General features: G+C 67.8%; 51 protein-coding genes, 1 tRNA gene, 2 pseudogenes and 1 riboswitch (2 of these 55 only partly in view). Of the genes and pseudogenes, 29 read left to right on the top strand and 25 right to left on the bottom strand.

Annotated elements, in window-relative coordinates; genetic code table 11:
- Nucleotides 1-504 carry the 5' portion of an IMPACT family protein gene (locus tag AACH00_RS14120; RefSeq protein WP_341399802.1) on the bottom strand. Its footprint begins 87 nt before the window's first position, so only the first 504 of its 591 coding nucleotides appear in the window; the start codon lies at nt 502-504; its stop codon lies beyond the left edge, outside the window.
- 82 nt (nt 505-586) lie between these two features.
- Here AACH00_RS14120 and AACH00_RS14125 point away from each other — a divergent pair, with 82 nt between their 5' ends.
- Nucleotides 587-817: an oxidoreductase-like domain-containing protein gene (locus AACH00_RS14125; protein WP_341399803.1), complete on the top strand. Its 231-nt coding sequence runs from the start codon at nt 587-589 to the stop codon at nt 815-817.
- Here the strand turns inward: AACH00_RS14125 and AACH00_RS14130 are convergent.
- The 9 genes from AACH00_RS14130 to AACH00_RS14170 all read right to left on the bottom strand — a co-directional run bounded on the left by AACH00_RS14130 (nt 778) and on the right by AACH00_RS14170 (nt 9,926).
- Complete coding sequence (locus AACH00_RS14130) at nt 778-2,088, bottom strand: DUF2325 domain-containing protein (RefSeq protein WP_341399804.1); 1,311 nt, start codon at nt 2,086-2,088, stop codon at nt 778-780. The two genes, AACH00_RS14125 and AACH00_RS14130, sit on opposite strands and share 40 nt — an antisense overlap.
- 63 nt (nt 2,089-2,151) lie before the next feature.
- The gene (locus AACH00_RS14135) at nt 2,152-2,730 is read right to left on the bottom strand and encodes an amino acid synthesis family protein (RefSeq protein WP_341399805.1); all 579 of its coding nucleotides are present in this window, start codon (nt 2,728-2,730) and stop codon (nt 2,152-2,154) included.
- Between the two features lie 10 nt (nt 2,731-2,740).
- Nucleotides 2,741-4,480, bottom strand: a complete 1,740-nt coding sequence (locus tag AACH00_RS14140; RefSeq protein ID WP_341399806.1) for a tannase/feruloyl esterase family alpha/beta hydrolase — start codon at nt 4,478-4,480, stop codon at nt 2,741-2,743.
- A gap of 52 nt (nt 4,481-4,532) precedes the next feature.
- Nucleotides 4,533-4,739, bottom strand: a complete 207-nt coding sequence (locus tag AACH00_RS14145) for a tautomerase family protein (protein WP_341399807.1) — start codon at nt 4,737-4,739, stop codon at nt 4,533-4,535.
- Between the two features lie 49 nt (nt 4,740-4,788).
- Nucleotides 4,789-6,228: an aldehyde dehydrogenase family protein gene (locus AACH00_RS14150; RefSeq protein ID WP_341399808.1), complete on the bottom strand. Its 1,440-nt coding sequence runs from the start codon at nt 6,226-6,228 to the stop codon at nt 4,789-4,791.
- Nucleotides 6,228-6,776 carry a VOC family protein gene (locus AACH00_RS14155; protein WP_341399809.1) on the bottom strand — a complete coding sequence of 183 codons (549 nt, stop codon included), beginning with the start codon at nt 6,774-6,776 and terminating at the stop codon, nt 6,228-6,230. The genes AACH00_RS14150 and AACH00_RS14155 overlap by 1 nt, the downstream gene beginning before the upstream one ends.
- Nucleotides 6,777-6,778: 2 nt before the next feature.
- Nucleotides 6,779-7,786, bottom strand: coding sequence for a tripartite tricarboxylate transporter substrate binding protein (locus AACH00_RS14160; protein WP_341399810.1), 1,008 nt, complete (start codon nt 7,784-7,786; stop codon nt 6,779-6,781).
- A gap of 24 nt (nt 7,787-7,810) precedes the next feature.
- Entirely contained in the window at nt 7,811-8,677 is an 867-nt protein-coding gene (locus AACH00_RS14165; protein ID WP_341399811.1) for a fumarylacetoacetate hydrolase family protein, read from the bottom strand.
- 13 nt (nt 8,678-8,690) lie between these two features.
- Nucleotides 8,691-9,926 carry a CaiB/BaiF CoA transferase family protein gene (locus tag AACH00_RS14170; RefSeq protein ID WP_341399812.1) on the bottom strand — a complete coding sequence of 412 codons (1,236 nt, stop codon included), beginning with the start codon at nt 9,924-9,926 and terminating at the stop codon, nt 8,691-8,693.
- A 145-nt stretch (nt 9,927-10,071) separates the two neighbouring features.
- Between AACH00_RS14170 and AACH00_RS14175 the strand changes: the two genes are divergently transcribed.
- From AACH00_RS14175 to AACH00_RS14190, 4 genes are all read left to right on the top strand, one after another.
- Nucleotides 10,072-11,007: a LysR family transcriptional regulator gene (locus AACH00_RS14175; protein WP_341399813.1), complete on the top strand. Its 936-nt coding sequence runs from the start codon at nt 10,072-10,074 to the stop codon at nt 11,005-11,007.
- Between the two features lie 52 nt (nt 11,008-11,059).
- Nucleotides 11,060-11,515, top strand: coding sequence for a GNAT family N-acetyltransferase (locus AACH00_RS14180; RefSeq protein ID WP_341399814.1), 456 nt, complete (start codon nt 11,060-11,062; stop codon nt 11,513-11,515).
- 75 nt (nt 11,516-11,590) lie between these two features.
- Entirely contained in the window at nt 11,591-12,097 is a 507-nt protein-coding gene (locus tag AACH00_RS14185; protein ID WP_341399815.1) for a hypothetical protein, read from the top strand.
- Nucleotides 12,097-12,585, top strand: coding sequence for a GNAT family N-acetyltransferase (locus AACH00_RS14190; RefSeq protein WP_341399816.1), 489 nt, complete (start codon nt 12,097-12,099; stop codon nt 12,583-12,585). Before AACH00_RS14185 ends, AACH00_RS14190 begins: the two co-directional genes overlap by 1 nt.
- A gap of 27 nt (nt 12,586-12,612) precedes the next feature.
- On the opposite strand, the gene AACH00_RS14195 is transcribed toward AACH00_RS14190, so the two are convergent.
- On the bottom strand, nt 12,613-13,044 hold the full coding sequence (locus tag AACH00_RS14195) for an Lrp/AsnC family transcriptional regulator (protein ID WP_341399817.1): 432 nt from the start codon (nt 13,042-13,044) through the stop codon (nt 12,613-12,615).
- A 116-nt stretch (nt 13,045-13,160) separates the two neighbouring features.
- Between AACH00_RS14195 and ctlX the strand changes: the two genes are divergently transcribed.
- The 4 genes from ctlX (at nt 13,161) to AACH00_RS14215 (ending at nt 16,646) form a co-directional block, all read left to right on the top strand.
- The gene (gene ctlX / locus AACH00_RS14200) at nt 13,161-14,126 is read left to right on the top strand and encodes a citrulline utilization hydrolase CtlX (RefSeq protein WP_341399818.1); all 966 of its coding nucleotides are present in this window, start codon (nt 13,161-13,163) and stop codon (nt 14,124-14,126) included.
- A gap of 99 nt (nt 14,127-14,225) precedes the next feature.
- Complete coding sequence (locus AACH00_RS14205; RefSeq protein ID WP_341399819.1) at nt 14,226-15,041, top strand: DUF817 domain-containing protein; 816 nt, start codon at nt 14,226-14,228, stop codon at nt 15,039-15,041.
- Nucleotides 15,038-15,571, top strand: a complete 534-nt coding sequence (locus AACH00_RS14210; protein WP_341399820.1) for a hypothetical protein — start codon at nt 15,038-15,040, stop codon at nt 15,569-15,571. The genes AACH00_RS14205 and AACH00_RS14210 overlap by 4 nt, the downstream gene beginning before the upstream one ends.
- Complete coding sequence (locus tag AACH00_RS14215; RefSeq protein ID WP_341399821.1) at nt 15,546-16,646, top strand: DMT family transporter; 1,101 nt, start codon at nt 15,546-15,548, stop codon at nt 16,644-16,646. Before AACH00_RS14210 ends, AACH00_RS14215 begins: the two co-directional genes overlap by 26 nt.
- Before the next feature lie 33 nt (nt 16,647-16,679).
- Here the strand turns inward: AACH00_RS14215 and AACH00_RS14220 are convergent, their stop codons facing one another.
- From AACH00_RS14220 to AACH00_RS14240, 5 genes are all read right to left on the bottom strand, one after another.
- Nucleotides 16,680-17,072 carry a VOC family protein gene (locus AACH00_RS14220; protein ID WP_341399822.1) on the bottom strand — a complete coding sequence of 131 codons (393 nt, stop codon included), beginning with the start codon at nt 17,070-17,072 and terminating at the stop codon, nt 16,680-16,682.
- A gap of 79 nt (nt 17,073-17,151) precedes the next feature.
- Nucleotides 17,152-17,490: a nitrite reductase small subunit NirD gene (gene nirD, locus AACH00_RS14225; protein ID WP_341399823.1), complete on the bottom strand. Its 339-nt coding sequence runs from the start codon at nt 17,488-17,490 to the stop codon at nt 17,152-17,154.
- A gap of 21 nt (nt 17,491-17,511) precedes the next feature.
- Nucleotides 17,512-20,022: a nitrite reductase large subunit NirB gene (gene nirB / locus AACH00_RS14230; protein WP_341399824.1), complete on the bottom strand. Its 2,511-nt coding sequence runs from the start codon at nt 20,020-20,022 to the stop codon at nt 17,512-17,514.
- Between the two features lie 410 nt (nt 20,023-20,432).
- Complete coding sequence (locus AACH00_RS14235; RefSeq protein ID WP_341399825.1) at nt 20,433-21,731, bottom strand: type IV pili methyl-accepting chemotaxis transducer N-terminal domain-containing protein; 1,299 nt, start codon at nt 21,729-21,731, stop codon at nt 20,433-20,435.
- Nucleotides 21,732-21,778: 47 nt separating this feature from the next.
- Complete coding sequence (locus AACH00_RS14240; protein WP_341399826.1) at nt 21,779-23,065, bottom strand: type IV pili methyl-accepting chemotaxis transducer N-terminal domain-containing protein; 1,287 nt, start codon at nt 23,063-23,065, stop codon at nt 21,779-21,781.
- A gap of 401 nt (nt 23,066-23,466) precedes the next feature.
- Between AACH00_RS14240 and AACH00_RS14245 the strand changes: the two are divergent.
- Both AACH00_RS14245 and AACH00_RS14250 read left to right on the top strand, forming a co-directional pair.
- Nucleotides 23,467-24,723: pseudogene (locus AACH00_RS14245) on the top strand (NAD(P)/FAD-dependent oxidoreductase); the annotation flags it as partial.
- Between the two features lie 67 nt (nt 24,724-24,790).
- Nucleotides 24,791-27,643 carry a nitrate reductase gene (locus tag AACH00_RS14250; protein ID WP_341399827.1) on the top strand — a complete coding sequence of 951 codons (2,853 nt, stop codon included), beginning with the start codon at nt 24,791-24,793 and terminating at the stop codon, nt 27,641-27,643.
- Nucleotides 27,644-27,669: 26 nt separating this feature from the next.
- Here the strand turns inward: AACH00_RS14250 and AACH00_RS14255 are convergent, their stop codons facing one another.
- Entirely contained in the window at nt 27,670-28,305 is a 636-nt protein-coding gene (locus AACH00_RS14255) for a LysE family translocator (protein WP_341399828.1), read from the bottom strand.
- Between the two features lie 428 nt (nt 28,306-28,733).
- Nucleotides 28,734-28,865: pseudogene (locus AACH00_RS14260) on the bottom strand (transposase); the annotation flags it as partial.
- Between the two features lie 38 nt (nt 28,866-28,903).
- On the opposite strand from AACH00_RS14260, the gene AACH00_RS19885 reads away from it, so the two are divergent.
- Nucleotides 28,904-29,290 carry a group II intron maturase-specific domain-containing protein gene (locus AACH00_RS19885; RefSeq protein WP_423221939.1) on the top strand — a complete coding sequence of 129 codons (387 nt, stop codon included), beginning with the start codon at nt 28,904-28,906 and terminating at the stop codon, nt 29,288-29,290.
- Nucleotides 29,291-29,460: 170 nt separating this feature from the next.
- Here AACH00_RS19885 and AACH00_RS14265 read toward each other — a convergent pair whose 3' ends face one another.
- The 4 genes from AACH00_RS14265 to AACH00_RS14280 all read right to left on the bottom strand — a co-directional run bounded on the left by AACH00_RS14265 (nt 29,461) and on the right by AACH00_RS14280 (nt 33,931).
- Nucleotides 29,461-29,844, bottom strand: coding sequence for a 2OG-Fe(II) oxygenase (locus AACH00_RS14265; RefSeq protein WP_341399829.1), 384 nt, complete (start codon nt 29,842-29,844; stop codon nt 29,461-29,463).
- 186 nt (nt 29,845-30,030) lie between these two features.
- Nucleotides 30,031-31,563: an IS1182 family transposase gene (locus AACH00_RS14270; RefSeq protein WP_341399830.1), complete on the bottom strand. Its 1,533-nt coding sequence runs from the start codon at nt 31,561-31,563 to the stop codon at nt 30,031-30,033.
- A gap of 809 nt (nt 31,564-32,372) precedes the next feature.
- The gene (cho, locus tag AACH00_RS14275) at nt 32,373-33,230 is read right to left on the bottom strand and encodes an excinuclease Cho (RefSeq protein WP_341399831.1); all 858 of its coding nucleotides are present in this window, start codon (nt 33,228-33,230) and stop codon (nt 32,373-32,375) included.
- 20 nt (nt 33,231-33,250) lie between these two features.
- Nucleotides 33,251-33,931, bottom strand: a complete 681-nt coding sequence (locus AACH00_RS14280) for a glutathione S-transferase (RefSeq protein WP_341399873.1) — start codon at nt 33,929-33,931, stop codon at nt 33,251-33,253.
- Between the two features lie 132 nt (nt 33,932-34,063).
- Here AACH00_RS14280 and fabA point away from each other — a divergent pair, with 132 nt between their 5' ends.
- Both fabA and fabB read left to right on the top strand, forming a co-directional pair.
- Nucleotides 34,064-34,630 (top strand): 3-hydroxyacyl-[acyl-carrier-protein] dehydratase FabA, encoded by a 567-nt coding sequence (gene fabA, locus AACH00_RS14285; RefSeq protein ID WP_341399832.1) that lies wholly within the window; start codon nt 34,064-34,066, stop codon nt 34,628-34,630.
- Nucleotides 34,630-35,844, top strand: coding sequence for a beta-ketoacyl-ACP synthase I (fabB, locus tag AACH00_RS14290; protein WP_341399833.1), 1,215 nt, complete (start codon nt 34,630-34,632; stop codon nt 35,842-35,844). The genes fabA and fabB overlap by 1 nt, the downstream gene beginning before the upstream one ends.
- 91 nt (nt 35,845-35,935) lie before the next feature.
- Here fabB and AACH00_RS14295 read toward each other — a convergent pair whose 3' ends face one another.
- Both AACH00_RS14295 and mmuM read right to left on the bottom strand, forming a co-directional pair.
- Nucleotides 35,936-37,216, bottom strand: coding sequence for a DnaJ-like protein C-terminal domain-containing protein (locus AACH00_RS14295; protein WP_341399834.1), 1,281 nt, complete (start codon nt 37,214-37,216; stop codon nt 35,936-35,938).
- 60 nt (nt 37,217-37,276) lie between these two features.
- Nucleotides 37,277-38,233 carry a homocysteine S-methyltransferase gene (gene mmuM / locus AACH00_RS14300; RefSeq protein ID WP_341399835.1) on the bottom strand — a complete coding sequence of 319 codons (957 nt, stop codon included), beginning with the start codon at nt 38,231-38,233 and terminating at the stop codon, nt 37,277-37,279.
- 78 nt (nt 38,234-38,311) lie between these two features.
- Here mmuM and recC point away from each other — a divergent pair, with 78 nt between their 5' ends.
- The 13 genes from recC (at nt 38,312) to AACH00_RS14365 (ending at nt 54,018) form a co-directional block, all read left to right on the top strand.
- Nucleotides 38,312-41,929, top strand: coding sequence for an exodeoxyribonuclease V subunit gamma (gene recC, locus AACH00_RS14305; RefSeq protein WP_423221940.1), 3,618 nt, complete (start codon nt 38,312-38,314; stop codon nt 41,927-41,929).
- Nucleotides 41,926-45,645: an exodeoxyribonuclease V subunit beta gene (gene recB / locus AACH00_RS14310; RefSeq protein WP_341399837.1), complete on the top strand. Its 3,720-nt coding sequence runs from the start codon at nt 41,926-41,928 to the stop codon at nt 45,643-45,645. Before recC ends, recB begins: the two co-directional genes overlap by 4 nt.
- The gene (gene recD / locus AACH00_RS14315) at nt 45,642-47,873 is read left to right on the top strand and encodes an exodeoxyribonuclease V subunit alpha (protein ID WP_341399838.1); all 2,232 of its coding nucleotides are present in this window, start codon (nt 45,642-45,644) and stop codon (nt 47,871-47,873) included. Before recB ends, recD begins: the two co-directional genes overlap by 4 nt.
- 18 nt (nt 47,874-47,891) lie before the next feature.
- Entirely contained in the window at nt 47,892-48,275 is a 384-nt protein-coding gene (locus AACH00_RS14320; protein WP_341399839.1) for a hypothetical protein, read from the top strand.
- Nucleotides 48,276-48,312: 37 nt separating this feature from the next.
- Nucleotides 48,313-48,567, top strand: a complete 255-nt coding sequence (locus AACH00_RS14325) for a DUF1653 domain-containing protein (protein ID WP_341399840.1) — start codon at nt 48,313-48,315, stop codon at nt 48,565-48,567.
- Nucleotides 48,568-48,656: 89 nt separating this feature from the next.
- Nucleotides 48,657-48,741, top strand: a tRNA-Leu gene (locus tag AACH00_RS14330).
- Nucleotides 48,742-48,819: 78 nt separating this feature from the next.
- Nucleotides 48,820-49,010, top strand: a riboswitch (yybP-ykoY riboswitch).
- Between the two features lie 32 nt (nt 49,011-49,042).
- Nucleotides 49,043-49,615: a TMEM165/GDT1 family protein gene (locus tag AACH00_RS14335; RefSeq protein ID WP_341399841.1), complete on the top strand. Its 573-nt coding sequence runs from the start codon at nt 49,043-49,045 to the stop codon at nt 49,613-49,615.
- A 260-nt stretch (nt 49,616-49,875) separates the two neighbouring features.
- Entirely contained in the window at nt 49,876-50,382 is a 507-nt protein-coding gene (locus AACH00_RS14340; RefSeq protein WP_341399842.1) for a hypothetical protein, read from the top strand.
- A gap of 3 nt (nt 50,383-50,385) precedes the next feature.
- Entirely contained in the window at nt 50,386-50,748 is a 363-nt protein-coding gene (locus AACH00_RS14345; protein ID WP_341399843.1) for a hypothetical protein, read from the top strand.
- Between the two features lie 12 nt (nt 50,749-50,760).
- Nucleotides 50,761-51,363 (top strand): cell division protein FtsI, encoded by a 603-nt coding sequence (locus AACH00_RS14350; RefSeq protein ID WP_341399844.1) that lies wholly within the window; start codon nt 50,761-50,763, stop codon nt 51,361-51,363.
- Complete coding sequence (locus tag AACH00_RS14355; RefSeq protein WP_341399845.1) at nt 51,360-52,067, top strand: flagellar basal body L-ring protein FlgH; 708 nt, start codon at nt 51,360-51,362, stop codon at nt 52,065-52,067. Before AACH00_RS14350 ends, AACH00_RS14355 begins: the two co-directional genes overlap by 4 nt.
- Nucleotides 52,068-52,193: 126 nt before the next feature.
- Nucleotides 52,194-52,943 (top strand): response regulator, encoded by a 750-nt coding sequence (locus AACH00_RS14360; RefSeq protein ID WP_341399846.1) that lies wholly within the window; start codon nt 52,194-52,196, stop codon nt 52,941-52,943.
- Nucleotides 52,912-54,018, top strand: coding sequence for an ATP-binding protein (locus AACH00_RS14365; RefSeq protein WP_341399847.1), 1,107 nt, complete (start codon nt 52,912-52,914; stop codon nt 54,016-54,018). The genes AACH00_RS14360 and AACH00_RS14365 overlap by 32 nt, the downstream gene beginning before the upstream one ends.
- Before the next feature lie 4 nt (nt 54,019-54,022).
- Here AACH00_RS14365 and AACH00_RS14370 read toward each other — a convergent pair whose 3' ends face one another.
- Nucleotides 54,023-54,706, bottom strand: a complete 684-nt coding sequence (locus tag AACH00_RS14370; RefSeq protein WP_341399848.1) for a TetR/AcrR family transcriptional regulator — start codon at nt 54,704-54,706, stop codon at nt 54,023-54,025.
- Nucleotides 54,707-54,818: 112 nt separating this feature from the next.
- Here AACH00_RS14370 and AACH00_RS14375 point away from each other — a divergent pair, with 112 nt between their 5' ends.
- Together AACH00_RS14375 and AACH00_RS14380 are read left to right on the top strand one after the other, a co-directional pair.
- Nucleotides 54,819-55,691 carry an SDR family NAD(P)-dependent oxidoreductase gene (locus AACH00_RS14375; protein WP_341399849.1) on the top strand — a complete coding sequence of 291 codons (873 nt, stop codon included), beginning with the start codon at nt 54,819-54,821 and terminating at the stop codon, nt 55,689-55,691.
- Between the two features lie 47 nt (nt 55,692-55,738).
- Nucleotides 55,739-55,796: the 5' end (the start) of an alpha/beta hydrolase fold domain-containing protein gene (locus AACH00_RS14380; RefSeq protein WP_341399850.1), read on the top strand. 2,306 nt of this gene lie beyond the right edge of the window; 58 of the gene's 2,364 nt are visible here — the first part of the coding sequence; its start codon is at nt 55,739-55,741; its stop codon lies beyond the right edge, outside the window.

The following is a 55,796-nucleotide window of genomic DNA, read 5'->3' on the forward strand; positions in this document are numbered from 1 at the left end:
GAAACGCACCTCCACCAGCGAGCCGTGCGTCACCTCGCCCAGGCTGGCACCGGCGGTGTCCAGCTGGCGGCGCAGCCAGCCTTCCAGCGCATAGGGCACCTGGCAGTGCAGGTGGCGCAGGCGTTGCCGGGGCACCTTGGTGGCTTTCAGCAGGGCCTGGGCCACGCTGTCGGTGTAGGCGCGCACCAAGCCGCCAGCGCCCAGCTTCACGCCGCCCCAGTAGCGCACCACGGTGGCCAGCACGCCGTCCAGGTCCTGGTGGCGCAGCACGTCCAGCATGGGCCGGCCCGCGGTGCCCGAGGGCTCGCCGTCGTCGACCGCCGCGCTTTGCCCGCCCGCCATCAAGGCCCAGCACACATGCACGGCGCCGGGGTGCTGGGCACGCAGCTCTGCCACCACGGCCTGGGCGGCGGCACGGTCGGCCACCGGTTGCACGCAGGCGATGAAGCGGCTCTTCTTGATGATCAGCTCGGCATGCACCGGCTCGGACAGGGAAAACGGCATGGGGCGCCAAGGTTAATCGATGCCGAGGGGCGGGCATGGTAGAAACCGGGCCTGTTTTTGCAGCCGCTGCCCCCGAGACACGATGATCCCCGATGACGTTCTGATGCACTGGACACCCACCGAGCCCGCCGAGGCCCGCGCGCTGGTGCAGGCGGTGCTGGCCCGCGCCAAGGCGGCCGATGTGGCGCTGCCCGCTGCGCCCGCCGAGCCCACCAACTGCTGCGACAGCGGCTGCATCGGCTGCGTGTGGGAAGGCTTCTACAGCGAAGTGACCTACTGGCGCGACGAGGCGATGCTGCGCTGGGCCGATTGAGCCACTGGCGCTGAGGGCTCGAGCAGCACGCGCTTCAGGCGGCTGGCGCTGGGCTTGTCCACATACACGCAGGGCTTGCCCGTGCGTTTGCAATGGTCCTTCACCCGCCAGTAGGCGTTGTGGCTGATGCAGCCGGTCTGGCAGATCACCAGATCGGCCGCGGCCAGCGTGCTGTCGAGCTTGGCCAGCAACTCCTGCTCGCCACCGTCGTGGTGCAGGAAATGGCCGCCGGCCTGTTCCACCAGTTCCCGGTAGATCGGAATGGCGCCCGGGCGGCCGCCCACGCACAGCACGGCACGGTCTTGCCAGCGGGTGGGGGTGGGGGCGGCCACCGGCACGGGGGCGTCTTTTTGAACGGGTTGCTCAGCGCGTGGCTCAGCACGCGGAGGGTCGGTTTCGGCCACCAGGCGCTCATGCGCCATCCGCAGCTGCGAGAGGGTTTGCTGCAGCGCCTGGTTGCGTTCCTGCTGCATCGCCAGTTGCTGCTTCAGGGCAAGGCGGCTGTCCAGGTCGGGCAGAGTGGCCTTGAGCTGCGCATGGGCCTGCTGCAGCTGCGCCAGCTCTGACGTCCTGGCGATCAGTGCGCCGCGCAGCGTCACTTGCTCCGCCTGCAGCGCGGCCAGCGCCTGGGCATGCTGTTCGCTCAGGCGGGTGCAGCGTTGCTGGGCCGAAGCCAGTGCTCGGGCTACCACGGCGTTTTCATGCAGCAGGGCCCGGATGCGGGCGTGGTCGGCGCGGTCGGCGGCGCCGAGCTGGTGCTGCAGCATGTGGATGTCCTGCAGCACTTCGGTTTCCAGCACCGGGTCGCAGCGCGGGTGGGTCAGCACGGCCCACAGCGCGCCGGCCACCGCGCTGCCCTGGCCGCGCATCTGGCGCCAATGGGCGGTCAGGGTGTGCGTGCATTTCAGCGCCTTGGCTTGCTGCAGCGGCAAGGCGTAGCGGCGGTCCAGCTCCTTGTGCACGGCTTCAGACACCCGGCTGCGCTGCTTGCATTCGGCGTTCACGCCGCAGTGCAGGGCGTGGTCGCTGGCGTCGCCCACATCGCCCACCGTCTTGTTGACGAGTTGGCGCACCGCCTCCATCGGCAGGCACACGCCCACCACCGGGCAATGTGCATGCACGGGCAACTCCCAGAGCTTGCGGCGGCGAGAGCCGTGCACCTGGGTGCCCGGAACCGGGTTCGAACCGGTAGGGCAACAGGCCAGCCGCACGGCGCTGGCCAGGTAGGGGCCATCGGGCTCGGCGGAAGCGTGTGGTGATTGGGTGTGCATGCATCCATCTTATTGCGAACGATTCGCATTTGCAACAAGATGGATTTTGTCGACTTCTGGACGTCAACGCTGCCCGTCGTGCACCGCGATCTGGTCTGCGCGCAAGCCACCCAGCCGCGCGTGGATGCGCCCACCGTCCGCCATCACCAGGGCGAACAGGATCTCGTCGGGCCGCGGGCCGTCCTGCAGGCCCACCTCCATCGCGTTGAAATGGCTGCGCACATAGGCCGCGTTCACATGGTGCAGCGGCACCATCAGCCGATAACCGGCGCTGGCCACCGCCTTGCTGGCCGGCACGATGGCCTTGGGCTCACCCAGCACGCTGCGCATGGCCCAGCCACCTGCCTCGTGCCACACGGCGGCATGCTCAAGTTCACCGTTCACGCCGACGATGGCGCCCTTGCCGTAGGCCTCCACCCGCCCGGTGCCCAGCGCGCCGGCGGCTTCTTCCGCCAGCGCACGCCCGAGGGTGCGCAGCTCGGCCATGAAGGGCAGCAAGTCGGGCTCGTGGCGGCCTGCATAGGGGTTGCGAACTACCGCCAGCGCGGCGGCCATGCGCAGCGGCGTGGCGGGTGGCGGGCCACCTTCGTGGAACACGGTTTCCACCACCAGCTGGCGCTTGCGAACCTCGAGCAATGACATGGCGGGCCTTTCAGGGCAGGCAGGTGAAGCTGGCGGCTGATGCGGTGTCGCCACCGGTGTAGCGCGCCACGCTGGGGTAGGGGCACAGCGGGCGGCTGCGCTGGGGCTGCCACTGGGCCGGCACGTCCGGGTTGGCGCCGCCGGGGTTGCCGGCCTGGCGTGCGGTGGCCACGATGCGCTGCGGCGCCTGGCCCCCTTCCACCCAATCAATCAGCGCGGCCAGCCCGTCGTACTGGTCGGTCGCCGGCCCGCCGCGCGAGTGGCCCATGCCGGGCACCTGGAAGTAGCGCGCGAAGTTGCTGGTGGCGCTCTTGTGGTGCTGGCTCAGTCGCCGATACCAGGCGGCCGTGTCTTCCGATGAAAAGATCGGGTCTGCTACACCGTGCACCACCAGCAGCTTGCCGCCGTGCCGCATGAACGGCTCGAACAGCATGTCGCCCGGCGGGGTCATGAACGAGATGCCGCTCTCGGTGTAGGGGCCTTGCGTGGCGAACAACTTCGGGAATTCGCTGTCCAGATCAAAGCTGACCGCGAAGGCTGCCGAGCGTGACGCGTCTGTCGCCATCGACAGATCGCCAGAGGGCGGCGACGACATGATGAAGGCGATCGACACCGGGTTGCGCTGGCGGCCAAGGGCGCTCCGGAACTTCCATTCGGCCCAGCCGGGTTGCACCAGCCCGGGGTCGAAGGCGAAGCCGCTGTAGACAGGCGTGCCGTTGCTGGTGAAGGACGGCGCATGGGCGCGGGCCAGCGCCTGCTTCTGCTCGGCGCTCAGGCAGCTGCCATCACGCGCGCCGCTGCAAGTGGGCACATCGCGCTGCAGGTTGAACGCGGCATGGCAGGCCTCGGTGTCGTGCACCAGACCATCGGCCAGGCCGTCCAGCGCGTCGCAGCGCGCCAGGATGGCCCGTGCCACCAGGGCCCGGTCCGCCGTGGGCAGGGCCGATTCCACATCCGGCTGCCCGTTCACCACCTTGGTCGGGGCGATCCGCTCCCAGTGCTTCACCGTGGCCATGTTGGCGGCCGCGGCGCGCGGCAGGTTGAAGCCCGGGGCCTGGGCCAGCACGCCGTCGAACGCTTCTGGCAGGCGGGCTGCGGCCACCATGGCGTGTCGCCCGCCGTTCGAGGTGCCTGCGATGTACGAGCGATCAGCCGGCCGACCGTAGGCCGCCACGATCAAGGCCTTGGCCATCGGGGTGAGCTTGGCCACGGCCTGATAGCCGTAGTCGAGCCGGGCCTGGGGGTCGAGGCCGAACAGCGGGTTCTGCGCCGCGCTGTGACCGGCGTCCGAGCTGATCACGGCCACGCCGCGTTGCAGGGCGTTCGTCAGCACGCCGCCACTGCCCAATGCAGAGCCACCGTCGGCCGTGGCCACCATGCCGTCGGTGCCGCCATTGGCCTGGTAGAGGAAGCGGCCGCTCCAGTCGCGGGGCAGGCGCATCTCGAAGCCGATGGCGTAGGTCTGCCCGTCGACCGGGCTCACGCGCCGATGCATCTGCCCGGTGACCAGGCAGTGTTCGGCCACGGGCCGGCCGGCGTTGTTCAGCGTGCCGGCGGGCACCACCGTGGTTGCACGCAACTCGGTGGCCGGGTGCTGGAAGCTGCTGGTCAGCGCCTGGCATTGCTGCAGCAGGCCGGGCTGGGCAGGGCGTGGAGCTGACGCTGTTGAGGACTGAGTGGCGGACGGGCTTGCAGGCGCAAAGGCGCAGCCCCCCAGCAGCAATGCCGGCAGGCACGTGAGCAAGCGCATGAATTGAGCAGGGGCGTGCATGGGGTGGTGCGTCAGGCTATGGCGGCGGGGCTTATTTCGGCCGGGCGGCTTCGGTGGTCACGGGCTTGCCGCCCGCGCCCCACCAGCCGCTGCGGATCTCCTGGATCGCGCAGCGCGTCATGGGTCGCAGGCCTTCGCCGCCCACCTGCGCCACCGCTTCGGTGATGGCGGCGATCAGGTCGGCCTTCTTGTCGTCAGGCAGAACGCCTTCGATGATCTTGATGTCGATGAAAGGCATGGGGTGTGCTCGTTGAAGTTTCAGGGCAAGTACCGCAGTGAGGCCAGGCTCAGGCGGCGGTGTAGGCGGTCTTCACCGTCGTGTAGAACTCGCTGGCGTAGGTGCCTTGTTCGCGTGCGCCCATGCTGGAGCCCTTGCGGCCACCGAAGGGCACATGGAAGTCGGCGCCGGCGGTGGGGGCGTTGACCATCACCATGCCGGCCTGCGCCAGCCGCTTGAAGCGCGTGGCGTGCCGCAGGCTGGTGGTGCAGATGCCGCTCGACAAGCCGAACGGCGTGTCGTTGGCCACGGCGATGGCCTCGTCAAAGTCGCGCACCTTGATGACATTGGCCACCGGCCCGAACACCTCTTCGCGGCTGATCCGCATGCCGTTGTGGGTGTTGGTGAACAGGGCAGGCGTGAGGAAGAAGCCGGGCTGCCCTTGGGCGTCGGTGGCGTGGTGTTCACCGCCCTGGGCCAGCGTGGCGCCTTCGGCCTGGGCGCTCTGGATGTACTCGAGGTCGATCGCCAGCTGGCGGGCATCCACCACCGGGCCGATGTCGATGCCGGCCTGGCGCGCGTCGCCCACCTTCAAGCTCTTCATGCGCTGCACCAGGGCGCTCACGAACCGGTCGTGGATGCCGTCGGTCACGATGAAACGGCTGGACGCCGTGCAGCGCTGGCCGGTGGAGAAAAACGCGCCCTGCACGGCGCAGTTCACCGCCACGTCGAGGTCGGCGTCGTCGAGCACGATGAGCGGGTTCTTGCCGCCCATCTCGAGCTGGAATTTCGCGCCACGCGTCGCGCAGCTGGCCGCCAGGCGACGGCCCGTAGCCACCGAGCCGGTGAAGCTCAAGCCCGTCACCAGCGGATCATCGACCAGCGCCGGGCCGATCTCCGCGCCCGTGCCCATCACGAGGTTGAACACCCCGGGTGGCAGGCCGCTGCGCGACAGCACCTCGGCCAGTGCCCAGGCCGAGCCCGGCACCAGCTCAGCTGGCTTGAACACCACGCAGTTGCCGTAAGCCAGCGCCGGTGCAATCTTCCACGCCGGAATGGCGATCGGGAAGTTCCACGGCGTGATGATCGTGATCACGCCCAGTGGCTCGCGGGTGATTTCCACGCTGATGCCCGGGCGCACCGAGGCCAGCAAGTCGCCGCGCTGGCGCAAGGCCTCACCGGCAAAGAACTTGAAGATCTGCCCGGCCCGCGTGACCTCGCCAATCGCCTCTGGCAGCGTCTTGCCTTCTTCGCGGGCCAGCAGGTCGCCCAGCTCGGCCGCGCGGGCCAGCAGTTCGGTGCCGACCTTGTCGAGCACGTCGAAGCGCTGTTGCGGCCCGCTCATCGACCACGCCGGAAAGGCCTGTGCAGCGGCGGCCACGGCGGCACTGGCCGCAGCGGCATCCGCCTGGGCGTAGTCCCCGATCACGTCGCGCGTGTCTGACGGGTTGATGTTGGCCACCGCACGCGTGCCGGTGACCCACTCGCCGTGAATCAGGTTCGCCTTCATCACGCCCTCCCGGCGCCGCGCTCGCGGAACTTTGCCTGCCAATCGGCCAGCGGCATGTAGCTGGGGTCGTCGCGCACCATGGCGTGGGTCTGCGCCAGCAATTCGGTTTCGCTCAGCGACAGGTCCAGCGGCGTGCCGTAGGGCTGGTTCACGTAGTAGGGCGTGTCCATGTAGACCTCGACGCGGTTGCCCTCGGGGTCGAAGTAGTACACCGACCAGGCGTTGCCGTGGTTCATCGGCTGGATGGCGGTGGCGCCCAGCGCTTCGGCCTTCTCGCGGTTCAGGCGCAGCTCGGCCAGATCGGGCACCAGGAAGGAGGCCTGCATGATGGTGCTGACCTTGGCTTCGGGCGAGCGGCCGGCCGACAGCACGAACTGGTGATGCTGGTCGTCGGTGGCACTCATGAACACCAGCCGGTTGCCGAAGTTCTTGCCGATGCCTTCGTCGGTGATCGTCAGGCGGAAGACCTGGGTGTAGAAGTCGACCATGCGGTCGAGGTCATACGTGTAGATGCCGAAATGGGCAGGGGTGGGGCGCAGTACTTTCATGGTCAGTCCTTCTGGATCTTGGCTTCCTTGACCAGCTGCGACCAGCGCTTCAGGTCAGTCTCGATGAGGCGCTGGAACTCCTGCGGGCCGCCCGCCACCACGTCGCCACCTGTCACCTCCACCAGACGGGCCACCAGGGCCTCGTCCTTGAGGGCCTGCTGGATGGCGGCCTGCAGACGGTCGGTCACGGGCTTCGGTGTGCCGGCGGGTGCCAGCAGTCCGGTCCATGAGCGCACTTCAAAACCGGCCAGGCCTTGCTCGGCCACGGTCTTCACGTCGGGCAGGCCATTCCAGCGGCTGCCGCCGGAGGTGGCCAGTGCCCGCAGCTTGCCGGCCTTGATGTGGCTGATGGCGGCCGTCGGGGCCACGACGACGAAGTCCACCTCATTGCCCAGGATGGCGGTGATGGACGCGCTTTCGCCGCGGTAGGGCACGTGCATCATCGCGCCGCCCGAGCGCTGCGCCAGCAATTCGCCGGTGAGGTGCTGGCCGGTGCCAATGCCGGCGGTGCCGAAGTTCAGCTGCTTGTTGCGGGACTTGGCGCCTTGCAGCAGTTCGGGCAGCGTGGTGGCGGGGTTGCCCGCGTTCGTCACGACGAGGAAGGGGAACGAGGTGAGCGAGGCCAGCGGCTGGAACGAGCGCACCGTGTCGTAGGGCAGCTTGTCGTAGAGCGCACCGGCGATGGCGTGGCCGCCCGTGGCCAGCAGCAGCGTGTAGCCGTCCGGCTTGGCGCTGGCCACGCTGCCCGCCGCGATGGTGCCGCCCGCGCCCGGCTTGGGCTCCACCAGCACCTGCTGGCCGAGGATGCGGGCCAGGTCGGTGCCGAGGATGCGTGCCACCGCGTCGGCATTGCCGCCCGCGGCGAAGCCGTGAACGATGCGCACGGGCTTGTCAGGGTAGGTCTGGGCGTGCGCTGCACGCGGCAGCGCCAGGCTGAGTGCGCCGGCCAGCAGGGGTGCGGCCAGGGTGGCGCCCAATGCAGCGCGCCGGGTCAGGGTCTTCTTGTTCATGGTGTTGTCTCCTCAGGGGGGCACTCAGATCGGTGCTTGTTCGATCGGGTTGCGCAGCGTGCCGATGCCTTCGATCTCCACTTCGACAACATCGCCGGGCACCATGAAACGCGGTGGCTTCTTGCTCCAGCCCACGCCGCCGGGGGTGCCGGTCACCAGCACATCGCCGGCCACGAGCGTGAAGATGGTCGAGGCATACGCAATCTGCTGGGCCACCGAAAAGATCATGTCGGCGGTGGTGGTCGATTGCATCTGCACGCCGTTGAGGCGGGTGGTCAGCTTCAGGGGCTGCGTCGGCGCAATCTCGTCCGCCGTCATCATCCACGGGCCGAAGGCGCCGGTCGATTCGAAGTTCTTGCCCGCAGCGATGGACTTGGCATGGAACTGCCACTCGCGCACGCTGGCGTCGTTGTAGATCGAGTAGCCGGCCACATGCTCATGGGCCTTGTCTTCGGGGATGTTGCGGCCGGGCTTGCCGATGATCACAGCCAGCTCACCTTCCCAGTCGAGCGAGTCCGAGCAGTGCGGCCGCAGGATGGGCTGGCCATGCGCACACTGTGAGCGCCACACCCGCAGGAAGATCGGCGGGTAGGCCGAGAGCTCGCGGTCGAGGCCGGCGGCCACCACTTCGCGGTGGTGATCGTGGTAGTTGCGGATCGCGCAGACGATCTTTTCCGGGTGCGGAATGACCGGCAGGAAGGTGATGTCACTCAGCGCAATGCTCGCGGCCACGCCTTCGGCGTCTTGTGCGGCCAGCGCGCCGCGGCCGGCTTCGAGGTAGGCCTGCAGCGTGGGGTATTGCGGATGGGCGCGGCCCAGGTCGGCCACGTGGTCGCCGATCACGGCGCCCCAGGAGGCACGCCCCTGGTATTCGAAAGACAGCAGTTTCATGGTGAAGGGGCTTTCAGCAGGAAGTGGAAGGAAGGGCCTGGGCGGCGGGGGCGTGCAAGGTGCCCAGCACGGCCTCGGTGTGTTCACCGAGGGCCGGTGCTGCCCAGCGGTACTGGACCGGTGTTTTCGAGAAGCGCAAGGGGTTGGCCACGGCCGGCGCGGTGCCGGTGACCGGGTGGGGCAGGTCCACGCGCAGGCCGCGCGCCTGCACATGCGGGTCATCAAACACCCGCGCCAGCGTGTTGATCGGGCCGCATGGCACGTTGGCGGCTTCCAGCGTCGTGATCCACTGCGCGGTGGTCTGGTGCACGGTGGTCTGGCGCAGCAGCGGGATCAATTCAGCGCGGTGCTTCACCCGTGCCGCATTGGTGGCGAAGCGGGCGTCGGCTGCCCACTCGGCATGGCCGGCCGCGCGGCAGAAAGCGGCGAACTGGCTGTCGTTGCCCACCGCGAGAATCATCTCGCCGTCGGCCGTGGGGAAGGACTGGTAGGGCACGATGCTAGGGTGCGCGTTTCCGAGCCGGCCGGGTGATTGGCCACTGACCAGGTAGTTCAGCGCCTGGTTGGCCAGGCAGGCCACCTGCACGTCCAGCAGTGCCAGATCAATGTGCTGGCCTTCGCCCGAGCGTGAGCGCCAGGCCACCGCCGCCAGGATGCCGGCCACCGCATGCAGGCCGGTCATGATGTCGGTGAGCGCCACGCCCACCTTCACCGGGCCGCCGCCGGGTTCGCCGTCCGGCAGGCCGGTCAGGCTCATCAGGCCGCCCATGCCTTGCACCATGAAGTCGTAACCCGGGCGCTGGGCATAAGGACCGGTCTGGCCAAAGCCGGTGATCGAGCAATAGATCAGCCGCGGGTTCAGCGCGCGCAGGGTTTCGTGGTCGAGGCCGTACTTCTTCAGGCCGCCCACCTTGAAGTTCTCGATCAGCACATCAGACTGCGCGGCCAGCGCGCGAATCTGCTGCTGCCCTTCGGCGGTGGAGAGGTCGATCGCCACCGACTTCTTGTTCCGGTTGGCACACAGGAAGTAGGCCGACTCCACCTGCTCGCCCCGGGCATCGGCCAGGTAGGGCGGGCCCCACTGGCGGGTGTCGTCGCCCTGGCCGGGCTGCTCGATCTTCAGCACCTCGGCGCCCATGTCGGCCAGCATCTGGCTGGCCCAGGGGCCGGCGAGCACGCGGGAAAGATCGAGCACGCGCAGGTGCGACAACGCGCCTTCGCTGGGGCTCCGATCAGGCTGGTCAGGCATCCGGGTCTCCTTTGTGATGTGCATCCGTGGAAGATTGCACTGTGGTTTTGGGCGACTGTAGGTGAGGCTGCTGCAGTGAATCAAACGACTTGTTCTCACTGTGTCATGCAAAAATCGCACTCCGTAATCACTCGGAGCGCTGCTCATGCGACGCAAGATCCCCAGTTCGGCTGCGCTCAATGCCTTTGATGCGGCGGCGCGCCATTCCAGCTTCACCGAGGCCGCCAACGAGTTGTCGCTGACGCAGAGCGCCATTTGCCGGCAGATCGCCGGGCTGGAGACCCTGCTGGAGCTCAAGCTGTTCCGGCGCACCCGGCGCGGCGTGCTGCTGACCGAAGCGGGCGTGGCCTACCACCGCCAGGTGTCTGGCCACCTCGACCGCATCGAGCGTGACACGCTGAACCTGATGGCGCGCCGCGGCCGAGGCGCCTCGCTCGAGCTGGCCGTGGTGCCCACCTTCGGCACCCGGTGGCTGTTGCCCCGGCTGGCCGGCTTTGCGCAGCAACACCCGGACATCACCCTCAACCTGTCGAGCCGCACGCGGCCTTTCCTGTTCGAGGATTCCGAGGTGGATGCGGCCATTTACGCCGGCGATGGCAACTGGCCCGGCGCCGTGACGACCTTGCTGATGCGCGAGAACCTGGTGCCGGTGTGCAGCCCGGCCCTGATTGCGCCGCACCGCACACTCACACCAGAGCAGCTGGCCACCTTTCCGCTGCTGCAGCAAAGCACCCGCCCATATGCCTGGCGCCACTGGTTTGAATCGGTGGGCTATGCGCCGGGCAATGAGCTGGCCGGGCCGCGTTATGAGCTGTTCTTCATGTCGCTGCAGGCGGCCATCGTTGGCCTGGGCGTGGCGCTGGTGCCCGAGTACGACCTGGGCGATGACCTGGCCTCGGGCCGGCTTGTCATTCCGGTGCGCCAGCCTTGCCCGAGTGACCGCGCCTATTACCTCTCGACGCCGGAACGCAAGGCCAGCAACCCGTCGCTGGAAATCTTCCAGGCCTGGCTGCTGCACGAGGTGGCCGAGTACCAGGCCAACCGCCGTGACCCGATCACCGGTGAGCGCACGCCGACGTGAAGGCGCTGCTGCCGTTTTGGGTATCGTCGGGCCTGAGCCTTCCGGAGCCCGCATGCCCTTGATCATCCGCCCTGCCCAGCAGGCCGACCTGCCCGCCGTGGCAGCCTTGTTTGACCAGTACCGCCAGTTCTACGAGCAGCCCGCCGACGCGGCTGCGGCACTCGCCTTCATCACCCGGCGCTTCGAGCAGGGTGAGTCGGTGCTGCTGGTGGCCCAGGGCGACGGCGGTGGCGAGCTGCTGGGCTTCTGCCAGCTCTACCCCAGCTTCTGCTCGGTGGAAGCGGCGCCCATCTACACGCTGTACGACCTGTTCGTCTCGCCTGCCGCCCGGCAAGGCGGCGTGGGCCGCGCGCTGCTGCTGGCGGCAGAGCAACGCGCCCACGCCGACGGCATGGTGCGCATGGACCTGACCACCGCCCGCACGAACCAGCAGGCCCAGCGCCTGTATGAAGCGCTGGGCTGGGTGCGCGACGACGTTTTTCTGGCCTACAACCGGCGCGTGGCTTGACGCCTTGCTACAGCCGCCAACTACAGCCGCCCAACTACGGCCGCCCCACGACAATCACAACCCAGGAGGAAACCCGTGACCCAAGACAACAACCTGTATGCGCCACCCCGTTCGGAAGTGGCCGATGTGAGCCACTTGAGCACACCGCCGGGCACCGCGCCCAAGCTGTGGAACCCCAATGCCGCCGCCAGCTGGAGCCTGCTGTTCACGCCTGTCTTTGGCGCCTGGCTGCAGATGAGGAACTGGCAGGCGCTGGGTGAGCCTGAGAAGGCGGCCACGTCGAAGCGGTGGATGGTGGGCACAGCGGCGTTCCTGGCCCTGGCTGTGCTGCTGAGCGTGTTGGGTCGGAATGAACTTGTGGCTGATGTGCTGGGCCGCATCAGCGGCCTGGCCTTGTTGATCACCTGGTACTACGCCCACGGCAAATCGCAGAATGCCTACGTGGTGTCGCGCTTCGGCAAGACCTACCCGCGTCAGAAGTGGGGCCGACCGCTGCTGCTGGGACTGCTGGCCTATATGGGCTTCCTGGTGTTGTCGGCGGCCGTGGGCTTTGCTGCCGGCATGTTGTTCGGCGCAGCTTGATGAGGGTCGCGCTGGAGCCGGCCGATCAGCCGGGCGTGGTGGCGCTGATCGCCGCGCTGGACGCCTACCAGGACAGCCTGTATCCGCCGGAGGCGCGCTATGCGCTGGACCTGGGTGCGCTCACGCAGCCCAATGTGCTGTTTGCCGTGGCGCGTGATGCCCAGGGCGCGGCGGTGGGGTGCGGCGCCGTGGTGCTCGGCGGTTTGCCGGGCGCTGACGTGGGCGAGGTCAAGCGCATGTACGTGGCGCCGGCTGCACGTGGCCAAGGGGTGGCTCATCAACTGATGCAGCTGCTGGAAGCCGCCGCACAGGCACGTGGGTGCCGGACGTTGAAGCTGGAAACCGGGCCGTTGCAGCCCGAGGCGATTGCCTTCTACCGGGCCTGTGGGTTCAGCGTGTGCGGCGCCTTCGGCAGCTATGCCGAGCACCCGCTCAGCGTGTTCATGGGCAAGGCGCTGGCCCCAGGGTTGCTGCCCCCGAAAGCCTGAGGCTGCACCAGCCAGCCCGGCTTCAACTCACAGCTTGTGGGTGGACAGCAGGATGCTGGTTTCGGTGTTGGCAATGCCCTTGAACAGGCGGATGGCGCCGAGCACCCGGTCGAAGGCTTCGAGCGATTCGGCCTGCAGCTCGGCGACGATGTCCCAGCGGCCGTTGGTGGTGTAGATCGCCGAGACATTCGGGTGGCCGCGCAGCGACTTGATCACGCCTTCGCTGCTGTTGCCCTCCACCGCGATGCTCATCAGCGCGCGGATGCGGTGGGCCTCCACCTGCGGCTTCAGGCGCACGGTGTAGCCCACGATGATGCCGTCGCGCTGCAGGCGGGCCATGCGATTCTGCACCGTGCCGCGCGCCACCTTCAGCTTGGCGGCCAGGGCCGCCACCGTGGCTCGGCCGTCGGCCCGCAGCAGGGCAATCAGTTCGCGGTCGGTGTCGTCAATTGAGCTCATTTTGATCAACCGTGTTGGCGATGTGTTCAGTGTAGCCAGAGTTTTGATCGGCACTCTGGCTTCAAACTGGCGCCGGGGCTGCAGACACTGAGGGCGTTCCAAGCCTGCCTCCCGCCATGATCAACGCCCCGCAGTTCACCAGCCTCCCGTCCATCCAGGCCCCGTCGGCCGTGGTGATGGTGCGCCCGCACCACTTCCATCCCAACCCGCAAACCGCTGCTGACAACGCCTTCCAGCGCAGCGCAGCCGGCTTGCCCGCAGCGCCCTTGGCCGCAGCCGCCCATGCCGAGGCCACCGAGGCCGCGCACACCCTGCGCGAGCACGGCGTGCGCGTGCACCAGTTCGACGATGACGGCGCGGCAGACACGCCGGATTCTGTGTTCCCGAACAACTGGTTTTCAACGCACCCGGGCGGGCATGTGGCGCTATACCCGATGCACTCCCCCAACCGCCGCCGCGAACGGCGCACCGACATCATCGAGATGCTCAAGCGCGAGTACCGGGTGCAGGACGTGATCGACTACTCCGGCCTGGAGGCTGATGGCCTGTTCCTGGAAGGCACCGGCGCGATGGTGCTCGACCATGTGATGCGCGTGGCCTACACCGCCCGCTCCAACCGGGCCGACGCCGTGGCGCTGGAGCGCTTCTGCACCCACTTCAACTATGAGCCGATGGTGTTCGACACGGCGGACGCCACTGGCCAGCCGATTTATCACACCAATGTGCTGATGTGCGTGGCCACCGAGTTCGCGCTGGTGGGGCTGGATTTGATCCGTGAGCCGGCCCGGCGTGCCGAGGTGCGCGCGCGGCTGGAAGAGTCAGGCCGCGAGGTCATCGCCCTGAGCAGGCACCAGATCGCGGAGTTCGCCGGCAATGCGCTGGAGTTGACGGGCCGTGGCGGGCGCCTGCTGGCGCTGTCGGCCCGCGCGGCGGCCAGCCTGGATGCGGCGCAGCAGCGCGCCATCGTCCGCACCGCCACGCTGGTGCCGCTGGCGGTGCCCACCATCGAGATGGCCGGCGGTTCGGTGCGCTGCATGCTGGCGGGGGTGCACCTGGCGCGGCGGCCTTCAGCTGGGGGCTGAGGGCGCTGCTGCGCCTGTTGCAGGTATCGTCCGGCACATCTGTTGTTTCCAGCGTGGCACATCCGGCTTGCCGGGCAGGGTGCCACCGTTGCCTTTTTCATGCGCATCGTTGCCGCCGCCCCATCGCAGCCATCAGCCAGGTGGCTGGTCGAGTTCGCCCACTTCACCTGGAAGGAAGCGCAGGCCTGCATCTTCGCCGGCCTGTTCTTCGCGGCGGTGCTGCTGGTGCCGCGTGGTGGCTGGCTGGCTGTGCCCCGGTATGACCTGCTCTTGCTGATCGCGCTGGGCATCCAGATCTGGCTGGTGCGCACGGGCCGAGAAACGATGGATGAGCTCAAGGCCATCTGCCTGTTCCACCTGCTCGGTTTTGCCCTGGAGGTGTTCAAGACGTCGAGCGGCATCCGGTCGTGGTCGTACCCTGATCCGGCCTATTCCAAGCTGTTTGGCGTGCCGCTGTTTTCCGGCTTCATGTACGCGGCGGTGGGCAGCTACATCATCCAGGCCTGGCGGCTGTTTGACCTGCGGGTCGAGCACCATCCGCCCTACTGGATGGCGGGCCTGATCGCAACCGCCATCTACCTCAACTTCTTCACCCACCACTTCATCGGCGACTACCGTTGGTACTTGGGTGCTGCCGCGCTGGGCCTGTACGCGCGGGCCCGGGTGGTGTTCAGGCCGCACCTGCAAGACCGGCGCATGCCCTTGCCGTTGGCCATGGTGCTCATCGGCTTCTTCATCTGGCTGGCGGAAAACATCGGCACGTTTTTCGGGCTGTGGGCCTATCCTCACCAGCTTGGCGCATGGGCGGCGGTGCACGTGACGAAGTGGAACGCGTGGTCGCTGCTTGTGCTGATGAGCTTCACCATCATTACCAACCTCAAACACGTCAAGGCGACGGTCCAGGTGCCCGCATGAACAAGCGACGTTTTCTCTCGGCGTGTGGTGCGTTTGGCGGTCTTGTGGCCGCGCCCGCCTGGGCCCTGTACGACCCCCCGCCCGATGCGCTGCTTGCCGCTGGCGTGGGCGCCTGGCGCGGCACGCTCACCTACCGCGACTATCAAAACCCCGACCGCATGGTCACGCTGGCCACCCGGGTGAGCGGCGCATTGATCTCGCCCGACGAGCTGGCGCTGTATTACGTCTACGACGACGGCCCCGGCAAGACGGTGTACTCCTACGAACGTCTGCGGCTGGATGTGGCGGCCAAGCGGCTGACCTCCTTGTCGGGCGTCTCGAAGCCCGGCAGCACCGACTACACGGTCACGCTGCTGGAAGCCGGCGCGCAGGGTGCCCAGCTGAACTACGAGCGCCGGGTGGACGGCGGCGTTGATCACTTCGAATGGCGCCTCACGCCGCGCACCTGGTTGCTGACCAAGCGCGAAGTGCGATCTGGCCGCGACGACGTGGTGCGCAGCCGGTATGAGTTCACTCGTGATGCAGGCTGACCACGCCCTTCGCGGCCCGGCGCTGCGCGGCGGTTTGCTCGCCTTGCTGGCCGCTGTGCTTTTCGGCGTGAGCACGCCGCTGGTACAGGCTCTGGGCGCCGGCCTCGGGCCGTTTTCCACAGCAGCGCTGTTGTATGCGGGGGCCGCTGCCGTGGGCGCACTCTCGCGCAGCCGGGTTGACCTGGAAGCGCGGCTGGCCCGGGCTGATTGGCCCCGTCTGTTCGCCATGGCGCTGATGGGCGCCGTGATCGGGCCGGTGGCGCTGGCCTGGGGGTTGCAGCACACCAGCGGCACCAGCGCGTCCTTGATGCTGACGCTGGAAGCCCTGTTCACCGCGCTGCTGGCCTGGCGCCTTTATGGCGAAACCATGGACGGCCGCGTGTGGACGGCCATGGGCCTGCTGCTGCTGGGCGGCATGTTGCTGGTGCTGGACCAGCGGCTGGGTGCGGCCACAGCCAGCGGCGCTGCGGCAGCGGGCTGGCTCGGCCTGCTGGCGGTGATGGGGGCCACAGCGGCCTGGGGCGTTGACAACACCTTGTCGCGCGCCTTGGCTGACCGTGACCCCGGCCAGGTGGTGCTGGCCAAGGCGCTGCTCGGCTCGGTGGTGACGGCGCTGCTGGCGCTGGCGCTGGATGAGCCCTTGCCTTCGGCCGCGCAGGCGGCCGGCCTCTTTGCCGTGGGGGCCACCGGCTACGGGCTCAGCTTGCGTTTGTACTTGCTGGCCCAACGCGCTTTTGGCGCGGCGCGCACCGGCTCGGTGTTTGCGTTTGCGCCCTTCATCGGCGCCGCCTGCGCGCTGGCGCTGGGCCACCGTTCAGGCAGCGGCTTGCTGCTGCTCGGCGGCCTGTTGATGCTGGCGGGCGTGGTGGTGCACCTGGCCGAGTCCCATGCCCATGAACACGAGCATGAGCCGATGGCGCATGAACACGCCCACACCCACGACGACGGCCACCACAACCATGTCCATGAGCCGATGCCCGTGGGGGCGCACAGCCATGCGCATGTGCATGAGCCGATCAGGCATGCCCACGCGCATGTGCCCGATCTGCACCACGGGCATCGCCATGGTCATTGAGCCCGTGGTTGAGTTGTCCGGTTTGGCGGGCGCTCAACCGCCCATCGGCGTGCACAGCTCCACCAGCATGCCGTCCGGGCAACGCACGTAAGACACCACCTGCCCCCAGGGCTTGGCCACCGGCTGCGCCATGCTGCGGGCGCCTGCGGCCACGGCGCGGGCATGGGCGGCAGGCACGTCGTCCGTCACCAGCGCCACTTCAAAGCCCAGTGGCTGCACGGAGTTGTGTGCATGCACATGGCCACCTTCGAAGTTCATGTCGCCCAGCTCATGCGCGGCGAACGACAGCGTGGTGCTGCCTGTGTCCAGCTCGCCGTAGGTGCCGCTCTCGTGCAGGAACTTCCGCTGCAAGCCAAAGGCCTGCTCGAAGAAGCTGAGGGAGGCGGCCACGTCGGGCACGTAGAGAATGGTGTAGCCGAGCTTCATGGGAGACGTTCCTTGCGTTGGGGCGACGGCTGGATGACATGACGGGCCTGATCGCCGCCGCACCTGCACATCATCCCACTCAGCCGCAAGCCACCTGAACTGCGCCCGCCTCCACCCGCACCGCATGCGCCTGCACCGAGCAGTCGGGCAGCTCCAGGCACTCGCCGGTCTTCAGGTCGAAGTGGTTCTTGTACAGCGGTGAAGCCACCACAAGGCGTGGCCCCAGGTTGCCCACCAGCCCGCGCGACAACACGCTGGCGCCGGATTTCGGGTCAACGTTGTCGATGGCGTAGAACTGCGCCTCACCCACGCGGAAGATGGCGATGTGGCGGTTGGCCACGCGGGCGCAGACGCCCGTGTTTGGCAGGATGTCGGTGGCTGCGCAGACGGTGGTCCAGCTCAGGGTGGCGGTGTTCATGGGGCTTCTCCGGAATGGGGCTCAGGCGGGGTGCCGTTCTTCGGGGCGGGCAGGGCGGATCTGGCCGCGCTCTTCCACGAACACGATGTGCTCATCGGCCTTGTCGCTGTTGACGAAGCTGCGGAAGCGCTGCCGCACGGCAGGCGTGTTCACCGCGGTTTTCCACTCGCACTGGTAGGTGTCCACCACGTTCTGCATCTGCGCTTCCAGCTCGGCGCACAGCTTCAGGCTGTCTTTCAGGATGACGTCCTGCAGGTAGCCCAGGCCGCCCTCCAGGTTCTCGCGCCAGGTGCTGGTGCGCTGCAGGCGGTCGGCGGTGCGCACATAGAACATCAGCACGCGGTCGATCAGCCGGATCAGCTCGGCCTTGCTCAGGTCAGAGGCGAACAATTCGGCATGGCGCGGCTTCATGCCGCCGTTGCCGCACACGTACAGGTTCCAGCCCTTGTCGGTGGCGATGATGCCGATGTCCTTGCCCTGCGCTTCGGCGCATTCGCGGGTGCAGCCCGACACGCCGAACTTGATCTTGTGCGGCGCGCGCAGGCCCTTGTAGCGGTTCTCCAGCTCCACCGCCAGGCCCACTGAATCGTCCACGCCGTAGCGGCACCAGGTGCTGCCCACGCAGCTCTTCACCGTGCGCAGGCTCTTGCCGTAGGCGTGGCCTGATTCAAAGCCGGCGGCGATCAGCTCTTCCCAGATCAGCGGCAACTGCTCCAGCCGGGCGCCGAACATGTCGACCCGCGCGCCGCCCGTGACCTTGGTGTAAAGCCCGTACTTCTTCGCCACGGTGCCCACGGCGATCAGGCCGTCGGGCGTGACTTCACCGCCCGGCATGCGCGGCACGACCGAGTAGGTGCCGTCTTTCTGGATGTTACCCAGGAAGTAGTCGTTGCTGTCTTGCAGGCTGGCCAGCTCGGGCTTGAGCACGAAGTCGTTCCAGACGGAGGCCAGCACGCTCGCGGCGGTGGGCTTGCAGATGTCGCAGCCCAGGCCCTGGCCGTGCCTGGCCAGCAGCTCGTCGAAGGTCTTGATCTGGCCGACGCGAACCAGGTGAAACAGCTCCTGGCGCGAGTAGGCGAAGTGCTCGCACAGGTGGTTGTTCACCGCCATGCCGCGCTTGCTCATCTCGGCCTTCATCACCTGCGTCACCAGCGGCACGCAACCGCCGCAGGTGGCCCCGGCCTTGGTGCAGGCCTTGAGCTGCGCGATGCTGGTATTGCCTTCGCCCACCGCCTGGCAGATCTGCCCCTTGGTGACGCTGTTGCACGAGCAGATCATGGCGCCGTCGGGCAGCGCATCCACACCCAGGCCGGGCTTGGCCTGGCCGTCGCTGCTCGGCAAGATCAGGAACTCGGGGTTGGGTGGCAGCGCGATGCCGTTGAGCGCCATCTGCAGCAAGGTGCCGTATTCATCGGCGTTGCCCACCAGCACGGCGCCGAGCAGCAACTGGCCGTCGGCACTCACCACGATCTTCTTGTAGATCTGCTTGATCTCATCGACGTACTGGAAGCTGCGGCTGTGCGGCGTCTTGCCGTGGGCATCTCCGATGCTGGCCACATCCACGCCCATCAACTTGAGCTTTGTGCTCATGTCGGCACCGGCGAATGTGGCGTCTGTGTCGCCGGCCACCTGGCGGGCGGCCACGCGGGCCATTTCGTAGCCTGGCGCCACCAGGCCGAAGGTCTGGTCGTTCCAGGCCGCGCACTCACCCACGGCGTAGATGTCGTGGTCGCTGGTGCGGCAGGCGCTGTCGATGGCGATGCCGCCCCGCGCACCGATGGCCAGCAGGCTGTCGCGCGCCAGCTGGTCACGCGGCCGGATGCCCGCTGAAAACACGATCATGTCGGTCTCCAGGTGGCTGCCGTCGGCAAACACCATGCGGTGCCGGGCGGTGGCGCCGTCGGTGATCTCGACGGTGTTCTTGCCGGTGTGCACCTGCACGCCCAGCGCTTCGATCTTCTCGCGCAGGATGCGCGCGCCGCCTTCATCCACCTGCACGGCCATCAGGCGCGGCGCGAACTCCACCACATGGGTTTGCAGGCCCAGGTCACACAGGGCCTTGGCACATTCCAGGCCCAGCAAACCGCCGCCCACCACCACGCCGGTCTGGCTGCGCGCACCGGCGGCCTGCATCGCCTCCAGGTCTTCAATGGTGCGGTAGACAAACACGTCGTGGCGGTCACGCCCCGGCACCGGGGGCACGAAGGGGAACGAGCCGGTGGCCAGCACCAGCTTGTCGTAGGGCAGCACCTCGCCGCTGACCGTCGTCACCGTCTTGGCGCGGCGGTCGATGCTGGCGGCGCAGGCGGCCAGCCGCAGGCTGTAACCGGTGCGCTCGAAGAAGCCGGGCTCGACCAGCGAGAGCTCGTCGGCCGATTTGCCCGAGAAGAACTCAGACAGGTGCACGCGGTCGTAGGCCGGCCGTGGCTCTTCACACAGCACCGTGACCTGCGCGCTGGCCAGGTCGCTGCCCGCCACGCTCTCGAGGAACTTGTGGCCCACCATGCCGTGGCCGACGACGATGATCTTCATGGGTGTCTTTCAGTGAGCAGAGTCGTTAGCTCAGCCGCACGGGCAGGGCGAGCGCGAATGCACAAATGCACAAATGCAAGCACGCACGCACGCACGCACTAGCCGGGCGGCAGAACCAACGAGGGGTACATGACAACAGCAACCAGACGACATCTGGCTCCAGCAGGGACGACCGAGGCGGCGTCTGGGCTCTACCGGCGTTGGCAGAGGCTGTGCGAAGGAGAGGCCGAAGAACCCCGGTGGGTTGATCGGCTCGGGCTCAAGGCATGCAAGCGCTGTGCCAAGCGTTTGGCTTGATGGCTTGCCCGGTGTGGTGCCCGTGCCTTGGTGTTTTCAGGGTCAGGAGGGGCACTGACGCAGGCGCGCTTGCACGGCCCCGGTGCCTGGGCGCCCCAGCACGGGGCGGCGGCTCACGACAAGATCAGCTGCAGGCTGTGTTCGTAATCGTCGGTGAGCTCATCGAAGAGCACCAGCAAGGCGTCGCTGGCCACGGCCAGGGCTTGCCGGCCCTCTTGCCCGTCAGGCAGCCGCAGGCCGCGCAGCAGGTTCAACCACTGCTCACGCGCGGCGCTGAGCGTGGCGCGGGCGGCGGGGCTGCCCAGTGGGGCGTGTTCCAGTTCCTGCACGGCGGCCTCGAATGACTGCATCACGGCGGGCAGTGCATCCAGCCGTTCTGGTTGCTGCAGCAGCGCTGCCAGCAGCGCTTCTTTCGCCAGCCGCTGCACCTGCATGCGCTGGCGCCCGCACAGGTTGACGAGACGCAGCGCGCGCCGCGCACCGCCGGCTTCCAGCGCGTCGGTCAGGGCCTCGGCGCAGTGCAGCAGGGTGGCTGCGGCGTCGTCAGCCTGTTGCAGCGTGCGCAGGGTCATCCGCGGTGTCAGCAGGGCCAGCAGCGCCTGCCAGGCCTGGTGCACGGCGCGCAGCGCGTCCAGGCCCGCCGGGTCGGCCGAGCGTGATTCGAGCAGGTCATCGAGCGTCTTCAGGCAACTCTCCACCTGCCGCATGGCAATGCCCTGGGCCTGCTTGGCGCGCCGCGTATTTACCCCCGCCAGCACCTGGGCGGCCAGCTTGATCAGCCGCTGCGACAGCATGCGCAAGCGGCCGGCCCGGTTCACGGCTTCGGCCCACTGCGCGGTTTGCGCCACCGCCCGAGACACCTCGCCCAGCGGCAAGCCCGCGCCTGTGGCTGCGCCGCGCAGCAGGTGCAGTGCCTCGTCGCTCGACAACTGCCGCGCCTGCATCAGCACGCCCTTGGCGCGCTCCACCCAGCGCTGCTCTTCCAGCTCGGTGCGCACGGAGTGCAGCGCTGCATTCGCTGTTTCAAGTTGGCGCCAGCGGGCCTGGTCCATGTGCAGGCAAGAGGCCAGCAATGCGGCGGGGGCGGTGTCGTCCATCGGCCACCAGCCCGTCAGGCCGGCATGCCCGAGCTTGGCCAGTGCGGCCGGCTCTGGCAGCGGGGCGAAGACGGTGAGCGGGCCGAGGGGGGTGTTGGGTGTGGTGTTTTTGTGGTTGTTCGCAGCCAGCGCCGCCTGTGCAGCGGCCAGCGCAGCTGCGGTGGGGCCGACGATGACTTGGTGGGCCTGGGTGTGCGCGCCCAACTCGTTCCGCAGCCCCATCAGGGTGGTGAATGCGCTGGCTGAAGCGCCCGCAGACGCACCGCCCGGCGGCATCGACACATCCGTGATGTGCAGCTGAAAAACAGAGGGCATTGAAGGCATGGCAGATGGCATGTCGGGTGCGTGTGCGTAGCCCAAGCTCAGGCCATGATGACTTGCAGACTGCGCTCGTAAGAGGCGGTCAGGCGCTCGAACAGCGACAGCAGTTTGTCGCTGGCCTGGCTCAAGGTCAGGCGGCCGGTTTCCTGGTTCAACTGGTGCAGCCCTCGCAGCAGGTGCAGCCATTCGTCATTGGCGGCGTGCAACACCTCGCGGATGTCGTTCGAGCTCAAAGGCGCGGCTTGCAGTTCACGCAGCGCCGCTTCGAAGTCGTCCAGCAGTGCAGGCAATGACGCCTGACGGCCCGCATCCCCCAGGCTTTGCGCCAGCAAGGCTTGTTTGGCCACGCGTTGCACCCGCATGCGCTGCCGGCCGCACAAATTGATGATGTGCAGCGCGCGGCGGCCACTGGCGGCTTCCAGCGCCACGATCAGCTGCTCAGCCGCCGCCAGCAGGGTGTCGGCACGCTCATCAACCCGGCGCAGCATCTCAGCGCCCAGCCGGCCTGACAGCGCCTCGCTCAAGTCCTCGCTGGCCTGCTGCACGGTGGCCAGGGCGCTCGCCCACGGCGCGCTGCCCGTGGCCGGGGCGGGCAGGGCCTGCAGGTGCGTGAGGTTGTCCGCCAGGCGGCGCAAGGCTTCGTCCTGGTCGGTGCGGGCGCGGCGGGCGTCCAGGGCCGACCAGCGCTGCACCGCCAGCTTCGCCAGCCGCTGCGACAACATGCGCAGCTGGCCGGCGCGGTTCATCGCATCGGCCCAGCGGGCAGCTTCGGTCACCGAGCGCGACAGCTCGCCCATGCGCAGGTTGGCGTGCATGGCGGCGCCACGCAGCAAGGTGAAGGCTTCGTTTTCGCCGATGCCGCGGGCGCTCATCAGCACGCCCTTGGCGCGGTCGACCCACTGGCGTTCATCCAGCTGCGCCCGGGCGCGGTCGAGCTGGGTGCTGGCATCAATGCCTTGTTGCCAGCGCACGCGGTCCAGGGCCAGTGCGGCGTTCAGGGCCGAGGCGCTGAGCGTGTCGGGCCACCAGCCACTCACGCCCGCGGCCAGCAAGGCATCGGCCTCAGCATGGGTGGGGGTGGGGCCGAACAGGCTCACCGGGCCACCGGGCCAGGTGTGGCCTTGCAGGGCAGCCAGCAGTTGCGGTGCGTTTGCCACCACGATGACGGCCCGTGGTGCGGCCGGCGCGCCAACTTGGTTCAGGGCCTGCGCACCATGCACCATGTCCACGGCGGCGTGCCCGCCCTCTTGCAGGCGCAATTGCCAGCTCGCTGCCTGGGCGTCATCAAGCGCCGGGCCAAGCCATGCAAGCAAAGGGGAAGGGCGCATCAACATCCATAGACGGCAAGACAACAGGCCCGAAGCATAGGCGAAGTCTTGCCGCTCATTGCATGCTTGGCCTGAGGCTTTGACGGGGTGTTCCAGGCGCACGCACCGGGCGCACCAAGCTTGTGCGCCATGGCCGCCTGCAGGCCGTTTTTGCCCGGCACGATGTTTGCGTACATCGTCTCGAGCGCTCTCGCGCCTCGTCCCTTCTGGCCCGCCAACGGCGGTGCGGCCAGCGCTTCCAGGGCATCGGCCCATCCCCCCTTCTCATCTGCACTGGCTTTGGCCAACTCCGCGTTTTGCTGCGCGGGGCAGGCAGCTGCGTTGGTGTGATGCGCCTGTACTGGAAGCGAGCGGTGGACGAGGTGCGTGAGTTCCTGGGGCCGTCCTCAAATGGCAGCGCGATGAAGAAACTTCAACTGGTGATGATCGGTAACGGCATGGCCGGCGTTCGTACGCTGGAAGAGCTGTTGAAGACGGCGCCAGACCTCTACGACATCACCGTGTTCGGCGCCGAGCCGCACCCCAACTACAACCGCATCATGTTGTCGCCGGTGCTGGCCGGTGAGCAGACGATCGATGAGATCGTGCTCAACCCGCTGCATTGGTATGCGCGTCACGGCATCACGCTGCACCTGGGCAAGGCGGTGGTGCGCATCGATCGCGCCCGCCGCGTGGTGGTGGCCGCCGATGGCACTGAAGCGCATTACGACCGCCTGTTGATTGCCACCGGCTCAACGCCCTTTGTGCCGCCCTTGCCGGGGCGTGAGCTGGAAGGCGTTATCTCGTACCGCGATATTGCTGATACCGAGGCCATGATCGACGCCGCGCGCACGCACCGCCACGCCGTGGTGATTGGTGGTGGCGTGCTGGGCTTGGAGGCCGCCAACGGCCTGCGCCAGCGCGGCATGAGCGTCACCGTGGTGCACCTGGCCGCCTGGTTGATGGACCGCCAGCTTGATCGCACCGCCGGCGGCCTGCTGGCCCGCACGCTGGGCGAGCGCGGCTTGTCTTTTGCGCTGGACAGCCAGACGGCGGAGCTACTGGCATCACCGCAGGGCCGCGTGCGCGCCGTTCGCCTGCAAGACGGCCGTGAACTGCCGGCCGACCTGGTGGTGATGGCCGCCGGCATTCGGCCCAATACCGCCCTGGCCGAAGCCGCTGGCTTGCTGTGCCAGCGCGGCATCGTGGTGACCGACACCTTGCAGAGCGTGACCGACGCGCGCATCTACGCGGTGGGGGAGTGCGCCGCCCACCGCGGCGTGGCGTATGGCCTGGTGGCGCCGCTGTATGAGCAGGGCCAAGTGTGTGCCACGCACCTGGCGGAACACGGGCTCGGCCGCTACACGGGCAGCCAGGTGTCGACCAAGCTCAAGGTCACCGGCATTGATCTGTTTTCGGCCGGCGACTTCATGGGCGGCGAGGGCTGTGAAGAACTGCTGCTTAACGATTTGCGCAGCGGCGTCTACAAGAAGCTGGTGCTGCGCGGCAACCGCCTCGTGGGTGCCTGCCTGTATGGCGACACGCACGACGGCCCGTGGTACCTCGACCTCATCCGCAGCGGCCGCCCCGTGGCTGCACTGCGTGATGGCCTGATCTTCGGCCAGGCGGCTTGTGAGTCGCTGGCTGCCCCGGCGGCACCGGCTGGCATCACACCCGCCATCTCCACGTTCACCCCACGCCACCCCGCCCTGCAGGGCGCCTGAGCGGCAGACCACCGAGCACCCCATGGCTGAAACCCGATCGACCTGCCCCTACTGCGGCGTTGGCTGCGGCGTCATCATCGAACACGATGAACGCCAGATCATCAGCGTGCGCGGTGACGAGCAGCACCCCGCCAACCTCGGCCGCCTGTGCACCAAGGGCTCGACCCTGCACCTCACCGCCACGCCCGCACTCACCCGCCAGACGCGCCTGCTGCAACCCATGCAGCGGCTGCAGCGTGGCGCAGCGCCGCAGCCGCTGGGGTGGGATGCCGCCCTTGACCACGCCGCTGATCGCCTCGCCGCGATCCACGCACAGCACGGTCCTGATGCCATCGGCGTGTATGTCTCGGGCCAGCTGCTGACGGAGGACTACTACGTCTTCAACAAGCTGGTGAAGGGCCTGCTGGGCAGCAACCACATCGACACCAACTCGCGCCTGTGCATGAGCAGCGCCGTGGCCGGCTACAAGGCCACGCTGGGCGCTGACGCGCCGCCCTGCAGCTACGAAGACCTGGCCCATGCGCAGACGGTGTTCATCACCGGCTCCAACATGGCGTGGGCGCACCCGGTGCTGTTCCGTCGGCTGGAAGATGCCCGGCGCGCCAACCCGGCGCAGCGCTGGATCGTGGCCGACCCGCGCCGCACCGAAACCGCCGACGCCGCCGACCTGCACCTGGCCCTGCGCCCCGGCAGTGATGTGGCGCTGTACCACGGGCTGCTGCACCTGCTGCTGCAGGAAGGGCTGACCCGGCCCGATTACATCGCCGCGCACACGGCTGGCTTCGATGCGCTCAAGCAGCGCGTGGCGGCTTTCACCCCCGAACACACCGCCGAGCTGACGGGCCTGCGCATCGAAGACCTGCGCACCGCCGCACGCTGGTTCGGCAGCAGCCCGGCCACGCTCAGCCTGTATTGCCAGGGCCTGAACCAGAGCAGCAGCGGCACCGCCAAGAACGCGGCGCTGATCAACCTGCACCTGGCTTGTGGCCAGATCGGCAAACCCGGCGCCGGCCCCTTCAGCCTGACCGGCCAGCCCAATGCCATGGGCGGCCGCGAAGTGGGTGGCCTTGCCAACCTGCTGAGCGCGCACCGCGACCTGGCCAACCCCGCGCACCGGGCCGAGGTGGCAGCACTCTGGGGCGTGCCCGAGGTGCCAGCCAGGCCCGGCCTCACGGCGGTGGAAATGTTCCAGGCCGCGGCCGATGGGCAGATCAAGGCACTGTGGATTGCCTGCACCAACCCGGCCCAGAGCCTGCCTGATCAAGCCACCGTGCAACGGGCCTTGCAGCGCGCCGAATTTGTCATCGTGCAAGAGGCCTTTTCCACCACGGCCACCGCCGCGTTTGCCGACCTGCTGCTGCCCGCCACCACCTGGGGCGAGAAAGACGGCACGGTGACCAACAGCGAGCGCCGCATCAGCCGTACCCACGCTGCCCTGCCGCCCGCTGGCGCGGCCCGCCACGACTGGGACATTGCCGCCGACGTGGCGCGCCGCCTGGCCACCCGGATCGCGCCGGAGCGCGTGGCGATGTTCGACTACCGCACGCCCGAGCAGGTTTGGTGCGAGCACCGGGAAAGCACGCGCGGCCGTGACCTGGACATCACCGGCCTCAGCTACGCCATGCTGGAAGCCCAGGGGCCGCAGCAGTGGCCGCTTCCTGAAGGCGCCACGGTGGGCCGGGTGCGCCTGTATGAAGACGGCATGTTCCCGACGCCCGATGGCCGTGCGCAGTTCGCCGATGTGGCCTTCATGCCGCTGGCCGAGCCGTGTGATGACGCCTACCCCTTCGGCCTGCTTACCGGCCGCCTGCGTGACCAGTGGCACGGCATGAGCCGCACCGGCCAGCTGGGCCGCCTGTTTGGCCACGACGGCCTGCCCAGCGTGGAAGTGCACCCCGCTGACCTGGCGCGCTTGGGCGTGGCCGAGGGTGAGCTGCTGCGCGTGCGTTCACGCCGCGGCAACGTGGTGCTGAGTGCGCGCGGCAGCGAGCGCATGGCGCCGGGCCAGGTCTTCATCGCCATGCACTGGGGCGGTGAGGTGCTGGGCGGCGTGGCTGCGGGTGGCGTGAATGCGCTCACATCGCCCGCGTTCTGCCCGCGCTCGAAGCAGCCCGAGTTGAAGCATGCGGCGGTGGCCATCGAACCCGTGGCGCTGCCCTGGCGATTGACCGCCATGGCGTGGCTGCCTGAGGGCGAAGCCGCCGCGCTGCGTGAGCTGATCAAACCCGCGATGGCCGCCTTCGGTTACGCCTGCCTGCTGCCCTTTGGCCGCGAGCCAGACGCCCATGGCCGCAGCGGCCTGCTGCTGCGTGCCGGCGCCGCGGGCCGGGTGAGTGAAGCCGTGCTGGCGCCGCTGCGCGCGGCATTCGGTGTGGACGGGCCGCAGGCCATCAGCTACCTTGACCCCGAGCGCGGCCAGCACCGTGCGGTGCGCGTGCATGCCAACGGGGCAGGGGCGGAACAGCTGGACGCCTTCTGGCTGGTGGGCGATGCGGGTGCTGATTTGCACGGCGATTTGCGTGGCGATGCCCGAAGTGATGTGCGAAGTGACGCCAAAAGCGAAGCCTGGCTGCGCAGCCTGCTGGAATCAGATGCGGCGCTGCCCAACCCGGCCCGCCAGTTGTTGATGCCCGGTGCCTTGGCAGGGCAACAAATGGCCCCGGTCAGTCCGCAGGTGTGCACCTGCTTCAACGTGAACGAAGCGGCGATTCGCCAGCAGCTGGAAGGCCTTGAAGGCAGCCCGGATCACCGGCTCACGCAATTGCAGGCGGCGCTGAAGTGCGGCACCAACTGCGGCTCTTGCCTGCCGGCCCTGCGCAGCTTGGTGAAGTGCGTGGCGGTGAAGGTGCCGGTGGCGCTGGATACACCGGTATAGGTGATCAATCACTCGACATCTGACAGTCAGGCCGCGCCGCGTCGACCGAGCACAAGAATGGAGAGCCCGGCAGTGACGAATGTGAGGCCTGCGCCCATATTGACAGCGGCCACCGCCTTCGGGCGACGAGACAGCCATGCAGACAGTTGTGCAGCACCACAGGCCAGAACAGCGAAGCTGACCGCGGTGACCACCGCGAAGATGGCGCCATACACAAGGATCTGTGCTGGTATCGAACCGCGCGAGACGCTGGTGAACTGCGGAATGAAAGCCACGACGAACAGGCCAGGCTTGGGATTCAGCACATTTGACAGCAGGCCAGTGGAAAAAACTCGACCGAGTGACTGATGCGCTGCAGGCGTGAAAGAGATCAGATTGCGAGCCGTGAGGGCCTTGCAGCCCAGCCAGATCAGGTATGCGGCGCCGACAATCTTGACGGCCCAAAAAGCCACAGGCGAGGCCTGGAGCACCAGCGCCAGACCAAGTGCCGCGGCAACCGCATGAACCATGATGCCCAGGCCCGCGCCGATGGAAGACAAGGTGCCGGCGAGCGGGCCCTGGCTCAGCCCGCGACTCATGGCCAGAATGTTGTCGGGGCCCGGCGATACAACGACGAGGAGGACGGCCACCAAGTAGGCGGCGAGGATGTCAGGTGGGAACATGTGCGGCAGGTGGTTGGTACGGCATGACAGTGCTGGGCAACAACCCGACTCCCGGGCGCGGTGCCTTGACGGTTGAGTGATGGCGCAGACAGCGCTGCGTTTCGAAACACGACCGGTTGATCCGAACTGCCCGACCACCCGTCCGGTCTATTCTGATTGAATTTTGGCCTTGCCAACAGGAACGGCGATGGTTGGCACAGGCCCCTCCCGTTTCACGCCCGGGCGGCGGCGGCAAGCCTGCTGCGCGGCGTTATGCCGCCGGTCGCCGAATATCGGCGCGACACCTTGTGTGCTCACCAGCCTCCGTCAGCCCGAAAAACTTTGGCTGCTCTCCACCTGCAACGACCAACCTGGCGCGAACGACTTGAGTTGCCCCCGCGCCTCATCTGTGATCACCCAATCGGCCTTCGGCCGGGATTGTCTGGGCCGACGTTGTAGTGCACCTGCTCCATCAACTGCCGCTCGGAGCACACGTTGAACAGCACTTGCAGCAGCATGGCGCGCAGCAACTTCTCAGGTGCCACGCTGGGTCATCCGCCCTTCACATCGGCCGCGTACATGGCCGTGAGCACCGGCCCCAACCGCTCCAGCGCCGCGCATGGGTCTCAGTCAGATCGAACGGGCGCAGCCACGGCCATCAAGGGAATCCTCGGCAACGTTATTGAGCGCACGGCGCAAGCCGTTGCGACCTCAGCCCCTAGCAGGCTACCGGCTGCACAAGCTGGGGCAATACGTGCGGGGCTGGACGGCGTACTTCGGCATCAGCGAGTACTACCGGCCAGTGCCCGAGCTGGACGACTGGATCAGACGGCGAATGCGGATGTGCTACTGGAAACAGTGGCGCTGGCCGCGCACCAAGATCCGACACTTTCTGGCTCAAGGCGTGAGCCTGAAGACAGCGATCCAGCACGGTGTCAGCACAAGAGCTATTGGCATATGGCGCGAACCCCGGCGGTGCAGCAAGGGCTGTCCAATGCGTGGCTGAAAGCGCAGGGCTTGGTCAGCTTGAAGGAGCTGTGGTGCAAGGCCCAGGGCTACACGACCGCGAAGGGCTGAACACAACGTCGAGCGAGCCAACTTGTTGAACCGCCCACTGCGGACCCGCATGGTGGGTGGTGTGGGGGGGGCGCCGGCTAGAAACCGGTGCCTACCCGATTAGGTCGCATTCTTGCCCAGCACCCAGCCGAGTGAAAGTACATAGCGACTGCCGCCAACGACCTGCGTGACGCTGTGCTCGCAGGCGTCGGGTCTGAAGAGCTTAATCCGCCCTGTGGCGAACAACGGTTTGGCGCACACGAATTCGCCGCCAGACTTGGGCGACTTGAGAATGATGTTCAACCGGTAGTGGCGACCGGCCTGCACTGGATCTGTGTGAGGTGGAATCTCTGACCCCTCGGGATAGCGAATGAGATAGCTGTCAAAGGGCAGTGGCCACCGGGAGGTGAGAAGAAGCATCTTGTCGTACCCGGTGCCTTGACGCCCACGTTGCCAGCGAAAGGCCGTCCCGGCGTAGGCGCGGAGCGACTTAACGATGCGCATGGTGCGCCCTAACGACGCTGGGCAATAACCCGATTTTCGGGTGCTGCGCAGTGACGGTTGAATGGTGAGGAAGATGGATTCTTCATTGCGAAACCGGGCTGATTGATCCGGGCCGATTGATACATTCTGATCGAATTTTCAGCCTTGCCAACGTGATCTGCGAGGGATGGCACTTGTCCCCCTGCTTCACGCCCAAACGACCCGGTTGGCGACCTTCTCGATGTTGTGCACCAGGCAGAACAAGCGCCATTGCGTGCTGACCTTGTCCTTGCCCCGAACCGTGAACCTGCTCAGTCGCTTGTTGTGCCGCAGGTTGCCGAACACCGGCTCCACGGTGGCGATGCGCTGGCTGTAAAGCTGACGGCCGTGTGCGCTGTCGATGGCCGCGCGCATGCGGTGGATGGGCTCGTTCGGGTCATCTGGCATGCGCAGATGCACGGCGATCTTGCGCTGCGCTGTCTCTGGCTTGCGGATGCACTGCGGCCGCAGTGCGCAGGCCTGGCAGTCGCTGGCCCGGGCCTTGAACTCCTGTCGCTGATAGCGCCCCGCGTTGTACAGCGCGCCGCTGCTGCGCAGCGTGCAGCCGGCCGGGCAGGTGCAGGTGTTTGCGCCGTCAAATACGAAGTCGGCCACGCTGAAGTACCCCTTGACCTTCGGGTTCGGGCTGGCTGCCGGCTTGCGCTTGTCGTGCAGCACCTCGCCCTTGGCCTTGTGCTTGGCCTGCTCGGCGTAGCGCTCGTCGCGCTGGCGCATCTGGTTGTCTGCCAACAGTGCAGGGATACCTGCCTCACACAGGGCGTTGACGTTCTCGCTGGAGTGGTAGCCGGCGTCTGCGGTGATCAGCGTGTGAGCGGCACGCACCGGAGCCGCCGCCTCGATCATCGGCAGCAACATGTTCTGCTCCGAGCCGGAGCCCGTCACCTCGGCGGCCACGATGACCTGGTGTGCGCTGTCCACCGCGGCCTGTGCCGCGTAGCCCTGAATCACGCCCTTGCCTGTCGCCATCTTGGCGCTGTCGGGATCAGTGATGTTGCTCTTGAGCTCCTGACCCCGCTCACTCAGCCGTGGCTTGCGTCCCGCAACGAAGGCGCGAGTGGCGCGAGCCTCTCGACGCAACTCGTCGATGCGGGCCTGGCGCGCGGCGTCCAACGCTGTCGGGCTCTCGCCACCTGCATCCTGAGCTTGATGCAGGGCGAGGATCTTGTCAGCGGCCTTGTCCAGCCGTGCGGCGCGATGCGCCAGCTCATCAAACGTGCCGCTGCGCTCCTTGCTGGCATTGCAGGGCAGCTTCACACCGTCGATGGCAAACATCTGCCGCCCGATCAAGCCCAGGCGGTCACACGTCATCAGCACCTGTACGAACAGCGGCTGGATCTGATCCTTCAACCCGCGCACGAACTTGGCGATGTGCGTGTAGCTGGGTTGGCTGTCGCCGCTGATGGCCATGAACTGAACGTGATGCAGGCAGGCATGCGCAATGCTGCGGCTGCTCACCAAACCACGGCTGTAAGCCAGCAGGACAATCTTGAGCATGACCTGTGGGTCGTAGGCACTCGCGCCGACGTCGTCGTTGCGGAACCTGGCGTCCAGCATGCTCAGGTCAAGTTCGTTGTCCACCAAGTGGTCCAACGCAAACTCGAACGTGCCGGGCTGGATCTGCTCGGCCAACACCACCGGAAGAAATCGGGGGCTGCGGTCAACAGGTTTGTAGCGCGGCATCAGTGGTCCTCGTGGCTCAGCGATGCCTGCCATGTTCTCTTCGCCCGCCTGATCCCGCCAGTCGCGGCTTACCGCATCAGGGCAGGTTTTTGCACAGCCTCAACGTTTGAATTCAGCGGCGGCCGAAGGCGGTCCGCTGGAATGAATGGTTGGGCCTCACCGCGAGACCTATCGACCAAACGCCAGCAAGGCAAGATTGACCCCAACTGCCAACGTCGGCAATGCCAAGAGGCACCCGCCAAGTATGCGATCCAATGGTGCGTGCCGGTTCATGAGCGCCGAAGAGATGTTCTTGCGTTCGTCTAAGGCGAACACAACCAAAACAAGTGTAGATGTCCACCCCAGAGCCGAGCTCCAACCCCAGAGCGAAGAAATGGCAAGTACGAAGTTCAGGCAAAGACCTAGGCTCCACAGGGCACCTATGAGGACTCGAACTTTGGACTGCACGGGATGCGCTTTAGTGGTGACCACGGCGGTAAGGCAATGAGGCCCAACGTGTTCTATACAGACAGCATACGCCACCTAAGCAGGCAGGCTGCTCCCTAAAACTGAGAAGCTGAATGCAACTAAGTACCTGTCGCATAAACACTTTCCTTGTTGCAGTTGCCTGTTTATCCAGCATTAAATTTCCGACAAAAGCGGCAGGCAGTTACAAGTTCTAGCTGAACGATCGGTGCTCATCTCAGCGCCATGATGCCGCAACTTTTTTCGCCGCACGCGCCGTACTCGGGCAGCCGTCCAGCCGTCCAACGCCGCCAAGAGGCAGCTCGGCTAATCTCCACGCCAAGCCCCACCTGCATCCCCATCACTCAAAGCCCAACAATATTCGCCCCACCCGTCAGCACCGGCCCGCAAAGTATCTTGTACCCATCCGCATCAAACCCCGCCGCCACGCTGTCGAGCTTCCGCGCTTCTTTCAGCGTGTTGGCCTTGCCCAGGTAGCACCAGTTCCGCACGACAAGGAATTCGCGCAGGCCGTGGCTTTCTTCGACGATGGCGATGGCGCCGGGGTAGGGCCAGCAGGCCAGGCGCATCTGCAGCAGCGCGGCTTGCAGCCGGGCCTGGTGGTCGGCCGGGCTTTCGCGGCCGGTGCAGGCGCCGCCGCATTTGTTCACCATCGCCCGGAAACAGGCGCGGCCGGGTGACAGGCGCTCCACGCCCAGCAGGCCCAGGCACAGCCGGTGTTCGTCGGCCAGGTCACGCAGGCCTTCCAGTGCGGCGCGCGGGCTGCGGTAAAGGCCGTGCAGGTGCGGCTCGGTGGCGAAGTTCACATCGCGCGTGGTCACCACCTCGGGGCGCTCACCTTGCAGGCGAATGGCGCACAGCTGCCGGTTGCGGCGCAGGCGCTGGTTCTTCAGCGGCTGCTGGGCCTTGATCATTTGCGCTTCCAGCAGCAGCGCGCCCAGCTCACCGGCCGTGGGCACGTGCGTGATGGCGCGTGTTTGCCTCAGCAGGCTGGCTTCGTCCGGGTTGCGCAGGTGCGAAAGCACCCGGCTGCGGATCTGCACGCTCTTGCCGATGTACAGCGGCAACTCGCCGTCGCCATGAAAGATGTAGACGCCGGGCACCTGGGGCAGGTCGTGGATCGCCTCACGCAGGTGCTGGGGGTATTCAAAAGGCAGGGCGTCAGGCAGCGGTGCGCGGGTGCGGGGTCGGGGCGGCGGCATGGGGGCGGGGGTGAGCGAACTCAGCCCGGGTGGTGCGCAGGGGGCTCTGGCAGGAAGGGGGAGGCGGCATAGGCAGGCGCCGGGAACAACACTGTCTGCGCAGCCGGCACTTTCACCATGCAGGCATTGAACAGCGGGCTGGCTAGCCAGTGGTTCAGCCAGCCTCGCAGCGCGGGCCACGGTTGCTGCGCCCACCAGGCGGGGTCAACGGCCGCAAACTGCCGCACGAACGAAAAGATTGCCAGATCGGTGGCGCACGGGGCTTCACCGCCCAGCCAGGGGTGCTGCGTCAGCTGGGCTTCCAGCGGCAAAAGCAAGACAAGGGCGGCTTGGCTGCGGGCTTGCTCGCCCGTGGCGGGCTCCTCCGGAAAGCGCTCCGGGTACTTGTAGCGGTCAAGCTGCCGCTTGAATTCGCCGTCGTTGAGGGCCAAAGCCTCAAGGTTGCTGCTGGTTTGGGCTGCTTGCCACCAATGCGCCAAGCCCTCGCGCTGCAGTGCCCAGGCCATGATGTCCCAGCTTTGCTCCAGCACCTCGCCGCCCGGCAGTTGCAGCACCGGTACCGTGCCTTTGGGCGAAATTGCCAGCAGTTGAGCGGGCTTTTGACGCAGCACCACGTCGTGCACCAGAAACGGCTGCCCCGCCAGCAACAGCGCCATCCGGGCGCGCATGGCGTATGGGCAGCGTCGGTAGCTGTAAAGCAGGGGCTGACCCTGCTTGGGGTCTGCATCGAAAGCGGGGAGAATGCGGGCTGTCAAATTAATGCACACCTGTACAGGATACATTTCGAGGTTCGCCTCCGGGCCATTTTCCGCCCCAAAAAAAACGCAAGCACCATGAGCGACTCCTCTACCTCCGCCGCCGCCGAAGCCCGCCCCAGCCAATGTGCGCTGGGCCGCCACAGCTATGACCGCGACGAGCTGCTGGCCTGCGGCCGCGGCGAACTGTTCGGCCCGGGCAATGCCCGTCTGCCGCTGCCCAACATGCTGATGATGGATCGCATCGTGCGTATCGACGCCACGGGCGGCGAATTCGGCAAGGGCGTGATCGAGGCTGAACTCGACATCACCCCCGACCTCTGGTTCTTTGCCTGCCACTTTGAAGGCGATCCGGTGATGCCGGGTTGCCTGGGCCTGGACGCCCTGTGGCAGCTGGTGGGCTTCTGGCTGGGCTGGCGGGGCAACCCGGGCCGCGGCCGCGCGCTGGGCTCCGGCGAGGTCAAGTTCTTCGGCCAGGTGCTGCCCACCGTGAAAAAGGTGACCTACCGCCTCGATCTGAAGCGCGTCATCGAGCGCAAGCTGGTGATGGGCATCGCTGACGGCCGCATGTACGCCGACGGCCGCGAGATCTACTCCGCCACCGACCTGAAGGTCGGCCTGTTCACTTCAACGGAAGACTTCTGATGCGCCGCGTTGTCATCACCGGCATGGGCATTGTTTCCAGCATTGGCAACAACCTCGCCGAAGTCACCCAGAGCCTGCGCGACACCCGCTCGGGCCTGAAGTTCAACCCCAAGTACGCTGAGCTGGGCATGCGCGCGCAGGTCAGCGGCCGGCCCGACCTGAACCTGGAAGAGGCGATTGACCGCCGCAACATGCGCTTCATGGGCGACGCCGCGGCGTACGCGTTCCTGTCCATGCAGCAGGCCATCGCCCAGTCGGGTTTGACGCCTGAGCAGGTCTCGAACCCGCGCACCGGCCTGGTGGCCGGCTCGGGCGGTGCGTCCAGCCTGAACCAGGTGTGGGCTGCTGACACCCTGCGCACCAAGGGCACCAAGCGCGTTGGCCCGTTCATGGTCACCCGCGTCATGGCCAGCACGGTGTCGGCCTGCCTGGCCACGCCGTTCCACATCAAGGGCGTCAACTACTCCATCACCTCGGCCTGCGCCACCAGTGCCCACTGCATCGGCCACGCCGCGCAGTTGATCGCCTGGGGCCAGCAGGACGTCGTCTTTGCCGGTGGCGGTGAGGAAGAAAGCTGGGAGCTGTCGCTGCTGTTTGACGGCATGGGTGCCATGTCCAGTGTGCGCAATGACCAGCCTGCATCGGCTGCCCGCGCGTTCGACGCCAACCGCGATGGTTTCGTGATTGCTGGCGGCGGCGGCATGCTGGTGCTCGAATCACTGGAGCACGCACAAGCCCGTGGCGCCAACATCCTGGCTGAGCTGGTGGGCTTCGGCGCCACCTCCGACGGCCACGACATGGTCGCGCCTTCGGGTGAAGGCGCGGTGCGCTGCATGCAGCAGGCGCTGCAGAACGTCACCACCCCGGTTGACTACATCAACGCCCACGGCACCTCCACCCCGGTGGGTGACCTGGCTGAGCTCGGCGCCGTGCGCCAGGTGTTCGGTGAGCGCGTGCCTTACATCAGCTCGACCAAGTCGATCACCGGCCACTCGCTGGGTGCCGCTGGCGTGCAGGAAGCGATCTACTCCTTGTTGATGCTGCAGGAAGGCTTTGCCGCCGCCTCGGCCCACATCGAGCAGCTCGACCCGGCTGCTGAAGGCCTGCCCATCCTGCGTGAGCGCCTGGACCAGACCTTGAACACGGTGATGTCGAACAGCTTCGGCTTCGGCGGCACCAACGCCACGCTGGTGTTCTCGCGCTTCAACGGCTGATGGCTGCTGATTGCTGATGGCTGCTTGACGGCAGGCCCATCCGCCAAAAAAAACGGCCTCCATCTGGAGGCCGTTTTGCATGGTGCGCCGCTCAGGGCAGCGAGAGGTAACTGTTCTCGTCGACCTGCGTGCTTTGCTGGCGACCGCCGTTGACGCTGTAGGTCACCACCAGACTCTTGGGGCGGTTGGGGGCCGGGTCGGTGCCGGCCAGGTCGTTGTTGACCTTGGCTGCCAGGCGGCCGCTGTACACGCGCGCCTGCAGCCGGTCGGTCACGTCCACGCTCTGGCGGCCGGTGCCGTACACGGCGCTGATGATGCGCAGGCCGCCGGTGATCGCCGGGTTGCTGCCGCCACCCCAGCCACCACCGCTCCAGCCGGTGAACTGCGCGCCGTCCACGGTGCTGCCTTCGCGGTATTCGAAGGTGCGGTTGCGGCCGTCCGGGCCGCGGGCTTCGATGCGCAGCGTCTTCACCTGGCCGGGGGCCGGGTCAGTGCCGAAGGTGTCGTTGCCCATGCGGAAGCTGCGGTCCTGGCGGGCCAGCTCGCTCAGGCGCGCGGTCACGTCGATGTTCCGGTCGTAGGTGCCGTACTTGGCGCTCTGGATGGTGTACTGGCCAGCATCGCCGCCTTGGCCGTAATGGTTGCCGTTGTTGCCGTTGCTGTGCCCATTGCCGCGCCCATTCCCGTGCCAGCTGTTGCCCTGCTCGTCACCGAAGATCGCGGTATCCACCATGCTGCCTTCGGCATACCGGAAGGTGCGCACCTGGCCGCGCTGGTTGCGCGCGCGGATTTCCAGCGCCTTGGGCTCGCCCGGGTGCGGGTCATTGCCGAACACGCGGTTTTCCAGGCGGAAGTTGCGGTCGCGGCGGGCCATGTCCACCAGCGTGGCTGTCACATCCATGCTGCGGTAGCGGGTGCCGTAGGTGGCCTCGATGATCTGGAATTCACCGTCCAGGTTGCCCTGGCCTTGCCAGCCGCCATTCCATGGGCCCTGGCCCCAGCCGCCACCGCCGCCGCCCCAGGCGGTGAACTGCGCGCCGTCGATCGTCACGCCTTCGCGGTACTCGAAGGTGCGTGGTTGGCCGCCACGGTCGGTGGCATAAATGCGCAGGGTCTTGACCTGGCCGGGCGCCGGGTCGGTGCCGAAGGTGTCGTTGCCCATGCGGAAGCGCTGGTCGGTGCGGGCCAGCTCTTTCAGGCGCTGGGTCACGTCCACGTTGCGATCGGCGGTGCCGTAGCGCGCTTGCTGGATCTGGTAGAGGCCACTGTCGCGGTCATCGCCGGTGAATTCGGCCAGGGCGGCGCCGTGGGCCGCCACCAGCAGCACGCCAACCAGGGCGAGGCGTCGTCGCAGGGCATCGAACAAAGGCATGGTCTCTCTCCTCGTGGATCTTGTTGATCTCGTGATGTTGATGATCACCTAACGGCTGGCTCAGGCCGCCGTTGACGTCCAGCGGGTGAACAGGCCGTGAATGTCGGCGGGCGTGGTGCGGCAGCAGCCACCAATCAAGGTGGCACCGGCAGCCGCCCAGTCGTCGGCCATGTGGGCGAAGGGGCGGGGGTCTGCACCGCCGCGCCACACCTTGGCCTCGGCGTCATACACCTCGCCGGCGTTCGGGTACACCAGCACCGGCTTGGTGGTGCCACGGCGCATCGCGGTGATCAGGCCGGGTAGGTGTTCAGGGGCGGTGCAGTTCACGCCGATGGCGGCCACCGAAGGCAGGCCGTCAAGCTCAGCTGCGATGGCTTCCACCGGGTCGCCTTCGCAGCTGTGGGCGGCGTCGCGGCACGACAGGCTGATCCAGGCGCTGGTGCCCGGAAACTCCGAAGCCAGCAGGCGGGCCACGGCGCGGGCCTCCAGCGCGCAGGGCACGGTTTCCACGGCCAGCAGGTCGGCGCCGGCATTGGCCAGCACCTGCAGGCGCGGCCGGTGGAAGTCTTGCAGCTGCGCTTCGCTCAGGCCGTAGTGGCCGCGGTATTCCGAGCCGTCTGCCAGCACCGCGCCATACGGACCCACCGACGCCGCCACCAGCGGAAAGTGCCGGCCGTCCCGGGCGCCGGGCGTTTGCCAGAACTGGTCGCGCGCTTCACAGGCCAGCTGCACCGACAGGCGCATCAGGTCAGCTGCCTGCTCGGCATTCAGGCCGCGCTGCGCGAAGCCCGAGAAGCTGGCCTGGTAGCTGGCGGTGGTGGCCACGTCGGCGCCGGCCAGGTAGTAATCCACGTGCACCTGGCGGATCAGGTCGGGCTGTTCCATCAGCAGCCGCGCAGACCACAGCGGGTCTTTCAGGTCAGCGCCGCGACGCTCCAGTTCGGTGGCCAGGGCGCCGTCCAGAATCAGCCGGGGCGAGCGCGCCAGCCATGCAGCCAAGGGGTTCGATGTGCTCATGGCCAGATGGTAACGGCGATACTGTCTCTATCCCCAGGTGCAGCATTTGAGCCTGTGCCCGCGTAGGCTAGCCTGCCCATGACCGACTTTTCTTCCATGCACGCAGACACCCCCATCACCCCCGGTTTGCTGGTGCTGCACGGCAACCGTGCCGAAACCCTGGCCGACACGGTGCTGGCGTGGCTGCGCGCGCATCCGCTGGCGCCGCTGGAAGAAGAAGTGATGCTGGTGCAGTCGAACGGCATGGCCGAGTGGCTGAAGATGACCCTGGCGCAGCAGGCCGGCATCTGCGCCGCCGCCCGGGTGGAACTGCCCGCCCGCTTCATGTGGCGCTTCTACCGGCAGGTGCTGGGCCGCGAGCAGGTGCCGCAACATTCGGTGCTCGACAAGACCCCGCTGACCTGGCGCTTGATGCAGTCATTGCCGCAGTGGCAGCAGGCCCCTGGCTGGGAGCCCGTGGCCGGCTTCCTGCAGGGTGGTGACCCCGACCGCCTGCTGCAGTTGTGCCGCCGGCTGGCTGACCTGTTCGACCAGTACCAGGTCTACCGCCCCGACTGGCTGCAAGCCTGGCGTGACGGCCACGACGTGCTGCTCAACCCGGGCCGGCCGGAGTTGCCGGTGCCTGCTGACCAGCGCTGGCAGCCCTTGTTGTGGCGCGCGCTGCTGGCTGAGGTGGAGGCGAAGCAGCTGGAAGCCACCCGCCCGGCCTTGCACCAGCGGGTGCTGGACGTATTGAGCTCGGACGCGCCCACCGCGATGCGCCTGCCGCGCCGCGTGGTGCTGTTCGGCATGACGCACGTGCCCTTGCCCACGCTGCAGGCGCTCACCGCGCTGGGTGAGCGTTGCCAGGTGCTGATGGCCATTCCAAACCCTTGCCGCTTCCACTGGGCCGACATCATGGACGGCCGCGAACTGCTGCGCATGCAGCGCCAACGCCAACCACTGCGCAATGGCCTGCCGCTGGACGCCGTACCACTGTCGCAGATGCATGCCCATGCGCACCCGCTGCTGGCCGCGTGGGGCCGCCAGGGCCGCGATTTTGTGCGGCAGCTCGACGCCTTCGACGACGCCCAGCGCGCCCTGCAGCGCTTCGAGTTGCCCCGGCTGGATCTGTTTGATGAAGACGATGCACACGACGCGCCGCTGCTGACCCGGGTGCAGGCGCGCGTCCGCGACATGCTGCCGTTGGCCGAGCACGCCGAGGCGCCGCTGGCTGACGCCGACTTCTCCATCGTCTTCCACAAGGCCCACAGCGCCATGCGCGAGGTGGAAGTGCTGCACGACCAACTGCTCAGCCTGCTGGCCGAGCGCACGCCGGGCGTGGCCCCGCTGCAGGCCCGCGACGTGGTGGTGATGGTGCCCGACATCGAGCAGATGGCCCCGGCCATTCGCGCCGTGTTTGGCCAGCATGGCCGCGGTGATGCCCGCTACATCCCCTTTGACATCGCCGACCTGAGCAGCCGCCACGCCAGCCCGATGGTCACCGCCCTCGACTGGCTGCTGCGCCTGCCGCAACAGCGCTGCCGCTTCAGTGAGCTGCGGGATTTGCTGGACGTGCCGGCACTCGGCCGCCGCTTCGGCTTGTCGACCGAAGACCTGCCGCAGCTGACCCAGTGGATGGAGGGCGCGGGCTGGCGCTGGGGCCTGCATGAAGAACAACGTGCCACGCTGGGCCTGGGGGCCTGCGGGGCAGTGAACAGCGGCTGGTGGGCCTTGCGTCGCATGCTGCTGGGATACGCCAGTGGCGCTGCTGACCTGGCTGATGCACCTGGCACCACGCCCGACCGCGCCGCCGTGTTTGCCGGCATCGAACCCTATGCCGAAGTGGGCGGCCTGGACGCCGAGCTGGCCGGCTCGATGGCCCAGTTGCTCGACCGCCTGGCGCACTGGTGGGCGGTGCTGTGCACGCCGGCCACGCCGGCCGACTGGGCCACGCGTGGCCGTGCCCTGTTGAAGGATTTGTTCCAGGCCGGCGACGACGCCGAACGCCAGACCCTGGCTGCACTCGACGACGCCCTCGACACCTGGCTGGATGCCTGCGCGCAGGCCGGCTTTGCCGCCGAGCTGCCGGCCACGGTGCTGCGTGAGGCCTGGCTGGACACGCTCGACGAGCCCACGCTGAACCGCCGCTTCCGCGCGGGCGGCGTCACCTTCTGCACGCTGATGCCGATGCGGGCCATTCCCTTCGAGGTGGTGTGCCTGCTGGGCATGAACGATGGCGACTACCCGCGCCGCGCGCCGCGCAGCGACTTCGACCTGATGGGCCAGCCCGGTCAGGCCCGGCCGGGTGACCGCTCACGCCGCGACGACGACCGCCAGCTGATGCTTGAAGCGCTGCTGTCGGCCCGCCGCGCGCTCTACATCAGCTGGACCGGCCGCAATGCCCGCGACAACAGCGAGCAACCGCCCTCTGTGCTGGTGGCGCAGCTGCGTGATTACCTGAGCGCCGCCTGGGGTGAGCCAGCGGTTGAGGCGCGCACCTTCGAGCACCCGCTGCAGCCCTTCAGCCGCCGCTACTTCGAGCCCGGCGCCGTGCAGCGCACCTGGGCACGCGAATGGCGGCAGGCGCATGTGCTGGCCGCTGAGGCCGCGCATGGTGATGGTGGCGAAGCCGGTGCTTTGCCGCCCGTGGATACCGGCGTGCCGCTGAGCCTGCAGCAGCTGACCCGCTTCGTGCAGAACCCGGTGAAGGCGTTTTTCAGGCACCGCTTGGGCGTGGTGTTTGACGACGCTGACGAGGCCACGCTGGACGACGAAGCCTTCGACGTGGTGGGCCTGGACGAGCACCAGCTGGTCGACCAATTGCTGCGTGATGCGCTGCAGGCCCTGCAGCGCCATGGGGCCGCCAGCGCCGTGGGTGCCGCCGGGTTTCAGCCTGCCGAGTGGGTGCAGGCTGGTGTGGCCCGGCTGGACCGCAGTGGCCGGCTGCCGCTGGGAGCGCAGGGTGAACGCACCCGCGCGCAACTGGGCGCTGATCTGGGCCGTATGTTGAATGCCTGGCAGCAGTGGCAGGCGCAGCACGACGAAGCTGCCACGCGCCAGCCCTTGCTGCTGCAGCACGACGGCGTGGTGCTGCAGGATTGGCTGGATGACCTGCGCACCTTGCCCGTGCTGCAAGACGATGCGCCCGAGGCCGATGGCGCCCCGCCCGCGGTGTGGCTGCAGGTGCAGGCCAGCCGCCTGTGCACGCTTCGCCCTGGCAAGCCGCCGGAGGTGCGCTTGCCCAAGCTGGTGGCACCGTGGGTGCGCAGCCTGCTGGCAGCGGCCTGCGGTGTGCCGGTGCACATCGTGCTGATTGGCCGGGACGCGCAATTGACGCTGTCACCCCCTTCGCGGGAGGTGGCCACGCAGGCCGCGCAGGAAATGCTGACCGCCTGGCTGCATGGCCAGCAGCAGCCGCTGCCGGTGGCCCCGGTCACGGCGCTGGCCTGGCTGGAGCGCCACGATCTGGTGGCCGCGGCCACCACCTATGAAGGCGGCTGGCAAAGCCGCGGCGAAGTGGCTGAGCCCTGCCTGGCCCGCCAGTTTCCCGACTTCGAAGCCCTGACGGCCGACCTGTCTTTCGAGGGCTGGGCAGAGAGCCTGTACGGGCCGCTGCTGGCGTGGGCCGGCCAGCATGTGCAGATCGAGCTGCATGCCGATACTTCGGTTGATACCGGCGCCAGCGGACACAGCCTGGACGAGGAGGGCGCATGAGCCAGCCGCTGCAAGCACTGACCTTCCCCCTGTGGGGCAGCCGGCTGATTGAAGCCAGCGCCGGCACCGGCAAGACCTGGACGATTGCCGCGCTGTACCTGCGGCTGGTGCTGGGCCACGGCGGCGAGCAGGCCCACCCCACGCCGTTGCGCCCCGATCAGATCCTGGTGATGACATTCACCCGCGCCGCGACGCGCGAGCTGTCAGACCGCATCCGCGACCGCCTGCTGCAAGGCGCCAAGGCCTTCCGCGGTGAGCTGCCGGTCGATGAGCTCGACCCCTTCCTGCGCGACCTGCTGGCCGCCTATGCCGACCCACTGGAGCGCGAGCAGGCCGCCTGGCGCCTGGCCATGGCCGCCGAGGGCATGGACGACGCAGCGGTGCACACCATCGACGCCTGGTGCCAGCGCATGCTGCGCGAACACGCCTTCGATAGCGGCTGCCTGTTTGATGAAACCTTGCTGGCTGACGAGCAGGCCCTGCTGCTCGAAGCGGTGCAAGACTACTGGCGCCAGCAGTGCTACCCGCTGGCGGCTGAACAACTGCCGTGGGTCGACAAGGCCTGGCGCAACCTCGACGGGCTGATGCGCGATGTGCGCAGCCTCATCCAGCAGCCCCTGCCCGAGGGCGCAGGCCACGGCAGCCTGGCGGCCTGCATCGAGCGCGCCGTTGCTGAGCGCAGCGAGACCCTGCTGCAGCTGCAAAGCGGATGGGACGCGCGGGCTCAGTCGATGCGCCAGTGGCTGACTGATCAACTGGCCGACAAGAAGAGCGGCTGGAACGGCCGCAAGCTGCAGGCGCGGTACTTCGATGCGTGGCTGGACACGCTGGCCTCTTTTGGCCGCGGTGAGCTGGGCGAGGCGATGCCGGAGTTCTCGACCGGCCGCACCCGCCTGACGCCTGCAGGCCTGATGGACGCACGCAAGGACGACGCGCCCGCCGTGAACCTGCCGCCCGAGTTCGCGCAGTTCGACGCGCTGGTGAAAGCGCTGGACCAGCTGACGGATGTGAGCGTGGCCCTGCGCCTGCACGCCGTCGCCCGCGTGAATGAGCGGCTGGCGCTGCTCAAGCGGCAGGACGGCAGCTTCGGCTTTGCCGACATGCTGCACCGCCTGGACACTGCGCTGCAAGGCCCGCAGGGTGAGCGCCTGCGCCAGCGCATCGTGCAGCAGACTCCGGTGGCGCTGGTTGATGAATTCCAGGACACCTCGGCGCTGCAGTTCCGCCTGTTTGATGCGCTCTACCGCACCGCCGACAACGCCGCCAGCACCACCTTGCTGCTGATCGGTGACCCGAAACAATCGATCTACCGCTTCCGCGGCGCTGACATCGACAGCTACCTGAAAGCCCGCCGCGCCACCGAGGGCCGCCACTACGTCCTGAGCGTGAACTACCGCTCTACCGGCCCGTTGGTTGATGCGGTTAACACCGTGTTCCTGCGCGCCGAACAGCGCACGCGGGACGAGGCCACGGGTGATGACCCCGACGGCGCCTTTCTCTTCCGCCAGCCCGACGGCCAGAATCCGCTGCCCTTTGTGCCCGTCGGCGCACAGGGTCGCAAGGAGCAGTTCATTTGCAGCACTGGCCCGGTGCCACCGATGAGCGTGGTGTGGGACGACCAGCTGTGCAGCGCGCAGGTGCACCTGCAGCGTTACGCCTGGCGCTGTGCCGAGCAGATCGTGGATTGGCTGAACGACCCGGCCTGCGGCTTCGAACGTGATGGCGACCTGGTGCGCTTGAGGCCGGCGGACATCGCCGTGCTGGTGCGAAGTGGCCGTGAAGCCCGTGCCGTGCGGCGCGCACTGCGGGAGCGCGGTGTGGCGTCGGTGTATCTGTCTGACCGCGACTCCGTGCTCGCCAGCCCCGAGGCGGCTGACTTGCTGCGCTGGCTGCGCGCCGTGGCACAGCCCACCGATGTGCGCCTGGTGCGCGCCGCGCTGGCCACCCGCACCGTGGGCCTGAGCCTGAGCGAGCTGGCCACCCTGGCCCACGACGACGAAGCCTTTGATGCGCGCTGCGAACAGCTGCGGCAACTGCACCAGGTCTGGCAGACGCAAGGCGTGCTGACGCTGCTGCGCCAGACCCTGCACCTGCTCGATCTGCCCGCAGCCTGGCTGCAGCAGCTGGATGGTGAACGCCGCCTGACCAACGTGCTGCACCTGGCCGAATTGCTGCAGCAGGCCAGCACCACGCTGGACGGCGAGCAGGCGCTGATCCGCTGGCTGGCCGAAGAGGTGCAGGCCGCGGCGGAAGGGGCCGGCGCCAGCGGCGACGAGCAGATCGTGCGGCTGGAAAGTGACGCCGATCTTGTCAAGGTCATCACCGTGCACAAGAGCAAGGGCCTGGAATATCCGGTGGTCTGCATGCCCTTTGCCGGCACCTTCCGGCTGGACGACCGACGCAACACGCCGTTCGTGCTGCGCACCACCGATGACGGTGAGCGCCACCTGGATCTGCAGCGCGGCAAGGACGCCATGGCCGAGGCCCGCGTGGACAGCCTGCGTGAAGACCTGCGCCTGTTCTACGTGGCCCTCACCCGGGCCCGCCATGCGCTGTGGCTGGGCCTGGGCGCGCTGGCGGCCCGCAATGGCAAAACCCCGGTCAACCACGAGAGTGCCGCGGGGCTGCTCATCAGCGGGCCTGAGCCGGCGTCGGCGGAGGCCCTGACGGCCGCGCTCGACAGCCTTGCGGTGGCCAACCCCGGCATCCGCGTGCAGGCTGCTGAAGGCCACCGGCGCTTCACGAAGCTGGCCTCACGCGCCGAGCCGCCAGCCTTGCTGCCCGCGCCGGTGTTTGATGCGCCCTTCGACAAGCGCTGGACGATCGCCAGCTTCTCGTCGCTGGTGCGGGCCATCGGCAACAGCCCGGCGGCCACCGGGCCGGCCATGGTGCCGCGACCGGCCGATGACGAGCCGGGTTCTGAAGTGGCCACTGAAGTGGGTGTGCCCGCCACGCTGGCGGCCCGGAGAGAAGCGGCACCCGTGTGGCACCGCTTCGAGCGTGGCGCCGTGGCCGGCAACTTCCTGCATGACCAGCTGGAGTGGCTGGCCGGTGAGCGCTTCAATCTGCAAGACGACGCCGCCTTGGCCGAGCGCCTGCGCCGGCGCTGCGAACGCCATGGCCGTGGCGAGCAGGCCGCCGATGTGCTGGCCTGGTTGCGCGCGGTGGAGACAACCACCTTGCCCGGCCCCGGCGCTGCCCTGAACCAGCTGAGTTACGTGCTGCCCGAGATGGAGTTCTGGCTGCCCGCGCAGCGCTTGCCCGCGGCCGAGGTGGACGCGCTGTGCACGCAGCACCTGTGGCCGGGCCGGGCTCGGCCCGCGCTGCCTGCACGTGACTTGCACGGCATGCTGATGGGCTTTGCCGACCTGGTGTTTGAGCATGAGGGCCGTTACTGGGTGCTCGACTACAAGAGCAACCAGCTCGGGCCTGATGGCGCGGCCTACACCGCCGACGCGCTGGCCGACGCGATGGTGAGCCACCGCTACGACGTGCAGGCGGCGCTGTATCTGCTGGCGTTGCACCGCTTGCTGCAATCGCGGCTGGGCGAGGCTTACGTGCCGTCGCAGCACCTCGGCGGCGCGGTGTATCTCTTTCTGCGCGGCATTGACGGCCCGGAGCAGGGCGCGATCACGCTGCAGCCGCCGATGGACTTGCTGGCCAGCCTGGACGAGCTGCTGCAACACGCCCCGACCCAGCCTGAGGAGGCCGCATGAGCCGCCAGCGCCGCACACCGGATTTGATGACCCCTGATCTGTTTGCACAGCCTGAGCTGGGTGAGGTGCCGGAAGAACCGGAGAACCACGACGCACTAGGGGCGGCCGATATCACCGCACCGACCGAGGCAGCCCCCATGCCACCCCAAGCTGCAGCCCAAACGGCACCTCACACCACGCTGCAGCAACTGCAAGCCTGGCGCGATGCCGGCTGGCTGCGCCGTCTGGACGTGGCGCTGGCCGGCTTCGTGCAGACGCTGGACCCGGCCGCCAGCCCGGCCCTGTTGCTGAGCACCGCCTGGCTGGCCCATATGGAAGGGCGCGGCCACACCTGCCTGCCGCTGGCACCGCTGGTGCAGGCACCGAACGAGGTGCTGGGCTGGCCGGCTGCGGCGCTGCCGGAGTTGCAGGCCAGCGTGCAAGCGGTGGCGGTTGATTCCGCGGAGGTGTCCCGCTGGTGCGATGCGTTGCGCGCCAGCCCGGTCGTCCGCAACCCAGCCCACCAGCCGGATCTGGGCCAGCCGCTGGTGCTGATCGACGACGGCGAGCAGCCGCGCCTCTACCTGCGCCGCTACTGGAACCACGAACAGCTGGTGGCCGCCCAGGTGCGGGCGCGCTGCCTGTTGCCCACGGGCGAGACATCGAGCGTCGACACAAGCGTGGACGAGCCGCTCATTCGCCGCTGGCTGGATCGCCTGTTCCCGGCGCCTGCCGCTGCAAACCCCGACAGCAGCACCGCAGCCCCGCCCGATTGGCAGAAGCTCGCCTGCGCGGTGGCCATGCGCGGCCGGCTCAGCGTCATCACTGGTGGCCCGGGCACCGGCAAAACCTACACCGCGGCCCGCCTGCTGGCCTTGCTGCTCGCCACGTCGCCAGACCCCGAGCGCTTGCGCGTGGCCCTGGCTGCGCCCACCGGCAAGGCGGCGGCGCGCCTGAAGCAGGCGATCGACACGTCCCTGATCGAGCTGCAATCGAAGCTGGGGCAGGGCGATGACGCAGCGCCTGATCTGGGTGAGTTCACCCGCCGCATGGGACCGGCCACCACCCTGCACGCGCTGCTGGGTGCGCGACCCGATACCCGCGCGATGCGCCACCATGCCGGCGCGCCACTGGATGTGGACGTGCTGATCGTCGACGAAGCGTCGATGGTGCACCTGGAAATGATGGCGGCGCTGCTGGACGCCTTGCCGCCCGGCGCCCGGCTCATCCTGCTGGGTGACAAGGACCAGCTGGCGTCGGTGGAGGCGGGCGCGGTGCTGGGTGATCTGTGCCGCGACGCCGAAGCCGGTGGCTGGAGCGCACAAACCGCGCGCTATGCGCTGGCCACGGCCGGCGTGGTGCTGCCAGCGGCCATGCTGGCGGCGGGTGCTGCGTCACCGCTGGCGCAGCAAACGGTGATGCTGCGCGAAAGCCGCCGCTTCGCCGGGCCGATTGGTCAGCTGGCGCTGGCCGTGAACCGGGGTGATGCGGAGACGGCGCATCGCTGCCTGCATTCGGGCAGCACTGGGGGTGACAGGCCGGTGATGGCCCATGAGCCCGCCAAGCTGGAAACGCTGCAGGCGCTGGCCCTGCACGGCCGCCCCGGTGCCGAGGGCGGTTATGCCACCTACCTGAACCGCGTCAAGGCGCGCCCGCCGGTGGGCGATGTGGCGGCCCACCAGGCGTGGGTGGTGCAGGTGCTCAAGGCGTTCGACACCTTCCGCATCCTGTGCGCGGTGCGTGAGGGCGATTGGGGCGCTGCCGGCGTGAACCGCAGCGTGGTGCGCACGCTGGCCGCCGCCGGGCTGCTGTCGCCCAGTGGCGAGTGGTATGCCGGTCGCCCGGTGATGGTGACGCGCAACGATGCGGCGCTGGGCGTGTCCAACGGCGACATCGGCATCGCCTTGCCGTCGGCCGCGGCCGGTGGGGGCTTGCGGGTGTGGTTCCTCGATGGCGAGGTGCCGCGCTCGGTGGGCGTGAGCCGCCTGGCCCATGTGGACACTGCCTTCGCGATGACGGTGCACAAGAGCCAGGGCTCGGAGTTTGCGCACACGGTGATGGTGTTGCCGGAGCAGGCGGGCCAGGTGCTGAGCCGCGAGCTGGTCTACACCGGCATCACGCGGGCGCGCACGGCGTTCACGCTGGTCAGTGCGCGGGCCGGGGCGCTGTCGGCGGCCATGTCGCAGCCCACGCGGCGCGCCAGCGGCCTGGGCGCCAGCCTGCGCGGCGCTGCCGGCGACGCGGCCTGAACAAGGCGACACTCACGCATGCGTTTCGATTTCCTGATCTTTGACCAAAGCGACGACACCGACGGCCACGGCAGCTTTGATGCCATGGCCTCGTGCACCCCGGCGCAATTGCCCAAGCTGGAGGCCGAGCTGGCCCGCGTGCTGGCCTGGGCCCACGCCGAGTTCCCGCACAGCCGCGGCCCGCTGGACGAGGGCCACGACTGGGACTTCGACCTGCGCGGCACGCTCGAGCGCAGCCTCGACGAGCAGCTGCAGTTCGATACCCGCAGCGGCGGCTTCAGCCGTGCGCCCGGCGGCCGCGAGATATGCCGCCACACCGTGAGCCTGGCGCTCAGCGGCAGCGCGGCTTTCTGCGAAGCCTTCCGCGCCGCATTCGATCTGGGTGTGGGCGACGATGACTGACGCCGCCCGCCCATCCCACCCCTTTTTGAGTGACACCATGACCATCGCCTCCCTGAAAGACGACACCGACCTGCCGCCGCTGCCCGCCACCCCGCTGGGCCGCTACCGCCACTACAAGGGTGGTGAGTACGAGGTGATCGGTGTGGCGCGCCACAGCGAGACGCACGAGCCGCTGGTGGTGTACCGCCCGCTCTACAACACCACCGGCTGGTGGGTGCGGCCGCACGGCATGTTTTTCGAAACCATCGAGCTGGATGGTCAGCAGCTGCCCCGCTTCGCTCCGATCCCGTGATTTGAAGAATTTCAGCGAAAAAGACGCGCCACTTGCCAAACATCGAATTTATTTGCTATAGTCATGGTCTTCGCTGAGACGAACACCTAGCCCAGGTGGCGGAATTGGTAGACGCACTAGTTTCAGGTACTAGCGGGTAACTCCGTGGAGGTTCGAGTCCTCTCCTGGGCACCAACAAAAAGGCCAGCATGAAAGTGCTGGCCTTTTTCATTGGTCAACAACCTCGACCAACACTGGTTGTTCGAATTCAGCGAAGCAGTCATTGGGGAGTAGCCACCCTGAGCAGGCCAGCAGGCCTGCGCAGGGGCTCGCGTCAACACACTTGACCCACATCGGTCATGGCGCGTGCATGCAGAACGTTTCGCCCACGGCGCACCGTTTTGCCCAGGCAAGACCTTTGACCCCGCAGTGTCCGGTGGGCCGGACTATGCTGCGTGGTCATTGGTGCGTGCTTGTCCGGCCCTGGAGTCCTCAAATGGAAGCTTTCCTCGTCTCGACTGGCATCGTCGCCCTGGGTGAAATGGGTGACAAGACCCAACTGCTGGCGTTGCTGCTGGCCGCCAAGTTCCGGCGCCCCATCCCCATCATCCTCGGCATCCTGGTGGCCACACTGGTCAACCACGCGTGCGCCGGCCTGGTCGGCGACTGGATCGCCCGCGCCCTCGGGCCTGACGTGCTGCGCTGGGTGATCGGCGTGTCCTTCCTGCTCATGGCCGGCTGGATGCTGATCCCCGACAAGATCGACGACGACACCGAAGGCGGCAGCCAGCGCTTTGGCGTGTTCGGCACCACGGTGATCGCGTTTTTCCTCGCCGAGATGGGCGACAAGACGCAGATCGCCACCGTGGCCCTGGCCGCCCGCTACACCGACCTGCTGGCCGTGGTGGCCGGCACCACCTTCGGCATGATGCTGGCCAACGTGCCGGCCGTGCTGCTGGGTGATGTGGTGGCCCGCAAGGTGAAGATGCAGCTGGTGCATGCCGTGGCTGCCGCCATCTTCGCGGTGCTGGGTGTGCTGACGCTGTTCAACGTCGGCCGCCTCTTCTGACGCCTTGCCAGGCAGGGCGGTGCATGCGGCACCGCCTCTCCTTCTGTGCCCCTGCCTTGTCTGGATTGCATCAAGCCTGATACACAGCGGCTGGATGTGTCTGTTCATGTCTGCGCGTGGCGGTGCATGTCCGGTCTGTCTCAGGCTTGATGCATCAATGCGTGTTCTGCTGCGCACGCTGGGTGGCTCATGCCGTGATGCTGCCCCGGGCTGCCTGCCTACGATTCGCTCACCAACTTTCTTCATGAAGGAGTGCAGCGATGACCTCGATTTCCGGATACGCCGCGTCTGACGCGGTCAGCAGGGCCCGGCCGCGGCCCAGCACCTACGACCTCAATGCCCGCGAGTTTGGCGCGGTGGTGGCCACGGCCATCGGGGCCGCTGATGCGCTGGGCAAGACCAGCAGCGCCACCTGGAAGTTCAGCGAAGACAGCCTGAAGAAGCTCGCCGATGCGGGTGAATCGGCCGTCGATGCCACCACCGGGGCCTGGGACGACTTGGCTGATGGCGTGGACAGCGTGCTGAATGCCGTGGGCGAGGGCCTGAGCGATGCGCTCGACACGGTCGAAGACCTCGCCAGCGACAGCGCTGACGCCTTGTCCAGCGCTGCTGGAACGGTGGGCGATGCCTTGTCGAGCGCTGCGGGAGCTGTGTCGGATGGCGTGGGTGCCGTGACTGACAGCGTGGGTGAGTTTGCGGCGGATGTCGGCAGCTTGTTGGCTTTGGGCCTGGGCAGCGGCGGCCCGTCGCTCAGTGAGCAGGTGTGAGCCATGAGCCGCCCGACCCTGCCAGCGACCGCCATGTCGCCTTCAATGTCAGCCCGGCGCCCGGTGCAGCCGCCGCAGCGTGGTGCGCAACGCCGTTCGCCGCGGATCAACCTGGCCGGCTGGATCAACCAGGTGCTGGATCTGTACGGTGTTCACCCCGTGGCCATGCCGGCGTGCGTGCCCTTGCAGGTGCCGCTGCGTGAACGCCGCCGCCTGAGCCGTGACTGGTCGGGGGTGAGTGCAGCGCATCTCGCGGCCTGTCTGGCATCGGCGCGCTTGCAGCCGGCGCAGCACGGTGAGCCCGGTGGCCTTGAGTTGGCCCTGGCGCCCGGCGGCCACCGCCGCGTGCGCCCGGCCCGCCGCTGAAAGGACGCCATCATGAAACAGCCCCTGTGCAGCGCACTTGGCCGCTGCCTGATGCTGCTGCCGCTGGGCAGCTTGGCCGGCCTGGGTGGGTGCAGCGTGTTCAGCCCGGTGCCCTTGTGGGAGCTGGCCAAGGCCGGTGGTTCCCTGGCAAGTTCGGCGCTGTCAGCAGCGCAGCCGTCCACCGCGGTGAACACGGTGCGCCACCCTCACGCCCTGCCGCGGCAGGTGTGCATCGAATTCAACCGCGACAGCCAATCGGCGGATCTGGTGCCCGCGCTGCAGGCAGAGTTGTTTTCGCGCGGCGTGCCCAGCCGGGTTTATGACGTCGGCAGCGTGGTGCCTGATTGCACCCATTGGCTGCGCTACCAGGCCCGCATCGACTGGGGCGTGCCGCCACTCGGCAACAGCTACCGGCCTTTCCTTGAAAGCGCCACGCTGGCACTGAGCGACCCCCAGGGCCGTCTGCTGGCCACCAGCAGCTTCCAGCTGGAGGGCTTGTTCAGCATGGGCCGCTGGGCCGACAGCCGCGCCAAGTTGCAGCCGGCGGTGCAGGCCCTGCTGGGCCTCTCCGATGATCGTTTCTCGTTCTTCCGTTCCGGGGAGGCTCTGCCATGACCCACCCACCACGCGCGCCCTTGCCGATGGTCTTGCCTGCCTTGGTGCTGGCCCTTGCACTCGCCGGATGCGCCAGCACCGTTCCGCCGGTGGCCGGCCCGCCGTTCAGCGTGCAGCCCAATCCGCCGCCGATGTATGTGGAGCGCATGCCCACCGGCGCCATTTTTCAGCCCGGCATGAACACCGTGTCGCTGTTCAGCCAGCAGCGCCGGCCGCGGCAGGTGGGTGATGTGCTGAAGGTCAACATCACCGAGAAGCTCGACATCGGGCGCAAGGTCAGCACCGACATCCAGCGCAAGAACGCGGCGGCCACCAAGGGGCCGGGCAGCCCCAACACGAGCGGTTTGCTGGGCCGCTTGATGAACATGGACGCCAAGGCCTCGGGCAGCGACAGCTTCGAGGGCTCGGGCAACACCGACAGCGTCAGCCACTTCACCGGTCAGATCACGGCGTCGGTCATCAATGTGCTGGCCAATGGCCACCTCGTGGTGGCGGGGGAACGCAGCATCACCTTGAACGGGAGCATCAGCAACCTGCGCTTCGCCGGCGTGGTGGACCCGCAAGATGTGCAGGCCGGCAATATCGTCGCCTCCACCGACGTGGTGAATGCGCGCTTCGAGGTGGGCGGGGAGGGCGATGTGCAGGACGCCGCCTCACGCAACTGGGTGCAGCGGCTCACCACGCGCTATCTGACGGTGTGGTGAGGTGGCGACGACAGCGCCTTTGTATCGACTGCTACACAGCCCAGCAACGTGGGGCTTACATGCCGTTCATAGCATCGGGTGCATGTTCATTGTTCGATACACGTCGCTCTGGCGGCCCTGCACGCCATGACGACACGCCCGCAATTGCTGGTGGTGGATGACGACGACACCATCCTCGACCTGCTGTGCGACTACCTCGCACGTTTTGGCCTGGTGGCGCACCGGGCTGGCAATGGCGCGCAGATGTGGGCCCAGCTGGAGGCCCGGCCCATCGACCTGGTGCTGCTGGACCTGATGCTGCCCGGCACCGATGGCCTGACGCTGGCGCGTCAGCTGCATGCCAGCAGCACCATGCCCTTCATCATTCTCACCGCCCGCGGTGATGCCGCTGACCGCGTGGTGGGCCTGGAGCTGGGCGCCGACGACTACATCAGCAAACCCTTCGAGCCGCGTGAGCTGGTGGCGCGGGTGCAGGCCGTGCTGCGCCGCAGTGCAACCGAGCGTCCGGCGGCAGCCCCTGCCCCGACAGCCCGTGTGGCGGCGAAGTCTGAATCGGTGGCGTTCGAGGGCTGGCAGCTGCACCGCGAAGCGCGCCTGTTGACATCGCCCAGCGGGCGGCAGATGCCGCTGTCCAGCGCGGAATACCAGTTGCTCACGAGCTTTCTGCGTCGGCCACGCCAGCTGGTCAGCCGCAGCGAGTTGCAGAGCGACGCGTCGGGCCGCGAATTGAAGCTGGCCAGCCGCAGCGTGGACTTGCTGGTGTCGCGCCTGCGGCAGAAGCTGTCCACCGGGCCGGACACGCCGTCGCTGATCCGCACCGTGCGCGGCGTGGGCTACCTGTTTGATGCCCAGCCGCAAGAGGTGCCGGGTGGTTGAGACGGCGCTCTCCAGGTGGTGGCCGCGCACCTTGTTCGGCCGCTTGCTGTTGCTGCTGCTGACCTTCGTGTTCCTCAGCCATTGGCTGGTGCTGACGCTGATCTTTGGCCAGAACCCTGCGCAGCCGCCACCGCCGCCGCCTGTGCCCGGCCTGGCGATTTTGCAGACCCACCCGCCGCTGTGGCAGCTGGGCTCTGATTTGCTGTTGCGGCTGTCTGCCCTGGTGCTGGCGGCCTGGATTGCCGCGCGCTGGCTGAGCCGGCCGATGCAGCGCCTGGCCGACACGGCTGAGTCGCTGGCCCAGGCCCTGCCGGACCTGCACATCGGCAGCCCGCGCATGGCCTTGCCGGTGGAAGGCCCGCGTGAATGCCGCGAGGCCGCGCGGGCCTTGAATGGTTTGCTGGCGCGCATTCACCAGCAACTCGACGAGCGTGATCGCTTCATCGCGTCGGTGTCGCATGATTTGCGCACGCCGCTGACGCGCCTGCGCCTGCGGGCTGAGGCCACCGACCTCGAAACCCAGCGGGTTGGCCTGTGCCGCGACGTGGAGGACATGAACGACACCCTCACGGTGACGCTGGACTATCTGCTGGGTGATTCCGCCGCCGAGGCTTTCACGGCGGTGCCCGTGTGCGTGCTGGTGCAAGGGGTGGTTGAGCGCTGGCGCCAGCAAGGGCGCGGCGTGACGCTGCACCTGCATGCCGACGCCGTGCTGGCCGACCATGCAGCCCCGCTGCCCGTGCGCCGCCTGGCCTTGCAGCGCTGCATCGACAACCTGGTGGGCAACGCCCTGCGTTATGCGGGTGATGCCCACCTTGAGCTGCAACTGGTGGAGGGCGCCCTGCGCCTGACGGTGCGGGACCACGGCCCCGGCATGCCTGAGGCGGCATTGACCCTGGCCTTGCAGCCCTACTACCGGGTGGAGGGGTCTCGCAACCGGCACTCCGGTGGCCATGGCCTGGGCCTGGCGATTGCGGCCGACATTGCGCGGCAGCATGGTGGGCAGTTGCAGCTGGCCAACGCGCCGGGCGGCGGGCTGGTGGCGCAGATCGACCTGCCGCGGCCCCCGCTCTAGGCGATCAGCGGGCCCGCTTCTTGATGGCCGGGGCGGCCAATGCGGCCACGCTGCCGGTGGCCATCAGCACGCAGGCCTCCACCGCGTCCTCGCGGCTCAAGGCATAGCCGCTGGCCACCCACCAGCGCGCGGCATACACGGCCGCACCGGTCAGCGCGCGGCCCAGCAATTCGAGCTGCGCGGCGCTCAGCGTGCCAGCCTGGTTGGCGGCCACCAGCGGGGCGGTGGTCAGCCGGGTGAACTCGCCCATCGCGGCTTCGTACTCGGCGTCCACGGTGGCGCTCAGGCCCAGCACTTCCACCAGTACCACGCGGGCGGCGCGGGGGTCGCGCACCACGTCAAACCACACGCCATAGGCCAGCCGCGCCACCTGGGTCAGGCCTTCTGGCGCCACGTCAGGGCGCTCGGGCAACACCTGCTGCAAACCCAGGCGCAACGCGTCCATCAACTGGCGGTAAACAGCGAGCAGCAACGCTTCCAGGCTGTCGAACGATTCGTAGAAGTAGCGGTCCGTCAGGCCCGCTTCCTGGCAGATACCGCGCACCGTGGCACCGCGAAAGCCTTGTGTGCCGAACAGGTTCAAGCCCGCCTCGATGAAGCGTGCCCGGCGTGCGGCCACCCGTTCGGCCGGGGGCAAGCCGCCGTAGGGGCGGCCTGCGCTGACAGTGCTTTCCATGGGTTCGGGCATCCCCGCATTGGACATCAAACCCAGGCTCGCTAATATCTGACGATCGTTGTCGTCAAATTTGCTGCACTGCCAGGTGGACGGTCTACATCGCGGTGCCTCACCGGAGTTCCTCATGTCGTCCTCGTCCACGTCTGCTGCTTCTTCCGCCCCTTGGGCCTTGCGCGGCGGCGTGGCGGTGATCACCGGTGCGGCCGGCGGCATTGGCGCAGCCCTGGCGCGGGCACTGGCCGCCGAGGGCATGCACCTGGCGCTGGTTGACCGGAACGCCGACAGCCTGGCCACCGTGGCCGCCGACGCCCGCGCATCGGGCGTGACCGTCTCCACCCATGTGCTGGACGTGCAGGACGTGGCCGGCTGCGCCGCCTTGCCCGCTGCAGTGCTGGCCGCGCATGGCCGCGTCACCGTGCTGGTGAACAACGCCGGCGTGGCGCTGGGCGGGCGCTTTGATCAGGTCAGCGCCGCTGATTTCGACTGGCTGATGGACATCAATTTCCAGGCGCCGGTGCGGCTCACCCGGGCCTTCTTGCCTCGGCTGTCGCAACAACCCGCGGCCCTGCTGGTGCAGGTGTCGAGCATCTTTGGCATCGTGGCGCCACCGGGCCAGACGGCGTACTGCGCCAGCAAGTTCGCGCTGCGCGGGTTTTCTGAATCGCTGCGCCACGAACTGGCCGAGGCTGGCTCCGGCGTGCGGGTGACGCTGGTGCACCCGGGCGGTGTGCGCACCGGCATTGCCGCACAGGCCCGCGTGCCCGACGGCGCGCCGCCCGACGAAGTGGCGCGTGAGCAGGCGGCCTGGAACCGCCTGCTGGTGCTGACGCCCGAAGCCGCCGCACGGCGCATCGTGCAGGGCATGCGGGTGCGTGAGCCGCGTGTGCTGGTGGGCCGTGACGCCGAGCAGGCCACCTGGGTGCAGCGCATCTTCCCGGTGCGCTACTGGGCCTTGATGGCCCGCGACATCGCCCGCCGTGTGGGCCGTGCGGCCTGACACGTCTTCATGCTTTACTTCCCTCTCCCGTTGACCCGGAGCGCTCCATGACCGTCAGTTGGCAAGCCCGCATCGCAACCTGGTACGTGCGCAACCGTGTCAAAC

This window comes from Ideonella margarita (assembly GCF_038066635.1).
GTDB lineage: Bacteria > Pseudomonadota > Gammaproteobacteria > Burkholderiales > Burkholderiaceae_C > Ideonella > Ideonella margarita.

Coding starts and splice junctions, on each gene's coding strand:
- AACH00_RS14375 (WP_341399849.1), top strand. CDS start 54,819: ATGTCGTCCTCGTCCACGTCTGCTGCTTCTTCCGCCCCTTGGGCCTTG.
- AACH00_RS14165 (WP_341399811.1), bottom strand. CDS start 8,677: ATGAAACTGCTGTCTTTCGAATACCAGGGGCGTGCCTCCTGGGGCGCC.
- AACH00_RS14140 (WP_341399806.1), bottom strand. CDS start 4,480: ATGCGCTTGCTCACGTGCCTGCCGGCATTGCTGCTGGGGGGCTGCGCC.
- recD (WP_341399838.1), top strand. CDS start 45,642: ATGAGCCGCCAGCGCCGCACACCGGATTTGATGACCCCTGATCTGTTT.
- cho (WP_341399831.1), bottom strand. CDS start 33,230: ATGCCGCCGCCCCGACCCCGCACCCGCGCACCGCTGCCTGACGCCCTG.
- AACH00_RS14360 (WP_341399846.1), top strand. CDS start 52,194: ATGACGACACGCCCGCAATTGCTGGTGGTGGATGACGACGACACCATC.
- AACH00_RS14215 (WP_341399821.1), top strand. CDS start 15,546: ATGAGTTCACTCGTGATGCAGGCTGACCACGCCCTTCGCGGCCCGGCG.
- AACH00_RS14155 (WP_341399809.1), bottom strand. CDS start 6,776: ATGAAAGTACTGCGCCCCACCCCTGCCCATTTCGGCATCTACACGTAT.
- AACH00_RS14195 (WP_341399817.1), bottom strand. CDS start 13,044: ATGAGCTCAATTGACGACACCGACCGCGAACTGATTGCCCTGCTGCGG.
- AACH00_RS14235 (WP_341399825.1), bottom strand. CDS start 21,731: ATGCCCTCTGTTTTTCAGCTGCACATCACGGATGTGTCGATGCCGCCG.
- AACH00_RS14190 (WP_341399816.1), top strand. CDS start 12,097: ATGAGGGTCGCGCTGGAGCCGGCCGATCAGCCGGGCGTGGTGGCGCTG.
- AACH00_RS14265 (WP_341399829.1), bottom strand. CDS start 29,844: ATGCGCATCGTTAAGTCGCTCCGCGCCTACGCCGGGACGGCCTTTCGC.
- AACH00_RS14220 (WP_341399822.1), bottom strand. CDS start 17,072: ATGAAGCTCGGCTACACCATTCTCTACGTGCCCGACGTGGCCGCCTCC.
- AACH00_RS14320 (WP_341399839.1), top strand. CDS start 47,892: ATGCGTTTCGATTTCCTGATCTTTGACCAAAGCGACGACACCGACGGC.
- AACH00_RS14250 (WP_341399827.1), top strand. CDS start 24,791: ATGGCTGAAACCCGATCGACCTGCCCCTACTGCGGCGTTGGCTGCGGC.
- fabB (WP_341399833.1), top strand. CDS start 34,630: ATGCGCCGCGTTGTCATCACCGGCATGGGCATTGTTTCCAGCATTGGC.
- ctlX (WP_341399818.1), top strand. CDS start 13,161: ATGATCAACGCCCCGCAGTTCACCAGCCTCCCGTCCATCCAGGCCCCG.
- AACH00_RS14210 (WP_341399820.1), top strand. CDS start 15,038: ATGAACAAGCGACGTTTTCTCTCGGCGTGTGGTGCGTTTGGCGGTCTT.
- AACH00_RS14135 (WP_341399805.1), bottom strand. CDS start 2,730: ATGTCATTGCTCGAGGTTCGCAAGCGCCAGCTGGTGGTGGAAACCGTG.
- AACH00_RS14370 (WP_341399848.1), bottom strand. CDS start 54,706: ATGCCCGAACCCATGGAAAGCACTGTCAGCGCAGGCCGCCCCTACGGC.
- nirD (WP_341399823.1), bottom strand. CDS start 17,490: ATGAACACCGCCACCCTGAGCTGGACCACCGTCTGCGCAGCCACCGAC.
- AACH00_RS14255 (WP_341399828.1), bottom strand. CDS start 28,305: ATGTTCCCACCTGACATCCTCGCCGCCTACTTGGTGGCCGTCCTCCTC.
- AACH00_RS14335 (WP_341399841.1), top strand. CDS start 49,043: ATGGAAGCTTTCCTCGTCTCGACTGGCATCGTCGCCCTGGGTGAAATG.
- nirB (WP_341399824.1), bottom strand. CDS start 20,022: ATGAAGATCATCGTCGTCGGCCACGGCATGGTGGGCCACAAGTTCCTC.
- AACH00_RS14345 (WP_341399843.1), top strand. CDS start 50,386: ATGAGCCGCCCGACCCTGCCAGCGACCGCCATGTCGCCTTCAATGTCA.
- AACH00_RS14240 (WP_341399826.1), bottom strand. CDS start 23,065: ATGCGCCCTTCCCCTTTGCTTGCATGGCTTGGCCCGGCGCTTGATGAC.
- recC (WP_423221940.1), top strand. CDS start 38,312: ATGACCGACTTTTCTTCCATGCACGCAGACACCCCCATCACCCCCGGT.
- AACH00_RS14350 (WP_341399844.1), top strand. CDS start 50,761: ATGAAACAGCCCCTGTGCAGCGCACTTGGCCGCTGCCTGATGCTGCTG.
- AACH00_RS14125 (WP_341399803.1), top strand. CDS start 587: ATGATCCCCGATGACGTTCTGATGCACTGGACACCCACCGAGCCCGCC.
- AACH00_RS14175 (WP_341399813.1), top strand. CDS start 10,072: ATGCGACGCAAGATCCCCAGTTCGGCTGCGCTCAATGCCTTTGATGCG.
- AACH00_RS14170 (WP_341399812.1), bottom strand. CDS start 9,926: ATGCCTGACCAGCCTGATCGGAGCCCCAGCGAAGGCGCGTTGTCGCAC.
- AACH00_RS14130 (WP_341399804.1), bottom strand. CDS start 2,088: ATGCACACCCAATCACCACACGCTTCCGCCGAGCCCGATGGCCCCTAC.
- AACH00_RS14325 (WP_341399840.1), top strand. CDS start 48,313: ATGACCATCGCCTCCCTGAAAGACGACACCGACCTGCCGCCGCTGCCC.
- AACH00_RS14145 (WP_341399807.1), bottom strand. CDS start 4,739: ATGCCTTTCATCGACATCAAGATCATCGAAGGCGTTCTGCCTGACGAC.
- AACH00_RS14270 (WP_341399830.1), bottom strand. CDS start 31,563: ATGCCGCGCTACAAACCTGTTGACCGCAGCCCCCGATTTCTTCCGGTG.
- AACH00_RS14340 (WP_341399842.1), top strand. CDS start 49,876: ATGACCTCGATTTCCGGATACGCCGCGTCTGACGCGGTCAGCAGGGCC.
- AACH00_RS14205 (WP_341399819.1), top strand. CDS start 14,226: ATGCGCATCGTTGCCGCCGCCCCATCGCAGCCATCAGCCAGGTGGCTG.
- AACH00_RS14355 (WP_341399845.1), top strand. CDS start 51,360: ATGACCCACCCACCACGCGCGCCCTTGCCGATGGTCTTGCCTGCCTTG.
- AACH00_RS19885 (WP_423221939.1), top strand. CDS start 28,904: ATGGGTCTCAGTCAGATCGAACGGGCGCAGCCACGGCCATCAAGGGAA.
- AACH00_RS14365 (WP_341399847.1), top strand. CDS start 52,912: ATGCCCAGCCGCAAGAGGTGCCGGGTGGTTGAGACGGCGCTCTCCAGG.
- mmuM (WP_341399835.1), bottom strand. CDS start 38,233: ATGAGCACATCGAACCCCTTGGCTGCATGGCTGGCGCGCTCGCCCCGG.
- AACH00_RS14150 (WP_341399808.1), bottom strand. CDS start 6,228: ATGAAGGCGAACCTGATTCACGGCGAGTGGGTCACCGGCACGCGTGCG.
- AACH00_RS14180 (WP_341399814.1), top strand. CDS start 11,060: ATGCCCTTGATCATCCGCCCTGCCCAGCAGGCCGACCTGCCCGCCGTG.
- AACH00_RS14295 (WP_341399834.1), bottom strand. CDS start 37,216: ATGCCTTTGTTCGATGCCCTGCGACGACGCCTCGCCCTGGTTGGCGTG.
- recB (WP_341399837.1), top strand. CDS start 41,926: ATGAGCCAGCCGCTGCAAGCACTGACCTTCCCCCTGTGGGGCAGCCGG.
- fabA (WP_341399832.1), top strand. CDS start 34,064: ATGAGCGACTCCTCTACCTCCGCCGCCGCCGAAGCCCGCCCCAGCCAA.
- AACH00_RS14160 (WP_341399810.1), bottom strand. CDS start 7,786: ATGAACAAGAAGACCCTGACCCGGCGCGCTGCATTGGGCGCCACCCTG.